This window comes from Ruegeria meonggei (assembly GCF_900172215.1).
In the GTDB taxonomy this organism is placed as follows: domain Bacteria; phylum Pseudomonadota; class Alphaproteobacteria; order Rhodobacterales; family Rhodobacteraceae; genus Ruegeria; species Ruegeria meonggei.
The window spans coordinates 1-57,671 of the sequence record NZ_FWFP01000017.1 but is presented as its reverse complement, the minus strand read 5'-3'; the positions used below and the strand labels follow the sequence as shown (position 1 = coordinate 57,671).

Sequence of the window (57,671 nt, the reverse complement as noted above, 5' to 3'; positions counted from 1 at the left end):
CAGGCATGGTTTTCCCGCTATAAAAACCTGCTGCACCGCTATCACCATCAACGCGCCAATCGTGATGCGCGTACCTTCTGGGCCGGCTGTGGCGCCATTCGTGCTGACGTATTCCGCGAGGTGGGCGGGTTTGACATCAAAACCTATGAGGTGCCGTCAATCGAGGACATCGAGTTGGGCTACCGCATCGCCGAAACCGGGCGCCGGATCATCGTGGAACCTCGGCTCCAAGGAAAGCACCTGAAAGTCTGGACGATGCGTAACAGCCTGAGTACCGATATCTTTTGCCGCGCACTACCCTGGGCCCGTCTGATGATCTCACGCGAGGGGTTGACTGACGGTTTGAATACCTCCGGCGCCGAGCGGGTGCGGGCCGGGTTGGCGGGATTGTTGTTTTTGTCGGTACTGGCGCTGTTGATACAGCCCAATTGGTGGCCTGCACCGCTGCTGCTGCTGGGGTTAGCGTTTTTGGCCAACCGCGATTTGCTTCGGGAAATGGCAACACATGGCGGCGTTTGGTTCGCGGTCAAATGCCTGCTATATCACCAGTTTTATTACATCTATTCAGCCAGTGTCTATGTTTGGTGCCTGTTCGAGTACCATGTACTGGGGCAAAAACAGAAGTTGCACGTGCGTCGGAACTAACGCATGTTTTCGTGTCATTCTGCCCGGCACCAAAAAACGCAGGATAATCAGAGCGCGGCTCGATTCCCGAGAACACTCTTGAAGAGTTTCTTTTTCGGTTCTGCTTCGAACTCCTCGTGGTAGGAGCGGTCGACATTGACGTCCCACACATCCAGATCAGCCCCCATGATATTGCGTGCGGCATACATCGCAGACAGCATCGAGTGATCCTGATTATTATAGCGATGCAGGCCATTGCGCCCGACGGTCTGGAAGTTTTCAAGCGTCTTGAGCCAGTCGCTGATCGTATCAAGCGCTTCTTTGTATTCGCTGTCGTAAACCGGATAAGCCTTGGGCTGACGGATAATTGCGCAATCAACCACGTCCTTGGCTTTGGCCAAGTTCAGCTTTTCAAGCTCTTCGCTGGCCAGTTTGCGCAGATCCTCATCCGAAGATGACCACAACCCATCGTCTTTTTGACAGAAATACTCCATCCCGATTGATGCTGTATTCTGATCGGGCAACATTTCTTTGGACCAGGCCCGGAAATTTTGAATGCGCCCAACTTTCACCATCGGGCTATGAATATAGATCCAGTTGTCCGGGAAGGGATCAGGGTGGTCCAACACCAGAGTTACAATAAGGAAATCGCGGTATTTCAGCCGGTCAGCAGCCGCAACGACTTCGGCTGGTGGTGGCGGGTCGAACGCATGGATCAGATCGCGGATGGCCATTGAATTGATGAAATGTTCGCCCTCGACCCGTTCGGTTTTTTCATTGGCACCGCTTTCTTTATCCCACTGACGTACATCGATCGACGTTATGCGGTTGCCTTCTCGATTGACCTTCACGACCTCGGACTGCATCTGAACGGTACCGCCCTTTTCTGTGATCTGGTTGCGGGTCTTTTCCCACATCATACCTGGACCGAGGCGCGGGTATTGGAATTCCTCGATCAGACTAGCGGTATCATTGGCACCTGAGATGGCATTCCAGACGGCCTTGGGTAAGGACAGGTTTTTAATCCGCTGCGCCGCCCAGTCAGCACGAATTTCAGACGGCGAAATCCCCCAGACCTTTTTCGTGTAGCTGTAGAAAAAGTGCATATAAAGCCGGCCCCCGAAACGGTTCACAACCCAATCTTCGAACGTTTCTTCCTGCTGGCGCGGGCGCAGCTTCCATTTGATGAAACTACCGATAATCTTGTAGGTTTCATAAGGACCGATATTTCCCAACGCGTTGAAGATACGCAGCGGGTAATCGTAGAAATCGCCGCGATAGAAGATGCGGCTCATGCGCTGCACTGTGATGAAATCATCGCCCATCACCTCATGCCACATGTCTTCGACCTCACCGACTTTAGTGAAGAACCGGTGGCCGCCTATGTCAAAGCGATAACCTTTATGCGTTTCGGTTCGTGAGATGCCACCAACCATGTCCGAGGCCTCATAGACCTGGGGTACATGTGTGTCGCTCAGCTTCTGCAGTTCATAGGCTGCTGTCAGTCCCGCAGGACCGCCACCAATGATAACAACGGGAACAATATCTTTTTTCAAATCACTAACATCCACACTAATAACGCTGTCGTCAGGCTACAGGAAGATACCTTAGATTCACAACAAAATCATATTGACACCCTGTAAATAAACCTTGCTCGTTACAATTTGCCCCATCCGATCAGGGCATAGACATATGGCCATTGCGCCACGACTGCAGCTCAATGGGGTATACAAAGATGCGTGCAGATTGAGCTCCTCACTTTCAGGAATTGGCCGTATCTTCTGGAAACCAGACCGCCTCGACCACTCGGCAGTGGGAAAAAATTTGCCTTCAACACGTTGAATAACAATAGCAGTTCAGAGTGCCGAGATTGCTCCAACGCTTGCAGATGGCCGCTGCTAAACCCTGGACGCATTCTTGATTGATACCCTGTGTTTGATCTTTTGTTATCTTGGCCCGGAGCACGACTTTCAGTGCGATCTGGGGTCACTTTCAGTGTGTATAGACAAATCAACAATACCATCCACCTGAGCATATTGTGTATTCGCCAACGCTAGAGCCCAAGGAAATTTGGTATGGCACGACTCATAGCCTTGTGAACCTTGACAGGGCTCAGCCCTCCCGTCCTACTGTGGTCGAGTATTTGGTAAAGCGGGGCCGCGTCTGGTTCGGCTCAAAAGCCGATTAATTGGTAACGAACTTCGTTGTGAACGAGGGGGCGATTTTATGAAATGCGTTATTCTGGCTGGTGGTCTGGGTACCCGGCTCAGCGAAGAGACCGTCAAAATACCAAAACCCATGGTCGAGATCGGGGGCAAACCGATCATATGGCATATCATGAAAATCTACGCTGCTCATGGTATCACGGATTTCATCATCTGCCTTGGTTACAGGGGCTATGTCATCAAGGAATTTTTCGCGAATTACTTTCTGCACAGTTCGGATGTCACGGTCGATCTGGCCAGTGGCAGCCTGGAAATCGCAAACAGCAAATCTGAACCCTGGCGCGTGACGCTGGTCGATACGGGGGAAAACAGTCAGACCGGCGGGCGGCTTAAGCGGGTTATGCCCCACCTCAAAGGTGAAGAGGCCTTTTGCCTGACTTATGGCGACGGGGTTGGCAATATCGACGTCCGGGGCGGCATCGATTTCCATCGCGCCCATGGCAAGCTTGCAACCGTCACGGCGGTTCCCCCGCCCCGCCGCTTCGGTCAGCTTGAGATGCAGGGCAATCAAGTTCTGAACTTCTCGGAAAAACCTATCGGGGATGGCGGCCTGATCAATGGCGGGTTTTTTGTGCTTTCCCCCGAAGTAGAGAGATATCTTGGCGACGACAGCACCATCTGGGAACGCAGCCCTCTGATGAACCTGACACACGATGGCGAGTTGATGTCTTTCGAACACAGAGGTTTCTGGCAGCCCATGGACACCATCCGCGAACGTCAGGAGCTTGAGGAACATTGGGCCACAGGTGATGCGCCGTGGAAAATCTGGGAATGACCGCCGCCGTCTTTTCAGGCCGGCGGGTGCTGGTGACCGGGCATACTGGTTTCAAAGGCGCCTGGCTGGCCGCCTGGCTGGCTGAGGCTGGCGCTAGGGTAACCGGATACGCCTTGCATCCCGAAACAGACCCAAACCTTTGGGCTTTGCTGGATCAGGGCAATATCCGATCCGTCACCGGCGATCTGAACGACCGCGCCACGCTGGACCGGCTGATCGCGGAAACCGACCCTGAATTTGTCTTTCATCTGGCTGCGCAATCGCTGGTGCGGCGATCCTATCGAACACCGGTTGAAACCTTTGCCACCAATGTTCTGGGCACGGTGCAGCTTTTGGATGCGTTGCGCGCCGGGCCCGGTTTGCGCGCGGTGGTGGTTGCCACTTCGGACAAGGCCTATGAAAATGTCGAACAGGTCTGGGGGTATCGTGAAACGGACCCGATGGGCGGGCACGATCCCTATTCCGCCTCGAAAGGCGGAACCGAAATAGCCGCCGCAGCGATGCGGCGCAGTTTTTTTACGCAAAGCGCTGTTGATCCGCATCCGGCCCGGATCGCCACCGCGCGGGCTGGCAATGTCATCGGCGGCGGTGACTGGGCCGAGGATCGGCTGGTTCCGGATATCGTGCGCGGATGCCTAAGTAATGAGGAACGCGTAGTTTTGCGCCACCCCAGCGCAATCCGCCCCTGGCAGCATGTGCTCGAACCGCTGAGGGGGTACATGATGCTGGCCCAGCAACTTGAGCGGGACGACGCCTTTGCCCGCGGCTGGAATTTTGGACCCGAACGCGACGATGAACGCCCGGTTCTAGATGTGGCCGAGGCCGTTATCAGGGCGCTTGGACAGGGTCGGATTGAAATTGATACATCCGCAGACACCCCGCATGAGGCCAACATGCTCCGGTTGGATGTGTCGCAGGCGCGCGCAGCGCTTGGCTGGCGCCCGGTTCTGAGTTTTGAGGACACTGTTAGACTGACGGCGGATTGGTATGCCGGCTGGGCCCGGGGCACCCCACCAACCGAGCTGTGCCACGCCCAGATCGCTGAATTCGAAACACTGAGTAAGAGACAGGTATGACCGGTAAGATCCATCCCACCTGCCGCCATTGCGGCTCATTTCTTGAGATGACGCTTGTCGATCTCGGGTTGTCTCCTCTGGCCAATTCCTATATCGATCCAGCCCGCGCCTACAAACCGGACCCAGTTTATCCGCTGCACGCCCGCGTCTGCACCAATTGCTGGCTGGTACAGGTGGACGATGTTGTCCCGGCAGAAGAGATATTTTCCACCGACTACGCCTATTTCTCCAGCTTTTCAGATAGCTGGCTAGCCCATTGCCGGGATTACGTGGAAAAAATGGTCAAACGGTTCGATCTTGGATCAGACGATCTGGTGATCGAGATCGCCTCGAATGACGGGTATCTGCTTCAGTATTTTGTCGAAAAGGATATTCCCGTTCTGGGCATCGAGCCCTCGGGCAATGTGGCCGCGGCAGCGCAGGACAAAGGGGTGCGCACACTGGTCGACTATTTCGGCGATGCGCTGGCTCTAAAGCTTGCCGAGACCGAACAGCCCCCGGCGCTTATTGCCTCGGCCAATGTGTTGGCACATGTGCCTGACATCAATGATTTCGTCTCGGGGATCGCCATCCTTCTGTCGGGAGATGCGGTCTATACGGTCGAGTTTCCGCATCTTCTGAACCTGATCAAAAGTGTGCAGTTCGACACGATCTATCACGAACACTACTCCTATCTGTCGCTGCTGGCGGTCGAGACGATTTTTGCCAAAGCCGGATTGCGCGTCTTTGACGTGGAAGAGCTGCCCACCCATGGCGGATCGCTGCGGGTCTATGCCTGCCTTGAAGGGGCCACCCATCCCGAGGGCTCCAGCGTGGCTAAAGTCCGCGCCGACGAAACCGCAGCACAATTCGACCGCCCCAATGGTTATGTGAACTTCACTACTCAGGTCGAGGCGCTGCGCGACGGGCTGCTCGCCTTCCTGCGTGAGGCAAAAGCCCGGGGCGACACTGTCGCCGCCTATGGCGCGGCCGCCAAGGGTAACACGTTGTTGAACTATGCCGGGATCGGTCCCGATCTGATCTCTTACTGCGTTGACCGCAACCCGGCCAAGCAGAACACGCTGCTACCCGGCAGCCACATCCCTGTGCATGTGGTTGATGCGCTGCGCGAGGCGCCCCCCAGTTATGTGCTGATCCTGCCCTGGAACATTCGAGACGAGGTCACAGATCAGTTGGCCGATCTCAAAGCCCACGGCACCCGGTTCGCAACCGCCGTGCCGGAGGTCAGGATCTGCTGATGGCACGGGTTCTACTGACCGGAGCAACTGGCTTGATTGGGCGCGCGACGGCCACGGCTCTGACACAGGCAGGCCATGAGGTGATCACGCTGGGCCGAAACCCGGCCAACGACATTACCTGCGATCTGCTGGACCCCGATGCGACAACCAAGGCCCTTGAAACAGCCCGCGCCAGTCTTCTGGTTCATCTGGCCTGGCACGACGGACCGCGTGACCGCTGGACCTCTGGGGCCAATCTGGACTGGATGGCAGCCACACTGCATCTGGTTCGGAAATTTGCGTGCATGGGCGGCCAGCGCGCGGTTTGCGCCGGAAGCTGCGCCGAATATGACTGGTCTGTGCCGGAACTGACCGAAACCAGCCCCCTGTGGCCTCGCTCACTATACGGTGCGGCCAAGGCCGGGACGGGCCTGGCCCTTTGCGCTGCAGGGCCTGCCCTTGGCCTTTCGATCGCATGGGCACGCATCTTTTTCGTCTTTGGGCCGGGTGAACCTCCAGGGCGGCTTTTGGGCGATCTGATAGTCAACCTCAAAGCGGGCAAACCCGCAGAATGTACCGATGGCAGGCAGGAACGCGACTTTCTGCATGTGGACGACCTGGCCTTTGCTCTGGCGCTGCTACTTGCCTCTGAGGCAGAGGGGGCAATAAACGTTGCCAGTGGCCATACGGTTGCGGTCCGCGAGGTCATCACTGAGACCGCCCGTCAGATGGGCCGCCCTGACCTCGTTCGCCTGGGAAAGATCGTAAGGGCGCCAGACGACCCTGACCGACTGGCGACAGACGTGACCCGATTGCGTCAGGAGGCGGGATTTCAGCCCCGCCATGATCTGATCTCTGCTATAGCAGCAACTCTGGCAGCGGAGGAACGATCATGAACGGCCCCGGAAAGATATGGGAGTTCATTCGCTTTCTGGCAGTCGGGGTTCTGAATACCATCTTCGGCTATGCGCTTTACGCATTGCTTCTGGCCTTTGGTCTGGCTCCGCAACCGGCACTGGCGATTGCCTATTTCGGGGGTGTGATCTGGAACTACATGACTCATGCCCGACTGGTCTTTGGCACCCGCGGCATTTCACAATTGCACACCTATGTAATGGCCTACCTGTCGCTCTATGGTGTGAATGCGCTTGGGCTGCAGGTATTGCTGAGCACAGGGCTGTCACCCTTTATTGCGCAGGGGATACTGGTGCTGCCAGCGGCTGTCTTGGCCTATATTCTGATTGGCCGGGTTCTGACCGGGCATTTCCCGTGGTCGCGAAAAGCCAGATAGCCGCATCCTTTACGCGGATGAATGGCCATCTGTGACAATCGAACCGTCCGAAGCGGGATCGACATTGATCCGTTCCTGTTCGATCACAACCGGCCCGCCCCGCACCTGATTATGAATCGCGGTTATGTATTCCCCTAGCATTCCAATGAACAGAAGTTGCACCCCTGACAGGAAGAAAAGCGAAACGATGATCGTTGTCGTCCCGCGCGGAGCCAGACCGGGTTCAAAAAAATACAATACAACCGAGAACAACGAAAACAGAACACAAATGGTGGCGATGACCAGACCGCTTAGCGTGCAAAAGCGCATTGGAGCCCGGCTGAAGGCAAAAATGGCATTGAGCGCCTGATCCATCATTGCCAGCAGGCTGTGCTTGGACAGACCCCGGGCCCGGGCCTCCCATGTATAAGGTACGATGACCCTGCGGAACCCGCAGGCCGCAATGATCCCCCGGATGTAGGGGTAGTGGTCGTTATGCGCCAACACCGCCCCCAGTACGCGCCGGTCGATCAGTTGGAACTCTCCGACATTGGGCCTGAGTTCCACATCTGAAAGCCGGTTGATCGTACCATAAAAGATGCTGCGAGCCGCCCGCAGTACAAGGCCTTCCTCGCGGGTATCTCGGGCCCCGGCAACGACGTCATAACCGCTTTCCCAAAGTGAAACGAATTCGGGGATCATTCGGGGCGGGTCCTGCAAATCCACCGGCAGCATCACCACAACCGCGTCGCCACTGACATAACGCAATCCGTTGAATGTCGACCGGAACACCCCGAAATTCCGAGCGTTGACGATGACTTTTACATTAGCGTCTTTCTCAGCAATTTCGCGTAGAACATTGACCGTCCCGTCCTCTGATGCGTTGTCCACAAAGATGTGTTCGCACCGATATCCGGGCAATTGTTCGGCAAACAGCGCCTTAACCGTCTCATAGCAGATGGCGACGTTGTCTTCTTCATTATAGCATGGCGATACGACGGAAATCGTTTTCATGGGCTGCTCATGAATAAAGACTGCAGGGCAGGGACGAAGCGATACCGTTTTCAATCCCTGGATAGATCATTGGGCAGTGGGGCGGCTTACTGCCGATGCTATTGCTGCCTCGGGACGTCCATCCTCTACATTGAGTGCCGTTTTGGGGTCGATGATCACCTTGTCCCCCTGAATCTCGCAGGCAACCCGCTTGAGGCTGGGCAATGTCTTACAGGCCGATTTGCCCGAATGCGGATCGAAGGGCAGGCTGTGCCAGGGGCAGACCACCTTGCCATCCTCGATCCAGCCATTGGCCAAATCGCCCCCCTGATGCGGGCAACGCCGGGTCAGGGCGATCACCGTATCTTCGGAAAGCCGTGCGACGCAAAGCGCCGCCGACACCCCGTGAACGCCGCCCACCTCCAACGCTGACAGTGGCACTTCGTAGGTGTCCCCGACCTTTGTTCCGATGATTTCTGGCGGCAGGGGGTCGGGCTCACCTGGTGCCAGTGCGGGCATCAGCTTGTCACGGACCCGTTTGGCAAAGCTTGAAACGTAACCGGGTTGCATCATCGCTGGCAGCTCGGACAGCGGCTTCAACACCGAAGAGTTGTTCCACCCTGAATGAACGTAGGTATGGTGATGCAGTTGCGGGAAAACCGGCTTGTCGATCGACAAGCGGCACGAGATCGCAAAGCGTGTCTCATTGGTGCGGTTAAGGACCGATCCATGTACATGATCCGTGTGAAACATCAGAACGTCGCCCGGATACAGATCGAAAGTCCAGTTCTGGTGCAGCTTCTGCCCATCCGCCAGATTGCCTGAACGCTGGAAGACATATTCGCCCTCATAATCCTTGGGATAAATCGTCATGCCATTGCCAGGCCGAATCCGGCCCATGGCAAACCACAGATTCAGGCCGTTGGACGGGCAATCAAGCCAGCTGTCGCGATGCGGTCCATGCGCGGCGATCTTGCCTTGCCCGTGATCCTTTGCAAATTCGCTATAGGCCTTTTTGTGTTCTTGGGTCAGATCATAGGGAATATGAAAACGCACATTCGGTGTCCGTTCAAAATAGAAGCTGGAAATGCCGGGGAAGGCCCCGTGCATGAATCGATCCAGAAATTCATGCGCCGACGGTTCGATTTCAGCATAAACGGCATCCGTCATCGCCGGGACATCTTCGGCCGCAACCCATTCGTGAATGCGGTGGAACCCGTCGCGGTCCGCACGCTCGGCCGCATCCTTGCCGATACTTTTCTCAATGCCGCGCAAACTTGCCTGACGCCACATATCGTTCAGGCCAAATGTCTGCAACGCTTCGCGGAAAACAAAAACCTCGCCCTTGAGAATCCGGTCAGCCAACCCGTTTCGGTCTGTGCCTTCACCCTGGTCAAATCTCAAATCATGGTAAGACATGGTTTCCTCCACACAATCACACTCTGAAACAAACGTCACATACCCTTAAAAAACGCGCTGCGACCGAACAAATCAAGCGGCCCAAAAGATACAGGCTAATGTCACACATGATCCGATCCTTACCATGACACGGAACATAGTAGCCGGAATTTTGCGCGGAATCATGTTCTTGCGGCAAACAGAAAAACAAAGTTGCTAAAAAGCTTACTTTACTCGCTTTTTGTAGACAATATTTCCAGCCTGAATCCTGCCCTGAGGCTATCGAATCATAGATTGGCGGCACTTTGCCTTAAAAAGCGTTGCACGCCCTTGATGTGGTCATAGTCTTCTCAAAAGGGGTGGAACCGAAACATATAGCAAACCTGACCGTGCCGCCGGGTTGGCAAGAGGGACATATGACGGAAACTGGGCTGCGCATAGCCATGGTGACAACCTTTTACCCGCCGTTCAATTTCGGCGGCGACGGGGTTTATGTCCAGCGGTTGGCCCGGGCCTTGGCGGCGCGCGGCCACCAAGTCGAGGTTATCCATGACACTGACGGATACCGCGCCCTGTCGGGAACGACCCCCGAAGCGCCCGCCTCGGATAACGGCATCCCGGTTCACCGGCTGGCCAGTAATCAACCTGTCCTCTCAAGCCTTGCCGTGCAGCAACTGGGCCAACCGGCCCTGCACCGCGCCGCATTGCGGGACCTGCTGACAGATCGTTTCGACGTCGTTCATTTTCACAATATCTCGCTCATTGGTGGACCGGGCATCTGGAAATATGGCACAGGGGTCAAACTGCACACCGCGCATGAGCACTGGATGGTCTGCCCCACACATATCCTGTGGCGCGACAATCGAGAGATTTGCGACAAACGACGCTGTCTGCGTTGCGTCCTGCGCCATCGACGCCCACCGCAATTGTGGCGGGCCGCAAACCTTATTTCGCGTAATGCACGCCACGTCGACCGGTTCTTGATGCTCAGCCAATCCTCGGCGGACAACCACCGCCGTTTCGGCTTCACAGCGCCGATGACGGTCTTTCCATCCTTTCTACCCAAATTCGAGGGCGGCGCCTCAGAAACTGCTAAGGCAGACCAATCGCAGCCTTACGTTCTGTTCGTTGGGCGACTGGAGATTATCAAGGGGCTTCAGGACGTCATATCCGCCTTCAGCGATCTGCCGGCAGAACTGTGGATTGCCGGCAGCGGAAACTACGAAAGCACGTTGCGGGCCTTGGGTGAAGGCAACCCCAAGGTGCGGTTTCTTGGTCGCAAACCCATGCACGAGCTGCAGCAGCTTTATCGGGACGCGGTGGCCGTGGTCACTCCGTCACGTTGCTACGAAGTCTTCCCCATGGTGGTGCTCGAAGCCTTTCGGGAAGCTACCCCCATCGTCGCCCGGGCACTGGGCCCCTACCCTGAGATCATCGAAGCCAGCGGCGGCGGGCAGCTGTTTACCACGGCTGAGGATCTGCGGCGCGCGCTAACGCATTACATCAAAAACCCGGCAGCCGCAGCTGCCGATGGGCAACGTGGTCGCAAGGCTTTTGACAGGCTCTGGAGCGAGGACGTGGTGATTGGGCAATATTTTCACGAAATCACGGCAGCGGCACGCAACCGGGGCCTTGACGACATCGCGCGGCGCGCTGCCAAATTCGCCACAGACGCAAACGATGAGTTGCTCAATGGTTGAAATGTCATCTTCCGCCATAGTTCCGGACTGCATGGGCCGTGGGAAGCTGACCCGGGCAAGCATCATCGCGACTGGTGTTCTGCCCGTCCGGCCCAGGCGAGCTTAGGAAAGGTCATGATGGGAGCCTCTCCGACAGCAGATATCCGGCAAACCGATCCTCTTGCGCCTGCGAACATCATACTTTTTCTGGCGCTTCTTGCCCTGATGCCGTTGATGGGTACCCTGTTCGGTTATGGCAGCCAGGCTGAACAACTTCCGATCGTCGAACGATTGCGCGATCCAAATTTTCTGACTGGCGACTTCTATGTGAACAGTGCTGCCCAATTCGGCCCACGAATCTATTACGCACATGTCCTGGCTTGGCTGCACGACATTCTTCCTCTGCCTCTGATCACGCACAGCCTTGCGGTTCTTTGCAATTTTGCCTTGGCTTCAGTGACCTACTACGCAGCGACGCGCCTGCTGTATACCAATGCTTTAGGCGGCCTGCTGGCTGCTGTTTTTGTCGTCACCAATGGCAGCTTCTCTCTTGGTCTGGCCGGCTATCTTAGGTTCGAAAGCTTCCAGCCCGCAAATCCAGCTATTCCACTGGCGTTGATCGGCATGGTGCTGCTGATCAAATTACAACCATTCTGGGCACTTGGCCCCCTGATCCTGTCGGCCCTGGCCCACCCGCTGATCGGCATGGAGATTGCGTTGATCGCCTATTGCGCCATTGGGCTCTCCATATTGTTACGCCCCCCCGAGGCAGGTGTTCTGCGCAGCTTTGCACCAGCCGTGGTGTCTGGTTTTCTCTTCGCGATCGCCATGTATCTGGTATGGATTTTGCCCATGTCCGGCACGAATGCCATTCGGATGAGCGATACCGAGTTTTTTGAGACACTGGCACAGTTCCGTTCACCGCATCACTATCTGGGGCTGAGCTTCCCACAGCTGTCCTGGATGCAGGCGCTGGCGTTTGTTGGCTGTGCCGGTATCGTTCTCGCCCTTCACCAGTTCCGTCATGGTTTCAGTCGCGAGGTTCTCGCCCTTTCTTTGGCGGCTCTGATCGTATTGGCGCTTTGTGCTGTCAGTCTTTGGTTTGTCGACATGATGCAGAGCCGGCTCTGGGTCACTGCTCAGGTTTTTCGAATGCTGATGGTGGTCAAGTGGGTTGGATTGCTTGCCTTTGGCTGGCTGGTCGCAGACTGGATTGATCGGGATCGCCTCGCGGGGATCACCATGGCAGGCTGTCTGGCACTGGCCACAGCAGACGCGCAGCCCTATGCGATCGTGTTCGCGCTGATTTCCGCAGGGGCGTTGGTTCTGGGACCGCGCTGGGTCAGCGGACCTGTCTGGTCCGTGATACGCTGGGCAGGCCTTGGAGTATTGATCCTGATGAGTGTTGCCGCCCAATACCGGTATGGTTTGACACAGCAAAGTCTTCGGGCCCTGCTGGCGTTGGCAGCGCTAGCCCTGATTGCCGCGCCGCGTCCGGGCAAGCCGATAGGAGCGGCTCTGGCAACCTTGCTGGTGGCTGTGACACTGACCACGACAGCATTGACGCGTGAGAAGGGGCTTTGGGGCCTGAACGCACTGCAGGCACAGTTGGTCTGGGCCGATCTGACTGGCGACAATTTCGAAATCTCCCGTGCCGCGTCTGAACTGAGCCCGCCCGATGCGATCTGGCTAGTGCCGCCAGATTTCGAATCCTTCCGAATAATCTCAGGCCGGGCCATCGTCGTCGATCACACTTCAATCCCATTTGACGATGCGGCGATGCGTGAATGGCGGACCCGAATGGAGGCCGTTCATGGCCCGATTAACAGTGGCGGATTCACCGCCCTGCGCGAAATGGCACGAAACTATCGGAACGGAATCGACTGGATCGCAGTCGCGCAGCGTTATGGCGCCGATTATGCTGTACTTTATGCTGAAACGCCCTGGCCGGGCGCCGTTCTGTTCGAGAATAGCAGCTTCAAGGCCGTAAGGCTGAACGGGCCAGAACAATAGCGCTGACAGCAAAAATTTAAACTGGAATTTAAGGAGAAACAGAATGCGAATTGGCGTTGTAGGTGCTGGCAAGATCGGCAAATTGCGGGTCCAGTCGATCATCGCTGACCCTACTGCTGAACTGGCTGCCGTCGTTGACGTGAACCAGCAGGCGGCAAAGGCGGCAGTCGAAGGCACATCTGCCACAGCATATTCGAATCTTAGTGCGTTTTTGGATACTGGAATGGATGCCGTGATCGTTTCAATCCCTCCGCATCTGCATGAGGACGCATGTGTGGCCGCCTTTGCCCGTGGTTTACATGTGTTGTGTGAAAAACCGCTGTCAAACACGGTCGTGGGCGGTCAGCGGATTGTCGATGCCGCCAAGAATGCTGATCGTATCCTCGCTGTTGGTTTCAATCTGAGATATTACCCTTTCGTAAGCTTTGCACGCGCGGCGATTGATGCAGGCAAGATCGGAAAAATCGACCATATACGCATCTATGGCGGTCACAACGGGCTGCACAATTTCGGCCATGACTGGGAATACAAGATGCCGGAATCAGGCGGCGGTGCCATGATGGATATCGGCATCCATATGACCGATCTGGCCCGCTATTTCCTGGGTGAAATCACTTCGGTATATGGGGTGATGACCGAAAATATCTGGCATGTGGACGGATCCGAAGACAACGCGATGGCAGTGTTCAGGAATCCCGAAGGGGTCACCGCCACCTATCACGCGACCTGGGCCGAGTGGAAAGGCTATAAATCTTTTGTCGAGATTTATGGGGACAAAGGCATGGTGCGGGGCGCGTATGCGCCGATGCAGAACTTGCTGATCTCCAAGCCAACAACAGACGGACCAGAGACTAGGCAACGTAAATTCTACCCCGAAATCATGATCCGCGAGAAACTGAAGACCTGGCAATCCACCTGCCTGTTGTCGTTCCAGGACGAGTTGCGGGATTTCCAACGTATGATCGCGGGGAATTATGACGCGCCGCTGGCCGATGGCCACGCCGGTCTGCGGGCGCTACAGGTGGCAGCAGCTGTCCGCGAAAGTACTGGTAGTGGGCAAGCCGTAGCGCTGGAAAATATTGGCCATATGCGAGAACCGCGCCGGTAGTAGGTAAATCCCGCATTGCAAGCAGGAGGTTGGAACATTTCTATCGGAAAAATAGTATTTCTTGTCGGTCTGACTTTGTGTCTGGTCACCGCAGGCTATGCGGGGTTGATCTGGCACGTCTATCTGCGGGACAGTGATGCCACAAAATCAGCGGCAAAAGAGATCTATAAATACTCACCCGAATTGAACGTCATCCCGCTGGGTAATGGCTTTTTTGTTTTGCGGGGAGCCGGCGGGAACATCACGATATCAACCGGCCCGGATGGGACATTGCTGATCGATTCAGGTGATGTAGAGATGACCGATAGCGTCCTGGCGGCACTCGAAACCATCGATGCGCTTGATGTCAACATGGTCATCAATACCCATTCTCATGGCGATCATCGTGGTGGCAACGCAACATTCAGCAACAAAGGAGCCGAGATCATCGCGCATCGCGCAACCTACGAAAACATCAAAGCTGATACCTATACCGCGTTCGAAATCGAAAGCCTGCCAACCTTTGTATTCGACACAGATCATACCTTTACCTTCAACGAGCAGGATATCACCCTGACCCATATCCCGATGGCACATACGAACGGTGACATCATCGCCCATTTCAAAGAAGCGGATATCATCGCTGCGGGCGATGTTCTGATATTGGATCAACTCCCCTTCATTAGCATCGGCAGCGGGGCAAGCCTTAGCGGTCACCTGGCCGGGTTACAGGTGCTTTTAAGCCATGTTGACGAAACAACGACAATCGTGCCTGGAAATGGAGCCATCACTGTAGGGCCAACTGCATTGCAGGAAACGCACGATCATCTGCAGAAAATTCACGATTATCTGATCTGGCTGAAGTCCCACAATGTAACGACGCGATTTGTTCTGCTGTTCCACCCACTCTATTCTTGGCCCGTCGAAAAACGGAAAGGTCAGGGTTGGGAGAAATTCTGGGTCCGGATGATCTACGCCACGTTACCAGACACATCATTATAACAACGCCGGAAACTGTCTTCGCCCAACCTGGCCGCTTGTTCCCAGCTGAATTTGGAAGCACGTAGTAAAGCCGCGGTTGCCAAGGCCTGGCGCAACTCGGGATCGTTAAAGAACCGCAATATCGTATCGCGGATCTCCCCAATATCTGCGGGATCGTAGTAAAGCCCCGCATCACCTACCACTTCGGGCAGGCTGCCGCGATCAGACGATAGCACTGGAACACCACAGGACATCGCTTCGACGGCTGGCAAGCCGAAGCCTTCCCACAGAGACGGGAAAACTAGTGCAGCGGTTGACGCAAAAAGCTCTACTAGTTCTGCATCGGGCACATAGCCCGTGAAGGTCACATGTTTGTCCAACACCGGGTTGTCCCGGACAAAGGCCATCAACTCAGGGACATTATCCCAAAAACCTTTCCCCGAGATGGAGCCGACGATGGCCAGATGTACCTCGGGGCGTTCCCGCACGACATCCGGCATTGCCTTGAGTAGGCCAAGAATATTCTTGTGCGCATTCATACCGCCCACATAAACCAGCAGTTCTGCCTGCTCTGGAATGCCGTGCTTTTCACGCGCTGCCTGCGCCAGTCTCTTGTCGTTGATGGGGAGAAAGATCGGGTCCGCCGCTTCGGTCACCACATCAATCCTGCCGCGCGGTATATTGAGATAGCTCACCATGTCTCTGGCGGATGTCTCGGAAACGGTCATCGCCCGCACCATCTGCTGTTTGGCCAGCCAGGTCTTGATCTGCCACAACCGGTGATTGGTTCTGGTCGGAAACAAAAGATGAGGGATCCGTTCCGCAGTTGTGTCGTGAAAACATGTCACGCAAGGCACCCGTGACAGCAACGGGAAATAGGAATAGACGGCAGGAAAATAGAATACATCGAATTGCAGGCGGCGCACCAGCCTCCCCATCTTCCAAAGATACCAGACCGAACGCGAACTTTCACCGACCGCCGCTTCGTTCAGCCCTTTGCCCGTCGCCGCCGTTACGACATCGACTCCATACGGTACCGGCCAGTCAGAGGCCGGTGGCTGGTCGAAAATCAGGGTGTAACGAAACCCGCTGTCTCTCGCGGCTAGGGCTGTTACGAATTCGCGAGTAAACCGGCCAAATCCACGATCGTTCGACCAGGTCGTTGCGTCGATGCCTATGTGAAGTGCCGGATCTGACATATCGCGCCCTGTTGAAAATTCCTGAACTGAAAACGGCAATTGGCCAGACTTTATCGAAATGATCGTGCGTGTATAGCCATATATCCCTCTGCCAAACCGGCCAGCCGACACTTTCCGTGGGCCTGGGACCCAGACCGGTCTTGCCATAGGCGGATACGGAGAGAAGTATGAGTTGGAGCAACGGAAATTGCCCTTTGGTCAAAGAGAGTCCTAAACATATGTCGATCATCGACACCGCACGCGAGCGACTGACGCATATCATGTCGGATCAGGGGCCCAAGCTCTTCCGGGATTTCGTATCGTTGGTTAGTGGTCAGTCGATCAGCATGGTGATCGGGTTTCTTGCGTTTGCGTATCTGGCGCGGGTTCTGGATGCCACCCAATACGGCGCGGTCGAACTGGCCATCTCGATCGCAGCCTTCTCGGCAATCGTCATTGAATGCGGTGCCGGAACCATCGGGGTGCGTGAGCTTGCCCGCACCCCTGAGCGCGCCCCGGATCTGGCCGCACAGGTGCCTGCGGCGCGGCTGATACTTGCGCTGATCGTGATCCCTGTTGTGGGGATTGCCGGGTATTTCACCAATCAGAACCTCGAACTTACCATGCTTATCTGGGTCTATGCCCTGTCTCTGCTGGCAGTTCCGTTCAAGCAGGAATGGTTGTTGCAAGGCTACGAGAGAATGTCCATTGCGGCCCTGGCGCAACCGATCCGAACCGCGATATTTGCAGGTGGGATATTTCTGTTCGTGGTGCCCGGCAGCAGCATGCTGACAGTTGGCTGGATCGAGTTGATCGCCGTGATCGCTGTCTCTGTCTACTACCTTATTGCACAATACATCTGGACGGTGCCGTTTCGGTTCGGATGGCCGCCCCGCGCCGCCCTGTATTTCCTGAAAGAGGGCTTTTCGGTCGGCCTTGCCAACATGTTATGGGCTTTCATGCTCTATGCGCCGATGTTCCTGCTTGCCAGCTTGGCGGACGGCACCGGACCGGCCTGGCTGGGTGCGGGACAACGGATCGTCATCTCGCTGATGACGCTGAGTTTTGTCTATCACTTCAATCTGTATCCGGTGATCACCCGCACAGTGCAGAACGACCGCAAGACATGGAGCCGTGTCATGCAATCCTCGGTTCATCTGGTCGCCTGGGCCGGGATCGCGCTGGCCCTGCTGCTGACCCTTTTGAGCAAGCCGATAATGGGATCAGTATTCGGCTCGGATTTCCGTGCCGCAGGACCGGTGCTGTCCGTACTGGCCTGGGCCGTGCCAATCCGAACGTTGTCAGGCCATGCGCGATGGTCCCTGATCGGCTACACCCGGCAAAAATACCTGTTGTGGGCAGAAATCGCGGGCGCCGTTGTATTGGTGTGCACAGGTGTGGCCACAATCCCGGTATTGGGCGCCCCGGGCGCAGCCCTGGCGTTGTGCGCCGGTCTACTGGCAAGCGGTATAATAACCCAGATCGCAGCAGACCGCCTGATTGGCTCCATGGCACTGGTCAAATCTGTGGCACCACCACTGGCGGCAGCTTCGGCTGGGTTGGTTCTGTCACATTGGGTAACCACCGATCCGAAACTGCAGTTCCTCATCTGCTCTAGTATCTATTGCGGTGTTGGCCTGACTCAGATCGCGCCGCTTTATCACGATTTACGACGGATCGCCTATGCCAAGGAAATACCCGGCTGATTCGAGGCCCTGCGCCGGATATCGACAAAGGGTGGAAACAATCTAGATGCAGGCCATTCATTGGGAAGATTTTCTGGCCCAATCAGCGGTATATCTCAAACCCTCTTCAAGAGCTACATTTCCCGTGAAACCCAATCTTTCCGCTGCAGCCACGGAAGAACCGAGCGAAATACGGATATCTCCAGCGCGGGATTCTTCATATCGGATTTCCGGCGCGCACTCCAACACCCCGGCAAGCACGCGGATCAGATCATTGAGCGTGATTGCCTCACCACGGCAAATATTGAACACGCCGCAATTCCCCGCCGCTGTCCAGGACATGGCTCGCATCAGCGCCCCGGCCACATCAGAGACATAGACAAAGTCACGCGCCTGCTCTCCGTCTCCGAAAACGGTTATCGGCTGCCCTGCAGCCAGACGGTTGAGAAAAATACTGATCACACCCGAATACGGGCTGCCAGGCACCTGGCGCGGGCCATAGACATTGAAGAACCTAAGCCCCGTGGCCCTGAGGCCAATTGTCGTTTTGAGGGCCTCTGCATGATGTTCCATAGCCAGCTTGTCAACGCCATAGCCGGATATGGGGCGTGACATTGTGGTTTCGATCAGCGGTTGGAGCGGGTTGTTTCCATAAATGGCAGCCGAAGAGGCATAGACCACGGGTACATTGGCGCGCGCCGCCGCTTCCAACACCCGAACCGAACCGTAGAAATTCACCTTCGCGGCCTTTGCCCAGCCTTCCTGATACTGCTGCACCGACGCAATGGCAGCCAGATGGAAACACCCGTTGACCCGCGCGATCAGCGCCGGAAGATTTTCGAATTCAGCAATATCGCCCTGAACCAGATCGACCTGCGGCGGTAGGTTGAACCGTGCGCCTGTGGACAGATTGTCCAGCACAACGACTTCGTGCCCCGCTTCGACAAGATGATCGACCAAATGTGAGCCAATAAATCCCGCACCGCCAGTGACCAGATATCGCGCCATATGCTCAGGTCCTTTCCCGCCTGACCAATACCCTAGCAAGAATGCGGAACTGCGCCATACCCAAGGGACCAAATTGACCGGGACAGCATGCTTGACAGCTCATGGTGCGGCCTGCACACAGATATAAGCGGTAAGGTCGGACAATGTCCGGAGCAGTTTGTTTTAGTGTCAATTTTTACAAGTGCAGGAGTACAACATGCCAGCACCAGACCTCTCAATCATCATCCCATCGGTGAATAGTTATGACGATCTGAGAAGCTGTCTGACCGCACTTTCTGCACAACAATCGGCAGTTCTGGAAGTGATTGTTGTGGATCGGATTGGCGATACCGTGCGTAAAGCAGTGCAGTGCGATTTTCCCGATAGCCTTATTCTGCCCGTGGCTGCAGACACGACAATCCCCGCGATGCGCGCCATAGGTATCGCCGCCGCGACTGCGCCGGCTGTTGCGGTGATCGAAGATCATGTGATCGTTCCGCCTGACTGGGCCCCCCGGATGCTGGATGCCCTGGCAGAGGGACATGACGTCGTCGGCGGCGCCATCGAAAACGCGGCGACCGAAACCTGGATAGATTGGGCCGCATTTCTCTGTGAATACAGCGCCTCGCTGCCACCCCTGCCAGCAGGACCTTCAGGCGGGGTGCCCGGAAACAACGTGATTTATCGCAAGGTGGTGCTGGACCGCTATGGTGATATCCTGGCACAACACAAATGGGAAAATCATCTGCATGATGCGATGAAGGCCGATGGGATCACGCTGATCATGCGGCCTGACATCGTGGTCGGCCACAAGATGCACTATACGTTTTGGCTCTATTTCTCACAGCGCTTCCTCTATTCACGCTCCTATGCGGGCGCACGGGTGAGCGGCGCGCCTTTGCCACGTCGCCTTGCCATGGGAACGGCCGCTTTTGCCTTGCCGCCGCTGATGTTCTATCGGACGGTTCAACGCATCATGTCGAAAGGCAAACATATCGGCCACCTGGTCAAATCGCTGCCTCTGCTTGTCCCATTTTGCCTGTCGTGGGGTGCCGGTGAAGTTGCCGGATACTGGTTCGGCCCAGGGAACGCACTGAGCAAGGTCCGATAGGGCGCGCCACCCATGTCACAGCCCCCTGATCTGAGCATTGTGATGACGATTGTCGATGGCGGAGCAGTGCTGACACGCTGTCTTGATGCCTTGTCCAGACAACAGGGTGACGCCCGGCTCGAAGTCCTGATCCCTTATGATCACATGTCGCAGGAGGCCGGTGATCTAGTCGGGCGCTATCCGCAATTCGACTTTATTGACCTAGGCAAAATTCTGGGTGGCACCGTGCCGAAGAACCCGCTGGAGATGCATGCGTTCTACGACACCCGGCGGGCCGAGGCCATGAAGCGGGCCCGCGGTCGGCTGATCGGCATTATCGAAGATCGTGGCGTCCCCGACCTTCGCTGGGCCGAAACGATGATCCGGTTGCATGATGAACACCCCCACGGTGTCATTGGCGGCGCTGTTACCAATGGTGTGAACCGACTGTGGAACTGGGCCATTTTCTTCTGCGACTTTGGTCGATACCAGCCACCACTCTCCAAAGAAAACCCAGAGTACGTGACCGATACGAACATTGTCTACAAAAGAGACGCAATAATGTCGGTCAGGCATCTATGGGAGGTCAAATATCAGGAAGCGCAAGTCAATTGGGCGCTACGTGACGCGGGGACAGGTCTAATGCTGACGGATGCGGCCATCACCGAGCAGCACCGACCAAAGGTCAGTATTGGCAACCTGGCTGCCGAACGGTTGCACTGGGCGCGCATGTTCGGTCAGGTGCGGGCCCGCGAAATCACCCGCGGGCAGCGACTGAAACTGTGCCTGGCCATGCCGCTTTTGCCTTTTGTCCTCTTTCTCCGGCACTTTCGTCGTCAGGTGGCGAAGGACCGTTATATCGGCAGGTATATCGCGGCAGCACCTCTCACGCTGTTCCTGTTGGTTTGCTGGTCAGCTGGTGAATTCATCGGCTATGTTGAAACCAAGCCGAAATCTAGTTGAGGCCATGTTGCAAGGATCATGATGACCCCGTTTCCTATTGACCTCATCCTTCACGACCCATGGACGGCCCAAGATATGGCAGCACGGCTGCGGGCAATCCGTCCGGGTGACAAGCTGGCTCTGAATGTCCTTCCCAACACAGATTTCGACAATAAGGCACTGATATCCGTTCTGGCAGACCGGCGCGATTTGGACAGTGTCACGCTGCGCCTGGACCACAACACGATGACGGCGGATGACATCGTGGAGCTGGCCTCTTTCGCTCAGACGCAGGATATCGGCTTCACGACAGATTTCATATTGAAGGAAACAGATGATGTGCCTGGATATGTCCTAGGCGAGGCGGGGCGGCTGTGGCAGATCACCACGACTACAGCGGCACTGCACGCTGCTGGACACGCGGTGCGCTGGTTGGTTCCGCTGACGCCTGGCATGGTCTATCACCTTGAATTTCTGGGATCGCTGGCATCAAGCAGCGGTGTGACGTTGGTTTTGCTTCCAACTTCAGCGCTCGGCGATGATGGTGCAGACTTGGAGAGCGATGACCGGCTGTTTGCCTGGGACTTCGTTTCATATCGCCTGCTGGGCGAAGAGATCAACCATCTTGCGCGCGACCGCATTTCAGCGCTCCGGCGACTCTGCAGCGCGTTGTCGGACACGCCCGCCCCCGAGGCTGATGCACCCTGGGGTATATTGGACAGCAAGACCGGATATTCTGAAGAGTTGCGCACCCAAGGCAATCTGAGCGCGGCCTTGCTACGGCCCAGCTTCAACGACCGTCGCGGTCCGGCTGCGGCACAGGTGCTGAAAACAAGGATTGCGGATGTAACCGATGTTCTGGGATGTGGCGTACCCGCACATTTGCGCGCATGTACTGCGCCTGAGGTCCGGCCCGGCGGGGATGACCCCAGAATGCCACATGTGCTGCTGATCGGTGCCTATGGGGGCGAGCATATCGGCGATGCTGCCATTCTTGGCGGGGTCCTATACCGGATTCACAAGCGCCACGGCACCACGCGGGCGATTTTGATGACCCAGCGTCCTTATCACACCCGCCATCTCATCCCCATGTTGGACGTTCCGGTCGATGTCGAAGTTCAGGAGTATACGCCCGCCAATATCCGTGTTGCGCTGTCTTTGGTCGATGGCGTCGTATTTGCAGGTGGCCCGCTGACCGATTTGCCCAAGCAACTGGTGCGCCATCTGGAAACCGCCACCCGCGCGAAACAGAGGGGTCTACCGTTTGTTATGGAAGGTATCGGACCCGGCACCTTTGTCCGCAAGCCTTCGGAATTCACGGCGCGGCGCCTAGTGAAGCTGGCTGACCGGATCACGATCCGTGTGCGCGACGATGCCCGCCGCGAGATCATCCGTGGGTGCGACATTGAAATTGGCCGCGACCCGGCGTTCGATTATTTGGAAACCCGGGCTGAGACACTGACGCGCCTGCCAATCCATGAACCCGCGCAGATTGCGACCTTGCTGGCTGGCACTGCTGGCCGGCCGGTGATTGGCATCAACATCCGCCCCATCGGGCATCTGTTCACACCCGCCGAGCCGGGTCGCGACCCGGCCGCGCGCACCCGCGCCGTCGAAGACCGCTGCGAACGTGAACTGGCACTGGGACTGATGGACTATGCCCGTCAGACCGGCACCGACCCGTGTTTCCTGTTCTTTCCAATGAATGCGGTTCAGTTCGGCATGTCGGATCTGCGCAGCGCCTGGCGGATCATGCAACATCTTGAACCAGGGACCGACTTCCGGATCTGGCAGGCGGATGCGTCGCTTGACGGGGTTGTCGCTCTTCTGCGCCGAATGGATACGGTAATCGCAATGCGTTTCCACGCCGCCATTTTCGCGCTCAGCCAGGGGCGCCCGGTGATCGGCATCGACTACCGGATCGGAAAGCGGGACAAGGTGGCCGCCGTACTCACCGATGCCGGGGTCGAGGAAAATTGCCGCAGAATTGACGAGTTGCGCGCCGACTGGCTGTCCGAGCGGTTGCAGGCTATCTGCCCCGCCAGAACCGCAGAAAGGATCACATGACATCGCGGAAGATGCGCAATTTTCTGTTCCGGCTACATGCGTGGATTGGATTGAACCTGTCGGTCCTGCTGCTGCTGATGCTGGCAACGGGGACAACATTGGTGTTCATCACCGAAATCGAAGCCTTCCTGCACAAAGACATGCGTGCTACCTCTGCCATCACACAGCGCAGCGCTACACCCGGTGCAATCTATGACAACGTTCGGGCTGCCTATCCGGATGTGAGTACTGGCTGGATTGAGCGGGACAAAGCCTCATGGATTGGGGATGCCACGGTTGTTTTCACGCGCTGGGGCGAAGAAGTCTTTGTCTGGACAGATCCGGTCACGGCCGAAGTACTGGGCTCTACCCCTCGGCTTTCGGGGCTGAACCCAATCATCCGTGGCATTCATGACAGCCTGTTGACCGGGCATCGGTTGGGTGTTCTGCTCGTCAGCAGCGCATCTGTGTTTTTACTGATCTCGATCATCACCGGGCTAATCAGCTATCGCCGTTTCTGGCGCGGGTATTTCCGCCCCCCTCCTCGCCACATGGGCACACGAGGTTGGTGGGGTGGCCTGCACCGGTTGACGGTTCTATGGGCTCTGCCGTTCCTGATTGTCATTACCCTGACCGGGCTCTTCTATTTCATCACCGCAATCGGTGTTCCGTCGGGGACCTACCCCAAAGCCGCCGAGGCAAGTGAACGGGCCGGACGGCTACCCGCCGGGTTCAGCGGGGCCAATCTGGACCGCGCTGCCGCTGCGGCAACCGCTGCCATGCCCGAGTTGGAAATTACCCTGATAGTGCTACCGAATCGCACAACCGACGGCATTAAGTTTCAAGGACGAACCGATGCTCTTCTGGCAGAGGCAAAAGCAAATTCAGTGACTGTCGACCCCACGACCTTTCAAGTGCTCGGCGCCTTTTCGGCCGGAGATCTCAGTCTCTGGTCCAGAGTGACCGCAATGATTCACCCCCTGCATTTCGGCCAATGGGGCGGGTTTGCGTCCCGGGTGCTTTGGCTGATCTTCGGTGTGCTGTCGACAGGTGCGGCCCTGTTCGGCGCACTAGTTTATGCGTCCCGCGTATTGCCACCTGCACCGTCGGGTGCAGCACCTTCATCCGGCGTTGCCCGCCGGATCTGGACGGGTATGTCACCTACAAAATGGCTTATGGTTCTGCTCATAATTGGCACAGCGGCGCTCGGGGCGTATCGTTTTGGCCCCATAAACGAAAAATGGGTTCGCCAATGGGTCCCCGCTCAGCCACATGAAGCGCAACTCTGGACGCGCGGGAAATTGCGGTCAGGTGAAGAAATCCAAATGCGCTTTCAACTCAAGGCAGATGGCAGCGCACACCAGGCCACCGTTCAACTTGGCGACAGTACCGCCGAAACCGTTCGGTTCGAGAAGGATGGAGAAGTTCTGGTTACAACAGCAAAGCTGCGGGCTGATCATACCGACAATCAGGTGATCCTGACACTTCCTGACCTGGGAACCAAGGAAACCCGGCTTATCTGGCGCCTGGGCCGACCGGTATTATAGCAACAAATTAGGAATTGATACGAAACCTGACGCTGTAAGAGTCGAATTGAGCCAAATTCACCGACTAAGCTTCAGCATACGCTTTTGGGTGAAATCGAATGAAAAACCACAACAGCGCAGAAGAATTGGGTAAGCAAGGGGAATTCACCTCGATGAACAAAGTGATTGAAAGGGTCGACCCAACGGCCAAGGGGCCAACGCACCAGAATACCGCCGGTATGGAGTTGAGCGTCGTCATCCCTGCATATAACGAAGAAAACGCCGTGCGCGGAACGGTCGACGATGTACGCGAACATCTCGAACCGCTGGGTATTCCCTACGAGATTATCGTGGTGGACGATGCCAGCCAGGATAACACCCGCGCCGAGGCCGAGGCTAGCGGCGCCACCGTCACCTTCAACGATGTCAACTCCGGGTATGGGGCCAGTCTCAAACGCGGGGTGCGGATGGCGCAGTATGAATATGTGGCTATCCTTGATGCCGACAGCACCTATCCCGCGCGCTATCTGCCGGGCATGCTGGCCATGTGCCGGGATCAGGACATGGTCGTGGGTGACCGCGGCGCGGCAATGAAAAATGTGCCGCTGCTGCGTCGGCCAGCCAAAAAATTCCTGTTCGCTTTCGCCTCGTTTCTGGCCGAGCGCAAGATCAACGACCTCAATTCCGGGCTACGTGTGTTTCGCAAATCCGAGTTGATCCCATTCCTGCCGCTGCTGCCGCAGAATTTCTCGTTCACCACCACGATCACGCTGTGCATGACCTCGAACGGCAAGCGGATGATCTATACGCCGATTGAATATGGCAAGCGGGTGGGCAAGTCGAAAATCAGGCCGGTCGATTTCATCAATTTTGTCATTCTGATCCTGCGCATCAGCACATTGTTCAACCCGCTTCGGGTGTTCATTCCCCTAGGGTTGGCGTTTTTCGTCCTGGGTATGGTGAAATTCCTCATCGACCTGACATACCTCAACCTCAGCGGCACCACCATATTCGCATTCCTTGCCGCGATCATGATCTGGTCGTTGGGATTAATCGCAGACATGATCTCGCGGTTGCACCTCAGGCCCTGAACCAGTGCGGGTTATAGGGGCACGGGCCTGTAGCAAAGAGGAAAAGTACAAGTGACGGATGTTTCCCAATTCACGAAGGGCGCGGACAAGCCCCATATCGTTATTCTAGGTGCCGGACCGGCGGGGCTGGCGGCGGCGCACACGCTGACGCGCAGCGGGCAGGCGCGCGTAACCGTTATCGAACGCGCGGACCGGGCCGGCGGCAACTCGGCCTCGTTCCCGATCGAGGGGGTGATCTGCGATTACGGTTCTCACCGGTTTCACCCAGCGGCGGAACCCGAAGTGTTGTCCGATGTGAAGCAACTGTTGGGTGATGACCTGCTGCTACGTCCCCGGCACGGGCGGATCCGGCTGGGCGGTAAATGGATACATTTCCCGCTCAAGCTGACAGACGCGCTGATGCGGCTGCCCAAACCCTTTGCCCTGTCTCTGATTGGCGACATGGTGCTGAAACTTTTCCGCAAGAAAAGCACAGGGCCCGCAACTTTTTCCACCGTGCTGTATGACGGGTTGGGGCCTACGATTTCGGAAAACTTCTATTTCCCCTATGTGCGAAAGCTCTGGGGGCTTGATCCCGACAAGCTTGCGGTCACGCTGGCCGAACGTCGGGTTGGCAGCGGATCGGTTGGCAAGATTCTGATGAAAATGCTGCGCCTGATGCCGGGACTCCGTAGTGAAACCGCCGGGCGGTTCTACTATCCCCGTCAGGGCTTTGGGCAGATTTCAGACGTCATGCTGGAAAGCGCCCGGAAAAACGGGGCCGAATTCATGTTCGAGACCGAAATCACCCGGATCAAACGTAATGGCAACCGGGTAACCGGGTTGACCGTTCAAAATGAGAACGGCGAAGCACAGCTGGACGGTGATCTGATCCTGTCGACCATCCCCCTGACTGGCCTGACACGCCTGATCGACGAGCCCCCAACCCCGGTGGTCGAGGCCGCCCGAACGATCCGGTTCCGCGGCATGATCCTGCTATATTTGATCCTTGAAACCGACCAGTTCACGGAATTCGACGCGCATTACTTTCCCGAAACTTCGATTCCGATCAGCCGAATGTCGGAACCCAAAAACTATTCCGCCAGTTCCGAACCCAAAGGTGTCACCGTATTGTGTGCGGAATTGCCCTGCGACCCTGGTGAAAAATGGTGGGACATGCCCGATGAGGATTTGGGCCGCGAATTCACCGGCTGGCTGGGTCAATTGGGTCTGCCAGTCACAGTCCCAGTGCGCCGTTGCGAGACCCGCAGGCTTGGTCATGCGTACCCGGTCTATGATATCGACTATCAGACCCGGTTCGACACAGTAGATCAGTGGTTGTCGGGACTTGAGGGGCTTCTGGTTTTTGGGCGGCAGGGCCTGTTTGCCCATGACAACACCCATCACGCATTTGCCATGGCATATGCTGCTGCTGAGTGTATCGGTCCGGATGGGCAGATTGACCGTGCGAAGTGGAATGACTATCGCGAAATCTTTGCCACCCATATCGTCGAGGATTAAGCGGTGACGCCCCGGCTTGAAATCCTGATGTATCATTCGATTTCCGACGCGCCGGGACCGACATCAATTCCACCGCAGATATTCGCAGCCCAGATGCAGGCATTAGCCGACTCCGGTCTGCCGGTTGTCTCGCCTGACGCAATGGCCACCCCCCCCCAGACACGTTCAGTTGTGATTACCTTCGATGACGGGTTTTCCGATTTCGACACCATCGCCTGGCCGATCCTGCGCACACATGGGTTTCATCCGATCGTATATCTGCCCTCGGGGCGCATGGGCGAGTTGGAAAACTGGGTTGGCTGCAATACCCCGCGCCGCCCGTTGATGAGTTGGGATCGGGTCGGGCACCTAGCCGCCGAGGGGGTGTTTTTTGGGGGTCACAGCATCACCCATCCCGATCTGACCACTCTGCCAGCCGAGACGTTGGAACAAGAGGTCGTGCGCTCGGGTCAGGACATCGCCGCCCGGCTCGGCCAACCCATCCGCCATTTCGCGCCCCCCTATGGCGCTTCGTCACCGGAAGTTCGGCGCTGCATCGCCCGGCATTACACCACCTCTGTGGGTACAAGGCTGGGCGTGGCCGGGCCCAGAGATGATCTACACGATCTGCCGCGGCTCGAGATGTTCTATTTCACCGATGTATCCCGCTGGCAGGAGCATCTGGCGGGCCGGGGCGGTGCATATCTGGCCATACGCCGCACGATGCGTCGCGCCCGGCAAATGACGCGTAAGCATCTTGGGGTCGGCTGACATGGCATCGGAACTCAGGGACAAGCGCCAGTTCTTCCGCTTTTTCGGCGTCAACATCCTGGGGATGATCGCAGATTATCTGCTGGCCGTTCTACTCGCGTCGTTTTTTGGCACACCCTACGTTCTTGCCGTGACCTGCGGTTTTATCTTGGGGTCATTCGTCAACTACTGCGGCCACAACATCTTCAGTTATGAACATACCAGCCGGGAAACCATCTCGGCCCTGGGTTTCGGGAAGTATCTTCTGGCGGTTCTGTTTTCCCTTATTGTGCGGCTTATTGTGGTTGCGGCACTGGATTATATTTCGCTGCTGCCTTTCTGGCTAATCCTGCTGGCGGCAATCGGCGTGTCCTTTGTGGTCAGCTATGTGATCTCAACCCTCTGGGTGTTCCGGAAACCCGGCTAGGCTTGAATGTAAAGCTCGTGCCACATCATGTAGTTCAGCAACCCCCAAAGCGGTCGGCCGTTATCGCGACGCCCATCAATATGATCGTCAATCAGCGCTGATATGGCCTGCGGCCGGAACAGCCCGGTCCGCTCGATATTCTCGGGTCCCAAATACTGCAACATAAGATCGCGAAGCTCGTGCTTGAGCCAGCGTGAATAGGGCATTTCCAGCCCAACCTTCTTTTTGTTGAGAATTTCATCGGGCAGATCCTGCGCCATCGCCCGGCGCATCAGGTGCTTTTTCCGCCTGTTTTTCATCTTCAAACCCGCCGGAACCGAAGCCAGGAATCGGGTCAGCTCCGGGTCCGTAAAGGGAACCCGCGCCTCAAGCGAATGCGCCATTGTCATCCGGTCATTCTTGATCATCAAATCATCAGGCAGAAAGATGGTGGAATCTATGTACATCAGCCGCGACAGGGTTTCTTCCGCGCCGCAATGTTCATAGGCCGAGGTGAAATGCCGGACAGATGGCTGGAGCGGTGTGCCATTCACGGCACCATCCGCATACAAGCTGGCCTTTTCCGCCTCGCCCAGTACAGTCCGCCACCACAGATGCGCCTCGTGTGGCGGCAGGTCCAGCCCACCCAGAAAGCGTTTCGCCTTGAACTCAAAGCTCAGCTTCCGATCTGATACCGGCAGGCAATTCACCAGCGGTTTCATGATGCCATTGCGGATGAACCCGGGGATACGTCGCGCCTGTTTATATACGTTATAGGCTGCATGTGTGTCATAACCGGCAAAGGCTTCATCCCCGCCCTCGCCGGACAGAACAACCACGACCTCGTCCTTGGCCAGCTCACTGACAAAATACGTTGGAATGGCCGACCCATCGCCGTAGGGTTCGTCAATGAAGCTCAGGTATCTGGGCAACATGTCCCGCACCATGTCGGCGGTGACCGTCACCTCGCGATGTATCGTGCCAAATGTCTCCGCAACAATCCTTGCATAGGGCAGTTCATTGAAACTCTGATCCTCGAATCCCACGGAATACGTGTGAATAGGCTCGTCCACATGTTTGTGCATGAGCGCCACCAGGGTACTGGAATCCAAGCCTCCGGACAGGAACACGCCGATCGGGACATCGGCGATCAACCGACGCTGCAGAGCCTTGTCCATCAACGCATAAGAGCGTTCAACAGCCTCATCTTCGGTAATGCTTTCATCAACGGTGAAATCCAGATCCCAATAGCGTTTCATGGTGATCTCGCCGTCAGAAGAGACAGTCATATGATGCCCTGGAGGCACTTCGTGGACACCCTCAAAGGCGGTCTGTGTCCCCGGTATATAATTAAAGGTCAGAAAGTCATGAAGAGCCTGCATTGACGGCTTACGCACAACCCGGTCATCCGCAATGATCGCCTTGATTTCAGATCCGAACCGGAAATAGCTGCCGTCCTTTTGGTAAAAAAATGGTTTGATCCCGTAACGGTCACGGGCCAGATGCATTGATCCGGTCCGGGTGTCCCAAATCGTGAAGGCGTACATGCCGTTCAGTTCAGGGATCATGTCCAGGCCGATTTCCTCATAAAGGTGAAGCAGAACCTCGGTGTCGGTGCGTGACTTGAAGATGTGGCCACGCTCTTCCAGACGGTACTTTTCCTTCAGTTCCTGGAAATTGTAGATCTCGCCATTGAAGACGATTACGATACTGCCATCTTCGTTGGTCATCGGTTGGTGCCCCGCATATGACAGGTCGATCACCGACAAGCGCCGAAACCCAAGTGCGACGCGATCGTCCAGCCATATGCCATCGTCGCTTGGTCCGCGATGTAGCAGCGTGCGGGCCATCCGCTCTATTAACCCATCCTCAGTACGCGGCGCATTCGGGTCCAGCCGCATGATCCCACAAATCCCGCACATGTTATCCGCTTCCCTTCATAGATTTTGGCCCGCCATTCGTGTCATGACGCCGGTGCCGGGTTTTCCAGATTGATCACCACGGCCCCACCATTCAGCGTACCGCCAAAACTTCTGACTTCGGTATAGTCCCGGGCAATCCGCGCCATGATGTCAGGATAGGCCGTACGTGCATGAACCGGCATGGTATAGACCAACCAGGTTCGACCGGGGGCCGCTTCAAGCCCCTCCAGTTCGGCAATGGATTTCACATTCGGCCAGTCCTTGCCATAATAGGCGTTGAACGGAAAGCCCGCGATGCCTATCGTGACGATCCTGTCTCCATCCTGACGTTCCCGCTCGATCAAACTGATCGCCCCGGCAAAGTTCTGTTTTGGCAGATGAACATGGCGCAGCGACGGCAGCATCACGGCCACGACTGCAGCGCAAAACAGTGCACTCACCCGTTGCGGCCACGGTTCAGACAGACGGAACAGGAGACTGAGATACTGCCCACTCAGCATCGCACCGTGAACAACGATCACGACGCCGAACCCCATGGCAAAGAAGAAGAACCGCGGGAACAGGGTGTATCCGATACTGGTCATGGCAAGGAACCCGAACACGACGGGGATCAAAAACAGGGTCGCCACTTCGGGCCGGTGACGCAGAAAGCCCCAAAGCCCGACCACAAATACCGCCACCGCGACAAGCCCTACCCCTGCGCCTGCAAACCCCACTTGTAGGCCATTCACGATCTCCATCAAAGCCCATAGCGGGTTGGTCCATTCCGTATCTGGTCCCTGCAGTCCGGAATTCAGCAATGCCCCCGACACCATGCTTGGTATGACCAGCGCATAGGCCTGAAAGGTTAACAGGCCAGCCGGAATAAAGCCATAGAACAGACCCCGCCACCGGTGCGGCTGAGCACGGAACAGGGTCACAGCCCAGATTACGAGATGCGCGATAACCACCAGGGCCATCGTCAGATGCGTATAGCCCCCTAACCCTACGGCGACCGCATATAACACCCATTTACGCCGGCTGCCTTGCCGGAGCGCATCCAACAGCCAGGCGCTCGACAGGATCGAAAAGAACAACAGCGCCGTATAACCACGGGCATTCTGGCTGAACCAGATATGGTGATATGAAAACGCCATCAGCGCCACCGCGAACAGGCTTTCGCGGGCGCTGACAACCCTGCGGGCAAAATAGTAAAGGGCTACAATACTACCCAGACCAAAACAGACGGCTGGTAATCTCAAAGCCCAGACACTGTCCCCAAAGATATTCAACGACGACCGCGCCAGCACACTAAACAACACATGATTGTTGGCGTCGTGGTATGTGCTGACAATCTGTCCCACCGTCAAAGGCATGTAGTTGACCGATGTCAGCATCTCGTCAAACCAGATGCCGGTATTCAGATTATAAAGGCGCAAAAAAGTGGCGCAGATGATCAGACCTGAAAATACAGCCGTTTCGATTGGGCGCGCTGTGGCAATCTCAGGTTTAAGGCCACAAGGTTCGGGGGTCTTTGGTGCAAAGCCCAACACCTGGATATACCCCCCAAGAACGACCAGCCCTGCCCGAAACAGTTGCACCCCCAGAACAAGCTGCGGATCGTCCGGGACATCCGCCCCCTGCACTATCCAGATCCACCAGGCCGTTGGTAGGAACAAGCCCGCAACAACCAGGAGCGTTGCGATGATTTTACCGACATAAGTTTGGTTCATTTGCATGGTGCCACAAGGCTGTTTTGCGAATTTTGAAATTGGCGTAATGCCTTAAAATCAGTCTACGGAACCGGAGCACCTGTCGGAAACCACCCTCTGGAAACAAATTCCCTAAATCCGCCTTAATGAGCATACCCTAGCACGATTGGTTTTCAATGCGGCAACCAGATCGTGACGCGCGCGCCCCGGATCGCTGACAGCAGGCGCGTCAATTGCCTCATTATAACGCAATAGTTTCAATTTCAGAGACAAAGCTGATGGCCCGATTGCCAATCCATCAATCCAAATCAGAGCAGAGACAGCCGGACGTCCTGCGCCACCTGCGCGATCCCGGTCAGCAGTGGCGTCGGCCGCCAGCCTTCCGGCGTTGCAGAGGGCAGAAAGCTCATGCTGCGTGCGTTGGAGGGGTGCGGATCAATCTGCAGGTGCAGCGGCATATTAACCGCTTTCTTCACCATCTGAACGATCTCGAAGATTGACGCCGGTCGGCCCTGCGCAATGAGATGCGTGCACGTTGTCTCATCTCCGGGCAAAAGAATGTTTCTGGACATAAAGCGGCCCACATCCTCGGCAAGCACGTAATCCCTGAGCGTAGACAACGATCCCTGAATATAAGATGGGCGCCGTTTTATGGCATTGGTCATCAGAGTGGGAATCAGACCGGCCCGCCCACTGGGATTGTGGCCGTACACGCTTGTCAGCCGGTATATGTGATGGCGGGCAACCTCAGGCATGGTGATAACCGCTTGTTCCTGCAACATCTTTCCGGATCCATACGGCCTAAGCGGCCTTGGCTCCGCCTTCGGCCCGCACGCCACCTGCCCCTCGAAAAGACCGCCAGACGAGCTGACATGATGCAGGCAATGCACTGCTTGCGGCAGGGCAGCGGCTAGGCGCCCAGCCAGTGCAAGCACGTCTTTCAAGGTCTCCAACTCTTGCTGCATATCTTCCAGGGTCGAACCGAAACCGCTTTGCCCCGCCGCCCAGATAACTGCAATGCTTTGCGGGCGTTCCATATCTGCGGCCCGTGCGATAGCGGCCTGTTCAATGCGCTGGGATTGCTGTCGCCGGGTCTCGGCATTGCCCCAGTCATAGGACATTTTCTGAGCCACGGGATTTACAGCTTGTCGGACGGCCCGTTCGATGGCCCCTCCAACCAGCCCCGTCCCAAACAACACGGCGATACCGTTCGGATATTGGTCAGTTTCATGCCAATACAGCAGCTTCATGGTTTCTGCTGCGCAAACCAATCCGTAAGAAGCGCATCCTGTGACCGGTCTATTGTAAAGAATGTTGGCTTGCCGTGCGCCTTGAGAACAAGGGTCGAAAGATATTTCAGTACGACTCCCAGCATGAACGCCAGCAGCCCGCTCGCAAGGCAAATCGCCAGAAACAACGAGGTCCAACCCTGAACCGCAATAGCGTCGGGCGACAAAAGCTTGAGGACCAGAAAATAAACGCCACCCACGAATGAGCTCAGCAACAGCGCGACCCCCAGCCAGACACCAAAGTTCAGAAATCTGATCTGACTTGAAAAAAGCATTCGAGACGCGTGCCCCAGCAAGGATCTGAAACTGTATCCACTGCGCCCTTCGCGGATGAAACGTTCATCCTTCAGGTCCATTTCCAAAGCCTCGACTCGCTGTGTGAACCAGGAAAGGTTGATGTCGAAATACGTGTCATGAGCACACACGCTGGCCACTGCCCGCGCAATCGAGCCGCGGATCAGGCGGAAACTGTTGAAATGGGGCAGGTTCGGATTGCCTGTCAGCCATTGCATCAAGCGTTTGAAAATGCGCGATGTGCTATCCCGCCAAGCCGATTCATGAACGTCGGTTGCCGCCTGAGCATACACGACATCCGCGCCAACACCGGCCGCACGGGTGAGCAGACCCGGTATCTGGGTCGGCGGGTGTTGCAAGTCTTCGTCCAGAGTGACAACCCAGTCACCGCAGCTGTGCAGAATACCCGCAACCGTCGCCGCATGCTGCCCGTAATTACGGGACAGATGCAGTGGGATGATCCAGAAATGCTCTCTGGCAAGGCGGTCAATCACATCCGGAGAGGTGTCGATTGCAGCGTCATCAACAAGGATCAGCTCGGCCAACACCAGCGGCGCCTTTTCTTCCTGCCACTTATTGCGAAGCCCCTGAACGGCGTCCGCAAGCTCTTCCAGATATTTCTCACCGGCGAAAACGGGGACGACAAGGCTGACTGTCACCTCTTTGAAATCAGTCTTTGTCATCACACAACCAAATTATCCGAAACATGGAAAATTGTTACTGGCAAGGAGGCTAAAATGAAAGCTCCTTCGGAAACCGCACGCTCCAAACCCGATTTCGCCAACTCGTATTAACGCCACTGGATGTACAGACTTCACCCTGCGCCATATCCGACAAATCGGCTGCTTACGGCAGGCTTGGTCCACCTTGTTTTAGAAATTTTATCTTCCGGAAAATCCCGGATTTTCTGATCCAACCCGGGATTCCAGCAAAAACCGGCTGCTTTTGCGCTTGTAAACTTCGAGTTCTTGCTAAATCAGGGTCTATACCTGCATTGTTGACCGCAGGTTAACCCGGAACGCCCAAATTTGGTCATAAAACCGGGACAGAGTGTGTGCTGAGCAGGAGCATTGCCTCCGATTAAAACTGATCCAGAGGTTCATTTAGAATCTGAACCGTAAGTGGAGGGTATGATGGTAATAGCTGTCATCGGGCTGGGTATCATGACCGGCATGATTACTGGCACCATAGCCCTGATTTACGGTTATTCCTTTCTGACAGCTCTGGGGGTTTATGCCCTATTCGGCAGCCTAACAACTACAACTGGCATTTTTCTGGCTTGCGCCTTCCGGACTGTACGACGGTTCTGGATTCGCCGTCGGCACGCCTATCCCGGCTGAATATTTCTGCCTTAGACCTGATATTCCCTATCCTGCTATCCGCTTTGTGACATAGCCAAGGAAGGCCTTTCCGGCATTCTTGAAAACCGGTCGCCCACTTGCAGCCCAATAGACCAGCCAGTCCGCCTCAAGGGCATAAACATCCCACCCCGGTGCCACAGCCCGGGCTTGTTCTAGGATTTCGGGGGACAGTTTTGGCCGGTCCGTTACCTCAATCACCTGCCCGCGGCGAGAAAAACAGATGATATCGCCGGGCTCCTCGGTCATCTCATAATCCGGCAAATGATCCGCTGCGATCATGTCCCGAATCATTTTTCGGAACACACGGCGCGGCGAGGCTGAGCCTGATTTCTTCAAAAGCGTCTCGACCGAAATGCGCCATTCCGGTTGTCGGCCGCAATGCTTGCGGGCCAGTTCGTACACGCGCCGCTCCAGTGGTTTGCGCAACCGGAAATAATCCTTGTGCAATGTCAGAACCGATTTCGCCAACACCGCCCGATACAACCAGTCCGACAATTTCACCCTAACGCTTATCATCCGTCCACCCCGACTACGGCGTACGATCTCCCAGTTTTCAATTAGGCCAAACCCACTGATCGTTTCGACCTCACCCGTCGCAATATTGGTGGTTATGCGGGTCCCTGCCAGCCGCTCGAACGCCTCTCTCAGCCGCTTGTATCCGTCGCCGGACGTTTCCCGGTTGCTCACGACCAGAAGATCATGTGCTTTGAGGTGCAGAACCTGACTGACCGCACGCCCCGCATTCAGGGCAGCCATCAACTGCGAGATACAGAAAATCAGAATGTCCTTGTCGTGGATCGTCGCCAGCCCGCGCACACTTGGCGTGACCGTGATCTCAACCCCGTTATGACTATATTGCAGAATTCGCCGGTCCGGACGTGTGGACAACGAAAACATCGGATGCTCCATCGAACCCAGATCGTCTTTGGGTAGCGCATCAAAAACATCACAGACAAAAAAATCCGCCGTTGGATGCCTGTCCGGCAACAGCGCATCTGCCCTGCTCATATCCTCTCACACATAGGTTTTGTTCGATTCTTTTTTCGTGGTTTTATTGACGCCAACCTAAAGTTATCCACAGAACCCGTAAACCCATCAGATCGTGGGACCAGAGTCACCCTTTCGTGGGATCAGAGTCGGGTTATCGTGGGATCAGAATCATGTTGCTCAGATATATTGGAAGAAAACCTTTTATAATTATGATCTTAGGAAAACTGCCTTCTCCCTGTAACTATATAATAACTAATTTTTAACTTAAAAAATTTCAGTCCATGTCAAAAAGGAGCTCTTCACCAAGGCATATTCAGCAGGTTTGCACAGAAAAAAGACCTTCTTGTTGCTAAAAATCTTCCATGTGATGCATTTCGTGATATATTATGAGAAAGGTAACACATAGGCAGAATTTCAATGCGAGCAGTCACGCGTGAAGGGCTCCCGCCCTATCTTAGCATTTCACCTGATACGGCCTTGGCAGAACTTGGAGATCCAACAGCAACCCGTGATTTTTCCGACATCGCGGAAGCCTGCGCTCGAGGGCGGACGGATCTTGCCAGCCGCGGATTACAAGAAGATGGGCAAAAAAAATTACGGATGTTCTCCACTTGGGAAATCACCAAGTACCTGATCCCAGTGGCCCCTGCCCATTTCCGGCGCGTGCTTAAAAACAATCCAGACCTGCCCCAAGGATCTTCCGAAACAGAGGGTGGCGCCAAATGGTTCACATTGGATGAGGTGCTGAGGCTCAGGGTATATTTTGCCTCTGAAGGTTCCAAAGCTAAAGAATATCGCCCTTATCGCCCCGAAAACATTCCTGCAAAGCTAGTTGCCGTTGCTAACTTCAAAGGTGGAGTGGGCAAAACATCCACCTGCGCTCACCTGGCAATGTCAGCTGCTTTGGATGGGTATAAAGTTCTAGTTATCGATCTGGACAGCCAAGGCTCTATGACGTCAATCTTTGGCGGCAAAGTTACCGATGAATGGCAAACAGTTTTCCCGCTTTTAGCCCGCCATTATGCCTCTCATTTACGGCGGGAAAATCAAGGAAGGATTGATCGCGGTGAGGCCCCTCACCCCATCGATGACACACTATCTGAAGCTCTGAAAACACATAGTGGGGACCTGATACAATCTACGCACTGGCCGAATATCGATTTAATTGGTGCCCAGCTTAATCTCTACTGGGCTGAATTTCAGATACCGGTTTGGCGCATGCAGGGCCGCAGTTGGAAGTTGTGGGAGGCCCTGTCAGATACACTGGCAGAAGATGGGGTGCTGGATGACTATGACATCGTCTTTCTCGATACACCACCGGCCTTGGGGTATCTGACAATCAATGGATTGTCGGCCTCGGATATCCTATTGGTTCCAATGGGTGCATCGTTCTTGGAGTTTGATTCAACCGGTAGGTTTTTCGACATGCTACACTCCACATTTCAGTCCATCGAAGAAGGCGAGAACATGGCCGCTCGCGCGCTCGGACGCCAGGAAATGGCGTTTGAATGGGATGCTGTGCGCACATTGATAACGCGCTATGACAGCAGCCAGCAGGCTGAGCTGGCAGGCTTGATGCAGGCCTATCTCGGACCGACGCTTTCGCCGCATTGGCAGGGCTATACCGCACTGATTGGTCAGGCCGGTGAACAGGTCAGAGGTATTTACGAAGCCGATTACCGTGATTTTAACCGGGAAACCTATGTGCGGGGGCGCGAAACCTTCGATGCGACCTACGCTGCATTCAAACGCCTTTTGGTAGGTATCTGGCGACGCGAAGAGCTTGGGCAACAGGCGGATGCACCTGCTGAGAAATCGGTCGGTTTGTAGGGTGAAACGTTTCGCGCGCGAAACAGAAGCGCTGTGGACAGGAAACTCAAGGCACGGAAATCAGAGGCGAAACCGGTGGGACAAGGAGAAATAATATGGTAAAGCGTAAACGACTGACCCCTGCCCGTCCCGACTATTTGGGTGAAACGGTGTCAGCGCTTGAAGCCAAGGGCGCGTCTCCGGTAGGGGCCAGACGTAATCCACCGCCAATCGCTCAGGTTGCCGGTGATACAGCAGCGCAGGCGGCATTGGAGGAGTTGACGGAAGAACTCCGCGCTGCGCGGGCTGATGGCCGTATGGTTCAGTCCCTGCCGCTCGAAATAGTGGATGAGACACATCTGGTACGAGATCGTATGGCGGTCGACGACACTGAGATGGCAGCCTTGACTGAAAGCCTCAGGATGCGCGGTCAGCAAACACCGATTGAGGTTATGGAACTGGAACAGGGCCGGTTCGGTTTGATATCTGGTTGGCGCCGTTTGAGCGCCCTCCGGGCGTTATTTTCTGAAACCGGAGAAAAGCGCTTTGCTACAGTTCAGGCACTGTTGAAACGACCAGAGTCAGCAGCGGATGCCTATCTGGCGATGGTTGAAGAAAACGAAATTCGGGTGGGGCTGAGCTATTATGAGCGCGCCCGGATCGCGGCACGGGCCGCAGAGCAGGGCGTTTATCCGGACGAAACTTCGGCGCTGCGTGCGCTCTTCGCATCGGCGAGCAGGGCGAAACGATCCAAGATAGGTTCATTTATGGTCCTGTATCACGAACTTGATGACTGCTTGAGCTTTGCCGCAGCCATTCCCGAGCGGTTGGGTCTGGCGCTGGTCAAGGCGTTGAAGGAAGATCCCCACATGGCCAAGCGGCTCACGGGGATCATTCAGCGCCACAAACCTCAAGCGCTCGAAGAAGAGGCTGTGCTCCTGAAGCAGGCGCTAGAGAAAAACAGTCAACCAGAGAAACAAGCGGAGAAACCGTTATCTGAAAATATCGGAGATATTCGAATGGATATCAGCCGAAACGGGGCCCGGTTGGTTCTTTCGGGGGAAGGTGTCTCGGAAAATTTTGCGGAGAAGCTGCGCGCCTGGCTGCGCGCTCAAGCCTGAGTATGTTTCGCGCGCGAAACACGATGTTCAAGGTACGGGTCTAGGTCAAAACGTCCTCGATGAGCCTTTTGAGATAACTGCCGTAGGACGTCTTGCCTAATCGCGCCGCAGCCTTTTCAATTTCTTCGGCAGTGACCCAGCCTTGGGCAAAGGCGATTTCCTCGAGGCAGCCCGCCTGCAGCCCTTGTCGGTTTTGCAAAGTACGCACGAAATTCCCAGCCTCAAGCAGCGAGTCGTATGTCCCGGTGTCCAGCCAGGCATAGCCCCGGCCGATGCGCTCCACCGTCAATTGCCGGTCTGCGAGATACAGTTCGAGCAGTGACGTGATTTCCAGTTCGCCTCTAGCTGATGGTGTGATTTCACGCGCCCGGGCGCAGGCCGTTCCGTCTAGGAAATAGAGGCCGGTTACCGCATAGTCCGACGGTGGTCTTTCCGGCTTTTCAACGATCTCATTCACGGTCCCGTCCGAGGCAAAGCCGACTACGCCGTACCTTCCAGGGTCAGCAACATGATACCCGAAGACCGTGGCACCGGACAGGCGCTGATCGGCAGCGGTTAAAAGTTTGGGCAGGCCGTGCCCGAAAAAAATGTTGTCGCCCAACACCATCGCTGAAGGCACACCTGCCAGAAAACCCTCGGCCAGCAGATAGGCCTGTGCCAACCCCTCCGGTGAAGGTTGTACCAGGTAGGTAAGCGACACACCCCATTGCGACCCATCGCCAAGCGCCCGTTGAAACTGACCCTGATCGTGGGGTGTTGTGATAATCGCTATATCCCGGATACCGGCAAGCATCAGGACTGAAAGCGGATAATACACCATCGGCTTGTCATAGATTGGCATCAATTGTTTGGATACACCGATTGTGATCGGATGTAGTCGCGTGCCGGACCCGCCCGCCAAAACGATACCTTTGCGCGTCGGTACATTCATCTCTGTGCCTCCATTTCAGGGACTACATCGTCCAGAATTTTGCGCCAGTCGGGCCGGTTCAGCCCGAAAGTGGTGGTGGTGCTGTTACAGGACAATCGGCTGTTGAGCGGGCGTTTGGCTGGGGTCGGATACTGCGTGGTCATGATGTCTTCGATGTGGGTTTGACGTTGAGTGCGCGCAACTATCGCGCGTGCATACTCGGCCCAAGAGACATCCGGAGAGCCAGAGTAGTGATAGATTCCGGCTTTTTCAGGGGCGGCTCTGAGGGTATTGGCGATTGTCAGGCATGCAGTTGCCAAAGCCGATGCGGGGGTTGGGCCGCCGATTTGATCAGCAACAATTGAAAGCTGATCTCGCTCGGCCGAAAGGCGTAGTATTGCATGGACGAAGTTTATTCCATCGGCGGAAAACACCCAGGATGTCCTGAGGATGACAGGGCACCCACCAGCTTGCAGAACAGCGATCTCACCTGCCCGCTTGGTCCGACCATAGGCTCCCAGAGGATTGGGTTGATCTTCGGGCGTCCAAGGAGATTGGCCCGATCCGTCAAAGACGTAGTCGGTTGAGACATGCACAAAGGGGATACCAAGGGTTGCCGCAGTACGGGCCATTACACCCGGCGCTGTTGCATTGATCAAATGGGCTGTTGCCTCATCTTCTTCGGCCCGGTCAACGGCTGTGTAGGCTGCTGCATTGATAATCGCCTTCGGGCGATACTCAAGGATCGCGTCGGCACAATCTTCCGGGCTTGACAAGTCTATGTCCGCGCGGCTAGGCGCGTGTGCCTGCGGTGACTGACGAACAAGCGCTTTGCCGAGCTGACCCGTCGCGCCAAAGATCAGAACGCCAGTCACACAGACCCCAATCTTTTCCCAACACCACCACGGGATAAAAGGGGGCGCCACCAGCTTTCATTGTCGAGAAACCAGCCCACTGTGCGGCTCAGACCCTGTTCCAGCGTGACAGAAGGACGCCAGCCTAGCTCTTTGCGGATACGGGACGGGTCAATTGCGTAACGCGCATCATGACCGGGTCGGTCCCGGACAAAAGTAATGAGATTGGCGTAGGGCTGCGGTCCGGGCCTCGCCCGATCCAGAAGCGCGCAGATCTGCTGCGCTAGTTCAAGGTTCGTCGCTTCGTTGTTTCCCCCAATGGCATAGCTGCGCCCAACGCTTCCTTTTGCGGCGACGGTCAGAAGCGCTTCGGCATGGTCCTCGACATACAGCCAGTCGCGTATGTTCGACCCGTCGCCATAGATCGGGACCGGTTCCCCGGCCAGTGCGCGCAGTATGATGACGGGGATCAGCTTTTCGGGAAAATGATATGGCCCGTAATTGTTGGAACAATTCGTCAGGAGGACAGGCAGGCCATATGTTTCATACCAGGCCCGCACAAGATGATCGCTGCCAGCTTTTGAGGCGCTATAGGGCGAGCGGGGATCATAGGGCGTGTCTTCGGTGAAATGCCCTGTGGCGCCGAGCGTTCCAAAGACTTCGTCTGTGGAAACGTGATGAAAACGGAAAGTGTCAGGGTGGCCCTGACTGACCCACCATTTTCGGGCGGCTTCCAGAAGTGTGTAGGTGCCAACCAGATTGGTTTGAATGAACTGATCGGGCGCATCGATGGAACGGTCGACATGGCTTTCAGCAGCCAGATTTAGAATCACATCTGGCGCGTGCTGGGCAATGGCATCGGCCATTGCAGACGGGTCACAGATATCGGCTTGGACAAAGCGATAGCCGGGCAGGTGCGAAACCGGCGCAACGTTGGTCAGACTGGCGGCATAAGTTAGTTTGTCGACGTTCAGGACATCGTGCCCCTCGTCGACCGCCTTTCGTACGACGGCCGACCCTATAAAGCCGGCTCCGCCGGTGACGAGCAGCCGCATCAGAACAGCTCCGGTTCAAAAGGTGAGGAGAAATCGGAAAATGCCACTGCCGAACCGTCTTTTTCGGAAACGATGGGTGCACCGGCGAGCGGCCAGTCGATCCCACAGCTATCCCATGCAATGACTCCGTCTGCCGCTGGCACGTAAGGGTGGGTGCATTTGTAGAAAACTTCCGTTTCGTCTTCGAGTGTCAGAAAGCCGTGTAAAAAACCGGCTGGAATCCAAATCTGTTTCCTGTTTTCAAACGACAGTTCTGTGGCCGTCCATGCGCCGTAAGTTTTGCTGTTCTTACGAATATCGACGGCCACATCCCAAATCCGCCCGCGCCCGCACCGAACCAGTTTGCCCTGGGCATAGGGCGGTGCCTGATAATGCAAACCTCGCAACGTGTTTAGGTGACTCGAGAATGAATGATTATCTTGGGAAAAATCCCGTGGCAAACCAGCTTGGACAAAGCGTTCCTGGTTCCAAGTCTCACTGAAATAACCGCGATCATCGCCGAACCTGGGCGGTGTGATGCAGATGACTCCGTCCAATTCGGTCTTTTCGATCAACAGATCCATCTGCTCAACAATACCTTACCTTAACAAACACCCGAACCCGCCGTCAGACTTGCTTGAAACGTTTTCTATTTCAAGCTTCGAAATCTGCCCGGTGCGGTGACATAACGTTACAATCCGTGCTTCCGGTCCAGACCTGCCGCATGGGGCTTATGCTTGCAGCAGAAGCTTTAATTGTCATCTGCGAACAGACGTCTATTAACGGTCTTTGGAAAAAGCTTCATGGCCTGCTCCAGACCTGTCTAATTTCAGCTATGCAACTTGGTGTGCTTCAATGAACGATTTTTCTTCGCAAACAGCCTGTTTGGACTCACTTTGTTTTAAGCTCACGGATAGATCCGCTGTGATTGGCATAGTTGGGTTGGGATATGTCGGCCAGCCTCTGATGTTGCGCTATTCTGAGATTGGATATCGTGTTTTGGGGTTCGACCTGGATCAGCAACGGGTTGATCAGTTGAACGGCGGCTATAGTTCGATTGAGCATATAGAAAATAGCCGCATTGAGGCGGCTGGGCAGAACGGGTTCGAAGCCACAACCGATTTTTCTCGTATCGCCGAGGCGGATGGGATCATGCTGTGTGTCCCGACACCTTTGAGCAAATACCGGGAACCGGATCTGAGTTTTGTTACCAACACATGTGACCAGATCGCCCCCTATCTGCGCGAAGGACAAGTAATTGCCCTGGAAAGCACCACATACCCGGGGACGACCAAAGAGGAAATTCTGCCCCGGCTTGAAATGAACGGTCTCAGGGTTGGTGAAAATGTGTTTGCGGTCTATTCGCCAGAGCGGGAAGACCCCGCCAATTCTAAGTTCACGACCAACACTATTCCCAAGGTTGTCGGGGGTCATACAGAAGCGTGCCTGAAAGCTGGTCTGGCACTTTATGATCAGGCTATTGATACACTGGTACCTGTCAGTTCCACCGAAACAGCAGAGATGACCAAACTTCTGGAAAACATTCACCGGGCGGTCAATATCGGTCTTGTGAACGAGATGAAGATTGTCGCCGACCGGATGGGGATCGACATTTTCGAAGTTATCGACGCGGCAGCAACCAAGCCGTTTGGCTTTACTCCCTATTATCCGGGGCCTGGCCTTGGGGGGCACTGCATTCCGATCGACCCCTTCTACCTGACATGGAAAGCCCGGGAGTATAACATCAACACCCGTTTCATCGAGCTGGCGGGTGAGGTCAATGCAGCGATGCCTGACTATGTTTTCGGCAAACTTGTAGGGGCTTTGAACGAATGTTGCAAACCAGTGCGTGGCAGCAAGATCATGGTGTTGGGTATCGCCTACAAGAAGAATGTTGATGACATGCGCGAAAGCCCATCGGTCGTTCTTATGGAAATGGTGAGGGACAATGGCGGTGTGCTGAGCTACTCGGATCCGCATGTTCCGGAATTCCCAAGAATGCGCAATCACGCGTTTGATTTGTCTTCAGAAGAATTGACCGCAGGGATTCTGTCCGAGCAGGACGCCGTTATTCTGGCGACAAACCACGATGTGTTTGATTACGACATGATCCTCCGCCATGCGAAACTTATTATTGATACACGCGGTGTCTATCGGGCCTCAAATGAACATGTTGTGCGCGCTTAGCCTCGTTCTTTTGTTTTCAGGGCGGGCTCGGTCCCATCTTTCTTAGTGTTTCCCAAGGGCTGATAATCAGTACGAGCTCTTGTGATCGACCACATATTAATTGACTTCAATCATAATTTTTAAAACAGGGCGGTTTCAATCTTGGTCGTATTGATAGTGTTCGCCAAAATCAATTCTGCAGTGCTCTCCCCATTACTTCATCCAAGAGAAAGCAAAATCATGAGGTGCGTAACCAGATTGTTGAGGGTTTGGTAACGAAAGACCGCGGCAATGTTTGCCAGAAGACAAAGGCTCGAGAACCTTCGGTTTTTCACCCCAACAGATCTGCTGCCGGGTTCTCGGCGATGTCCACATCGTCGTAGTATTTCTGTGCTTGGACCATGGAGCGGTGCAGGGACAGGCGCATTGCGGCCTGGATCGGAGCACCATCGAGGGCGGCCTGAGTCAGGAAGCCCGAACGCAATCCATGGGGCGAGGCAAAATCCTCCGGCAATCCCGCCAGCTTCAGCCGGTGCTTGACAATCTGATAAATCGCATCTGGGGACAGGCGGCGGGTCAGCACCCGATCGGCTTTGGAAATGGGGCGAAACAGAGGGCCGTCTCTTATCTGTGCAACCTCGATCCAATGCACCAGTGCCTGTGCCGCGCGACCCTTCAGGACAAGACGGGGAGTCTCGCCTTTGATCGTGGTCTTGGTCTCCAACAGCGACAACCAGACCAGCCCTTTGTCGTCGAATTCCTTGCATGACACATCCTCGCGCATCAGCCCGGTGATCTCGGACCGGCGCCGACCACCGCTGGCCCAGCCCAGCATCAGGATTGCGCGGTCGCGGCAGTCCTGGCGGCGCCCGCGGCAGGTCGTCAGCAGTTGTTCGAGGATATCGCGGGTAATTGGGTGCTGGGATTTCGGGGCAGGAGGGCGGGCCGCCGCTCGGCGGGCTTTGGAGCGAGCCTGTTTGACTTGCGGAGTGCCAAACGGGCTGGTCAGGTTCTTCATCCGATGGAAGGCCAGCCAGGAGGCAATGCGCCGGTCCAGCGTGGACGGGGCAGGGCAGGTAAGCGACTTGCGCAGGCCTTGCGCAATTAGCGCTTCCGCGGTTTCGCGCGCCACATCCGTTCCTGGTGCTTCATTCAGATCGCGCGCGTGATCAAGAATGAAGGCCAGCGCAGTGGCCTCGGCCTCAGGCCAGTCCAATGCAGTGCTGAATCGGGCGGCTTTCCAGGCCGTCACATAAAGCAAATCCCTCTCATAAGCCCTGAGCGTATTGACCGGCGTGCCGCGGATATAGAGATCACTCAGCCCCTCCTGATCGGCCTGCGAGAGAGCCGGGTAGGGGACGGGAAGGTATGGGGCAGGGGGCTTCATGGCAGCCATTCTGCGCGCGTTTCCCAGTGAAATCAATCAAACATGATAAGCGATACTTATCAAAAGTGATGGAGAGATCCTCAAAGTCAAGTATCTAACGCGCAAAAACAAGTTAAGCTGCACAGTACGAGCATTACGAGGTTGAATCCAAAGATGAAGTAAGATTCTGTCGCAATCTTTTGCCCCAACTGTCTGGTCCATTGTGACTCTAATGGAGGCGTACCAAAAACGAACAGGTGCGGATCGTAACGATCTCTTTCAAAGGCGGACATTTTCCAAAAAGGTGATCTTGCCGCAGTGTTCTTCTATCTGCGCTATTCAGTATCTTAGCGGGACTTGGAAGAAATCCTGGCCGAGCGTGGTGTTAAGGTAGATCACGCAACGCTGAACCGTTGGATCGTCTAGTACGCGCATTGATTGTCGACCAAGCACGTCGCCAGAAGCGAGTTTTCGACCCACATTCAAATCCCACAGTGCTCTGGGCTACCGACCACCAACCCCGGAAGTCTTCGTCCCGATGGACCAAAGGCCAACCATGCACTAACTTTCAATTTGGACCACTCAAGTGGGGCTGCTCAGCCCATGACGGGTATAAAATGGTCACGGTCAAAAAGCGCGACACGGAGACTGGCGAGGAAAGGACGATCGAAACCAAACGTCGCGCCTGGAAGGCCAGTGACATTGACTGCGCGCCACGCGAGAGGTGTCAGTTGAGACCGGGGTCACCGGTGTCATCGTGGAGGCCAAAGAGGCGCTTGTGAACTCCGACGATCCCCGCAGCAAGTCTTGCTATGTTGACATCAAGATCGACGGCAAGGATGAGCCGCAGCAGCTTTGGGGCACCGCCCTGCAGGATCTGGCAGGCGACAATCCGATCTCAGCCAAAACACCCTTGGCCGGTTCTCAGTTTGAAACCGCCGAAGGGGAGATTACGCAGGGATCCAGCGGCGGTGTCCCGTTAGGCGTGACTCGCGAACAGCCCCAATATATTTGAAGCCTAGCCGGCTCATATTTCGGGCTGGCGTTGTATTATATTCATGACAACTGCCGTAAAATGCCTCGATTCCATTGGCAATGCGCGCCCGCATTAAATCCGAAAGCAGCGAATAATAGAGACGACGGCCGCGAAACTCCGGCAAAATCACTGTCTGAAAAAGGATTTCGGCGTCCTCGGGCACATCATAGAAGAAATGTTCGGATTGTGTGTGATCCAGCCACCACATCAGACATGCCGGCTGTCCGTCCAGTTCGCCGAGCCAGCATCTGCGGCTTTGTCCGAACCAAGATTTTTGTCCCCATTCCAACCCCTCGGCCGGATCTTCGAGACGGACGCGTAAATGGTCTGGCATATCATCCCATCGGGTGATCTCACGGCAGTCGAGAACGGGCAAGTTGCTGGTGTCAAACTGCATTACATCGCGCGCATCGATGCGGAAAATGAGGAATTTCCGGCGCAGAAGGACATCGGCAACTGTCATCCAGAGCTGGCGAAAAAAGGTTCCCAACCCCCGCCGATAGGCACCGCGCAACAGGATGACCTTTTTCATCTGCATCATATTGCGCATTACTCAAGTTCTCCCAATCAGATGTGTGATCAAGTCGCGGGCCCTGAGGGCAGGGTGTTCAGTCGTTGAAAGCCATCATGCAGCGCTAGATTGTGCTCTCTGGCCTGAAAACGGGTCTGCCCCCGGTTGGCGCGAATATTCGTGAATTTGGAGTTTCGGGTCAGTCTTGTCAAATGTTTCCATGTACTTGGATCATGTTGCAGCAGGTGCTTTATCTGATTTTCACACAATCGCTGTGGCTATGGTGTTGATCGGAGCGCGACGATGAATGATGAGACCCTGGAAACAATTGAGGCCATATTGGCAAACCATTCAGAGGGCATGCGGGTCTATCTTCGTTCCAATTGGACTTATGATCCGGATGCTTTTCTCAGGCTCTATCTAGGTCATGGGTATTGCTATCAACCGGTTGATGGCTTCCCGAGCAAAGTCGATATGCTGTATCAAGCTGATACTGCGGGATGAACTGGTCAGCCGGGATTGTGATGGTGTTTAAAATAACTTTTATTATCAATATATTAAGTCAGTACATGGGCAACTTTATTTGTTGGAGTTGATCCCTTGAAAAAATCAGGAAATCTTGTGGATTCAAATCGCACCAGTCGATCACAGTTCCCTGCTCTTACGAGCATATAGTTTCGCGCAGGCAGCAGTGTTTATGTCTGGTTGCGGCTTGAAAGAAACCTGTGCGGGACCGGGTAATCGCGCTCTTGACGGTAACAGGGTATGAATCGTTAACTGGATTAGTATGGGTTTGTGTTAATTTGATATGGCTTAACGAGTGTTTTGGGCGAATATGTTTTTTATGCACAACAGGACCAGCGGGTTATGAAGACCTATATCCGGCAGGGCGGCGGCGGTCTGTTATTGGCGTCCTTCCTCTATCTGGGTTTGCCGAATGTGCTGTTTGCTGTTGGATGGTTAAAACCGCCCTATGCGCTTGGTTACACAATCGTCTGCCTTATCGGATTAGTGTTTCTGGTCGCCGGTACCCGCAGGAATTTTACACCTACTTCAGAGCTTGGCCGAACCCTGGGATATATCGTTCCTGTCTGCTGTGTGCTTGTGATCTGGATCGGATTTTCGGGAATTGGCGGCATCGGCTTCCAGAATACGGACTGGAACGCTCATAATAGTCTTTTCAAACATCTGATCGAAGAGGACTGGCCGCTTGTGCTGGGGGCGGATGACCCAAACCATGAACCTTTCTTCTATGTCTACTACGTAGCTTTTTATCTTCCGGCAGCTCTGGTGGGGAAAATATTTGGTTGGGGGGCAGCAAACCTCGTCCTTTTCTTGTGGAGCACTACCGGGGTCGTGATTGCAATATCCTGGTTTTTGAAGGTTCTCGATCTTCCCCTGACACCTTTCAGGTCGTTGTTGGCTGTACTTGTTTTTATCGCGTTTGGCGGGCTGGATATTATCGGCTGGTATCTGAGGCATGAAAATTTGCCCAACATGGGGGAACATCTTGAATGGTGGGCCAAGCATTTTCAGTATTCCGCCAATACCACATTACTTGTCTGGGTGCCGCAGCACACCATTGCCGCCTGGATTCTCACCGGCGTGACGATGTTCCATTCGATTTTCAGAATTCCGCCGCGCAGTTTCGGGCTGTTCGTGGCATTTAGCCTGCTCTGGACCCCGTTCGCAATTATCGGTGTGCTTCCATTCGTGGTGCTGGCCATCGTTTTATGGATTCGGGAAAATGGGGTCCGGGATGTTTTCTCGACTTCAAATTTCGTTCTGGCTCCCATCGTCGGGCTAACAAGTGCCCTGTTTCTTGCGTCAAACACATTCAGCTTTCCGGTTTCTTTCGGATGGTCGGGCAGGCCGGATTTCTGGCTCTTTTATCTGGTGTTCATGGGTCTTGAGGTGGCGGTGTTTTTCGTACCGCTCTATTGGTTGATGAAGGACCGAGGAACCTCCTACGTCTATACCCCCTGGCTGTGGACGTCGCTGGCCGTGCTGATTGTGCTGCCGTTCTTTCGGATGGGGTTTGCCAATGATTTTGTAATGCGAGGGTCGATCCCCGCACTATTCGTCCTGATTATCTTTATCGCCTACGGGCTGCTTGGCACATCTTTCAAGGCTCATCCCATCATGAAACCGGTATTGCTGGCCGTGGTTTGCGTGGGGGCGCTGACCGGCGGTTCAGAACTGGTACGTTCGGTCAAAAACTATACGTTTCCGCCCCCGGACAGCCAATCAGTGCAGAGCTTTCTTGAATTGCAGGTCAACCATGTTGCACAGCGCAAAGGGGATCCAGATTCTTTCTTCTTTCGGCAGGTTTCAAGAAACTGACTACGCAGCATCAGTGTGTGCCACTTCCAGTTGGCGCCGGATTTCCACAGCCGCGCGCCTGCCTTCCCGGATGGCATAGTTGGTGCCGCGGTCCTCGGGGTATACTTGCGCCATAGACGCAAGATACGTATGGGGCATTGGCGTCTCAAAGGCCGGGGTCAGTGACGAATAATGCCGGACCACAATTGGTTGCGCGTATTCGGCCGTCCACACATGCCGCTGTGTTACCCATTTTTCATCAAAGTCGGGGAACATGCGCTGAAGATGCGGGAGCGCGAATTCAAAGGCTTCATCCGCGCTCATCGAGTATAAAGGGTCGTCCACCGGCAGGTATTTCGACAGGTAAATGATATGCCGGCCACCATAGGATTCTGTTGGCTCAAAATTCGTATGTTCAATGATTCCGACGAACGGAAAGGACGCGTCGTTGACGTTCGTCCAATAAAGGCCTGACAGGCTGCGGGTCATTTCGAGGATCAGGCAGACATTCCCCAGATATTTTATTTTGTTGAGCTTTTCTTGGTAGGAAACCGGTGTCTCATCTTTCAGCAACTGGCCCGCGATCGGCAGGGGCACCGTCAGCAACGCCGTTTTCGCCGAAACCGGTCCATCTGCTGTTTCCAGAACCACACCCTGTGCGTCGCGCTTGATGCGGGCGACGTCGACGCCCGCAGCGACTGTTCCGCCATGCCGTTGTATATAGGCCGCGACCTCACGGGCAAGTTTGGCAAACCCACCGCGAAAATAGGCCAGTTGTTCGGAGCCGCCAGCGCCACGACTGCTTCCGCGCAGAGCCAGTTTGTTCCAGAACCAGACAGCTGAGATTTCATCGGCATATTTTCCGAATTTACCAATCAGAAGGGGTTCCCAGATGACCTCAAAGACATTTTTGCCGAACAGGCGCGTCAGCCACTCCTTTGCAGTCAGGTCTTCGAGGGCGTGCCAGTTCTTGATCCGTCTCACAAAAAGCGTGGCAAAGCCGGTGCGGATTCTGTCGTGAACCGGAATCGCGCCAAACCGCAACAGATCCCCTGGTGTCGATAGCCGGAACCGCTTACCAGCGTAATACATACCGGTATTCGACTCTCTGAGAATAATCTGATCTTCAACGCCGACCTGTTTTGCCAGCGCGTTGACATGCGTATCGCTGGTAAACCAGTGATGGTAGAACCGCTCAAGCTCGTAGCCGCCGACATCGAAGCCCGCAGCCAGCCCGCCCAGTTCGGTCTCTTTCTCAAGAATAATGACGGAATGTCCCGCCCGGGCCAGTTCGGCTGCCGCGGCCAGCCCTGTGAAGCCTCCACCGATAATAGCGCAATCAAACGTCTTTGATTTTGTCATGAGGCTTCCTTTGTGAACCCGTTGGCTGAAACGTAATGCGAGAATTCAGGGTGTATTGTACGGCTACAACAACCACGACCGAGGCGGCCTTGGCCATGACTGGGTCCACACTCAGGGCATCAACCAGAACAATCAGGACCGTCATGGAACAAAGATATCCGATACCGGCAAAAGCCATAAACGCGGCTAGTCGGCGTATGGGGGCGTCAAGAACGCGGAACGTGATGACGCGATTCAGGGCGAAGCTCAGCAATGTGCCAGACGCGTATCCGGCAACATTTGCGGCATGGTGCCAGACGCCGGTCGTCACGAGAAACGCGTAAAGGACGAAATCCAAGGCGGCCCCGCCACCGCCGCATAAGACGTAGAGGACAAATTGGCGGAGCTTCGGTGGCAACATTTCCCAGCTTTTCAAAGCGAAACCTCTTCTGGGATGGTACTCTGCTGCCGGTCACGGAACTGCTGAGGCCCCAGAACCTCTAGGACCAGAAAGAGCGGGCGTTGCTTCGCCTCCCCATAGATGCGGCCTATGTACTCGCCCATGATTCCGAGAAAAATGAACTGCAGGCCCCCTATCATGAGGGATGAAATGAACAGAAGGGTCCAGCCGGGAACCCAGCTGTCGGTCATAAGCCGCGCCGTAACCGCGTAGATTATGCCGACGAGAGCCAGCAGCGACAGTATCAGCCCGACAAAAGAGATAAGCCGGAGCGGGATGACTGAAAACGAAACGATCCCGTCCAGAGCAAGCGCGATCATTTTCCGCAGCGGATATTTGGACGTGCCTGCAAATCGCTTTGATCGTTCATAGGGGAGGGCGGTTTGGTGAAAGCCGACCCATGTGGTCATGGCTCGTAGTAATCGGTGCCGTTCACGCATTTGCCTGAGCGCACCAACTGCGCGGCGGTCGATCAATCTGAAGTCGCCAGCATCAAGTGGCAGCGGGACTTCGGACAACGTGTTGATGAGGCGATAGAAGGCGCGGGCGGTCCAGAGCTTGAAGGAGGACTCTCCCTCCCTGGAGGTACGGACGCCGTAAACGACATCATATCCTTCTTTCCACTTCTCGACCATTTGGGGGATCATTTCCGGAGGGTCCTGCAGGTCAGCATCGATCAGGACGACGGCATCCCCACCTGCATAATCGAGACCCGCAGTCGCTGCGACCTGATGGCCGAAATTTCGGGACAACCGGATGACGCCGATATTTTCGGATTGCTCCTGAATGTCGCGCAGGTACAGCGCGGTCTGATCTGAGCTTCCGTCGTCTACATAGATAATCTCGAAATCAAGGCCGGCATCGCTAAGGACGGCTGCAAGGCGCTTGTGCGTGTGGAGAATAACTTCTTCTTCGTTGAAGCATGGAACAACAACCGAAATGACCGGAGATTTCGGACGGCCTGGGTTCAGTGCACCCCGGCGATCATTCAGGCCCGAAATGGCCGTATCCATCATCTCTTAACCCTTATGAACAAAAGAACTGGTCAAAAGCTTAGGCGCTTAACCCTGATATTTCCACGTTGTTTGCTGCACAGCAGGGTGTATGGAAGGGTCTGCTTGTGTTCAATCTCGATATTTTGAGGTCAGTGTTTCCAATTTGGCGCTATCTGGTGCGGGTTGTGGCAGACTCGGCTTTGGGAGCGTCGCTCTTTCCGGTACATTTGCCAGAGTGGTCATTTGATAGCAGCGGGAGGTTTCAGAGTTTTAGTACGCCTGGGATGGAAGTTCGAGCGTCTGAACGCGCAGCGCTGCAATTCGTGCCACTGATGCGTGGCGTGGGGTTTGCAGAAATTCTGTTAATTTTGACCCAGGCTGTTTGTTTTTTTAGGAACCGTTATGAACAGATTTCCACAGACGGCGTTTGTGTTTTTAGGGTGGTTGGCAGGTTACATAATTCTGGTTCACTTCGTTCCGCGGGCAATACCGACCGAGAGTGCAACCGCAATTGTTAGTGCGGCTGCTGCGCAGGGATATAACGCGCCCGTGGCATACTGGGTCGCGCTGATCTGGTCGGTGATTATTCTCGTGGTGTCTGCAGTGTGGGCCCGCAAGACGCAGGCGGTACCTGATCCGTATGTGCCTCTTGCGCGCGGGCGACTGATCCCGATCGAATTGCTCATCGTTTTCGGGATATTTGTACTTGCCTATTTCCCGGCGTTTCTGGCGCGTTACGGGCCCTTTAACGAGGACGAAGGCTTTATCATGGTGTTGTTCCGGATGGCCTGCGGTCAGGTTCCGTTCCGGGATTTCGAATTCCTGTATGGGCCTCTCATGCTGTATCCGATGTGGGGCTGGACGAAAGTATTCGGTGTATCCATGGAATCCTATTTTGGTTTCATGGCCCTTCAGGAAGGGTTGCAATTCGCGTTGCTGATGGCGGTATTGCAGTTGACGGTAAAGGACAGATGGTGGCGATATTGCATTTTTCTGCTGCTCCTGCCGTTTCTCATCAATACTCTGCTTGGCCCGAACTGGAGCGCCTTGCGGCGTCTGGTGCCAGTGTTCGCGCTTTTGTTGGTGGCGTACCGCCCATTTGACATGCGCGCAAACCTGGCCGTTGCGGTCATGGCCGGTTTGCATCTGGCTTATTCGCATGAATATGCGGCGGCCACTTTGCTGGGCATCGGCACCATCTACGGGATGCTTCTGTTCGGACAGCATCGGCGCGAGGCATTACGGTCCGGGCTTGTAATCGCGATCAGCGCTGTTTTGATCTGGGTTTTGTCGATCAGTTTCATGCTTGGCGAAAACTGGCGGTTCTATCTTGATACAGCAAGGCAGGTCACAGGTGTCATGTCGCAGGGCCATGCCGCCTTCGAATTCTACTGGACTGTCAATTCAGTCGCACAGATCGCCCTTCTGGCTATGGTCTGCATGCTTGTAGGGACAACTATCGTGCAGGTTCGGGGCGAGATGCGGGCCGGCGATCTGTATCTGGCCGGTGGGCTTGTCTATGCGCTGGTTATTCTGAAAAGTGGTTTGGCGCGAGCGGATCACTGGCATTTTTCAGCACCCTTTCTGGTTCTGTATTTCGCGTTCCTGCTGAACCTCCCGACGCTGGCGACCCGTATGAGCGCGACCATGCGGCGCGGCGCTGTTGTGCTGATCGGGATTACCTCATTCACATATCTCATTGGCATATACCCAACGGCGCATCACTATATGCAAGCGTATCTCAGGGGAGCCCAAGACGTTTTGACCGGAGTGCCCACTGCCGATATCGATCCGAGCAATTTCCGGGCTCAGAGCGTTCAGTTCGAACGTACGACGGCCGACCCCGATATCGTTGCACTTGGAGGTTTCCTGGCGGCTCCGACGCAGGCACCCATGCCCGTCTTGTTTCATGGTAAAACCTGGTTCCTGTCGAGCCACGCGGGCATTTGCCGGCAGGACTATAAACATGATGACATCATGTATTCCGAAATTGAACGCCCGGAACGTGATTTTCTCGAGCAAAATCCTGATGCGCTCGTGGTGATGTTCAGAAGCGACTATGAACGCATCTATGGTTTTATTGACCCCGACAGTTCCGTCAGGGACTGGCCCTGGCGGCGGGTGGAAAAGCTGGCGCGTTGGACGACGACAGTTCACCGTCAGCAGCGTATTATCGAAGGCAAGCTTCTGAACCGGGCAAGAGACAATGTAACGGGCCGTTATATTCGCGACCATTATCAGGTTCTGACTGAGTTTGGTGTATATATGGTGCTTGCTCCTGCCGTGTCCGGGAATTCGGCTTTGTATGGGAATTGACACGCCGGTGGGGGATGCGGACGTATCTACATCTATTGCCAGTTGGTGGGTAAATCATCCGGCATCGCGCATAACGCCAGCAAGCTGCCGGGCGCGCTCTGTGTTTGACAAACCCGTCCGTCGGCCTCGGCAATTCCGATGAACCGGTCAAGCCCGTTAGGGACACGTGTTTCGGACAGATAATGGGTGAACAGTAGCCAGACGGGTTCCTGTCCCGCAAGGGCAGTGGCCGTTTGTTTGAAATACTCTTCGCTTGTCAGGCGATTTTGACTCTCGCGAGCAGCAAGCATCCATGACGACGTGGTGCTTTCATGAGGAAGGAGCCCGATCACCTTTGCATTTGGGTTCAGAATAAGATCCGAGCGCAGAGTGCGTACACTTGGTTGTGCGCCATAATAAATCCAAAGCGGTGCGGGAAATTCGTCGATGCGGGCAAGGTGTTCGGATACCTCGGCGTTTTTGAGGTCGCCGGATCGCAGGACCGCCGCGCCGCATATCGCAAGCATGATCACACTCAGCACAACCGGAACGAAGGCTTGCGCATTTAGCCGTGCCAGGATGAATTCGACAACCCTGACCACCCCAAGGGCAAAACATGGAACGACAAATGGGGTAAGAAACAGGAAATGCCGGACCGAAGCGATTGGTAAGATATGGGCGGTATTGGCGACCAGGATTGTGAGAATACCTGCGCTCAATCCGCCGGCCAGAAATTTGGATCGTCCCCAGAGGGTCAGAAACCCAATCAGGCTGATGAGCAGGCAAATCAAATGAATGATGGTTATATACTGGAGGAGACCAAGCGAAAAAATCAGCTCGTTAAGATAGGCGGGCGCAACCATCAGATAGAAAACCCTGAGGATGTTTTTTCCCGCATACAGGTTGTGGTCGGAGAAGGGGGACGCAATGGTCAGAAAGACGGCGTCATATCTGTTGGCATAGGCCATCTGATCAAGGACCGTGATGGGTCGCGTGAAATACAGAAAAAACAATAGGCAGCATATTACAGCCATCAACCCCAGGACTGTCAGCCGCAGAAGGTCCCGTCTTGCCTGTGGGCTGGTCCATTCCTGCCTCGGATAGCGCGAGAGGGTCGCAACCAGCATACCGCCGCCGGTGGCCGCCACGATAAACGGGGCCGTAAAGGCAAAGATACTAGTGAGCAGCGTAACGCCCAGAAAGGCCGCGACCCGGCGTCCATCCGGATTTTTCAGATAGGCTTGCCCGACCCACATGAGAAGACACGAGACCAGAAAGGCATTGACGTAGTTTTTGGGATTGGTCGTGAACAGCAGAGCCTCGTTTGGGGCGGCGATAAGGGTCAGGGCCAGGGTAGCCTCCCATATCGAAAATGACTGGCGGAGCATGTGGTATAAAATGAAGTATCCCAAACATGCAGCTAGCGCTGCCCAGATGCGGATGGCATGAATCCGGGTAAGCCCTTCATTCCCGAAAACGTTTGAGACCAGATCAAGTAACGCCACCGATCCCAGTGCTGTTGCTTGTTCAAAAAGGGGCAGTGGTTGAAAATAGCTGTGTAGGGATTCCAATGGAAAATTGGCCATCAGCATCGCCTGATCGAATCCGGGATCCCGACCATCAACGATGGCGATAATCCGGCTGATGATAATCAGCGCAAAGACGACGATGGGGAGATATCGTTCATAACGGGATATGTGTAAAGAAGACATGGCAGTAGTTTATACCAGATTGCAGTGAGAAGCCGCCTAAACGCAAAGACCGATTGCGGTTAGTGGGCGCGGGCTGGTCAAAGATATTCGTTCAGCGCGTTTGTTAGATGTTTGAGGGCAGCATGATCACTGTCGCACCAATTTGGCCGACAAATGTGTGTCTGGAGCGGATCTGAGAAACGGCAAGAGTTCGGATGTTTCCAGCGCTTTGTCTGAGAGCTTTTCGAAGATATTAAATCCATTTTACGCTCCCACATTCGGAGTATTGGCAACGATCTGATTATCGGCGTGTCACGATAATGGCGTAGGACGAATAAAAAGACCAACTTCTGCGGGCACAAAGACGCGAGAGCCAGTTGTCGAGCTGCCGTAAGCCAAAAAGTTTATCGTAATAGTGATGGCCATAGTATTCGTAGACTTCGACATCGGAAAACCCGATATCGGCCAGGGCGTTGCGCATATAACGCGTTGAACCGCGGCACAAGGAATAATAGGCGGGAAATTTGCCGGTGTTCTGCTTATCGAAACGCTGCGGTTGCAGCAGTTGAACTGCCTTGCGAGTTAGCCCTTCGGGCAGCATCCAATTGATCAGAAACGGAGAGGCAAAAAGTGTCGGGACTAAATGAATGGCCACGCCCCCTTCATTCAGAAGCTGGTGCATGTTTTTGTGAAACTGTTTTCCATCCGGCATGTGCTCGCCACAGAATTTCGACATGATCAGGTCGAATGTCTGGGTCACATGGGCAATATCTCCGCAGGCATCGATCTGGAGCGTGTCAAACTCATCGGAAACATGATCCAACTCTTCCGCACTAATGTCGCTGATGGTAAACGACGTTATGTGGCTGGGTAAGGGTCGGTCACTGGTCGAGCGACTGGTCGTTCCCCCAATCTCCATGATGCGGCGGGTTTTTTCATCCTGAATGGATGCCCAAACCGCTTCCAGATAATCCTGCCTGCAATTCAGGTGCCAGCGCATTTCCGATTGTATCACTCGTACCTCCGCAACCAAGCGAGATGCCGGCGTCATCAGTAACAGTTGATGGCCAGGCAATTAAGGGAATCACCGGCCCATTGGGAGCAATGCGCACGGGTTAGAGAATTTCAAACCGCTAAAACTGTTTGATTGGCCTTTCAGATGACAACACAACACATGGAATTTATCGTCTGAGGTGAAGGCGTTTTGCAATGTGTTTGTTCGGAAAAGCTATGGGCGGAATACGAAAGCCGCACCCCGCCCATAAATTCATGATCAATTTTTGAAATATTCAGCGACTTATTCCGTCAGCCAAACAAATCCTCATGGAAAAACGTCTGGCTACCGAAGTCTTCTGCATCGTTGTCGTTTGCAAAACGGCTGTCCCCTTCATCCCGGGTGGAGCGCCAGTTGCTTTCGAACGACCAGTGCTTTTTGCGACCGCTGTTGAAACCGAAATCGAAATCGGTATCGCTCGACGCAGAATTGTCATCGGTGTCACTTGCAGCGAAATCGAACTGCTCAGTGTCATGAGACGTGTCCTTGCGATTGGATCTTTCCGATAACCAGTCGCTATCGGACAGTCTTACAAACTGCGCGAGGAAGCCGCCAACCGACCATGAGGGCAGGGTTGCAAACCCAGAATCGGCGTCCTGGTTTTTGTCACCCGCATCGGAACCCGTATCGGTATCGGCGGG

The 57,671-nt window shown here is 55.2% G+C and carries 49 protein-coding genes and 1 pseudogene (1 of these 50 running past the window's edge); 28 read left to right on the top strand and 22 right to left on the bottom strand.

The genetic code is table 11. The annotated features are described in order from the left end of the window. Window positions 1-645: the 3' portion of a glycosyltransferase family 2 protein gene (locus tag RUM8411_RS21320; protein ID WP_085824749.1), read on the top strand. The gene continues 381 nt to the left of window position 1, outside the view; 645 of the gene's 1,026 nt are visible here — the last part of the coding sequence; its start codon lies off the left edge, out of view; the stop codon is at window positions 643-645. A gap of 47 nt (window positions 646-692) precedes the next feature. On the opposite strand, the gene RUM8411_RS21315 is transcribed toward RUM8411_RS21320, so the two are convergent. Then, complete coding sequence (locus RUM8411_RS21315) at window positions 693-2,180, bottom strand: NAD(P)/FAD-dependent oxidoreductase (protein ID WP_234995315.1); 1,488 nt, start codon at window positions 2,178-2,180, stop codon at window positions 693-695. Window positions 2,181-2,850: 670 nt separating this feature from the next. Between RUM8411_RS21315 and rfbF the strand changes: the two genes are divergently transcribed. From rfbF to RUM8411_RS21290, 5 genes are read left to right on the top strand one after another with little or no spacing between them, the layout of a single operon-like run. Beyond that, entirely contained in the window at window positions 2,851-3,624 is a 774-nt protein-coding gene (gene rfbF / locus RUM8411_RS21310; protein WP_085824748.1) for a glucose-1-phosphate cytidylyltransferase, read from the top strand. Beyond that, on the top strand, window positions 3,606-4,700 hold the full coding sequence (rfbG, locus tag RUM8411_RS21305; RefSeq protein WP_143534961.1) for a CDP-glucose 4,6-dehydratase: 1,095 nt from the start codon (window positions 3,606-3,608) through the stop codon (window positions 4,698-4,700). Before rfbF ends, rfbG begins: the two co-directional genes overlap by 19 nt. Continuing rightward, complete coding sequence (locus RUM8411_RS21300) at window positions 4,697-5,938, top strand: class I SAM-dependent methyltransferase (RefSeq protein WP_085824746.1); 1,242 nt, start codon at window positions 4,697-4,699, stop codon at window positions 5,936-5,938. The genes rfbG and RUM8411_RS21300 overlap by 4 nt, the downstream gene beginning before the upstream one ends. Then, window positions 5,938-6,813: an NAD-dependent epimerase/dehydratase family protein gene (locus RUM8411_RS21295; RefSeq protein ID WP_085824745.1), complete on the top strand. Its 876-nt coding sequence runs from the start codon at window positions 5,938-5,940 to the stop codon at window positions 6,811-6,813. Before RUM8411_RS21300 ends, RUM8411_RS21295 begins: the two co-directional genes overlap by 1 nt. Beyond that, on the top strand, window positions 6,810-7,208 hold the full coding sequence (locus RUM8411_RS21290) for a GtrA family protein (RefSeq protein WP_085824744.1): 399 nt from the start codon (window positions 6,810-6,812) through the stop codon (window positions 7,206-7,208). Before RUM8411_RS21295 ends, RUM8411_RS21290 begins: the two co-directional genes overlap by 4 nt. A gap of 9 nt (window positions 7,209-7,217) precedes the next feature. On the opposite strand, the gene RUM8411_RS21285 is transcribed toward RUM8411_RS21290, so the two are convergent. After that, a complete protein-coding gene (locus RUM8411_RS21285) occupies window positions 7,218-8,201 on the bottom strand; it encodes a glycosyltransferase family 2 protein (RefSeq protein ID WP_085824743.1) in 984 nt (327 codons plus the stop codon). A 66-nt stretch (window positions 8,202-8,267) separates the two neighbouring features. After that, window positions 8,268-9,599: a Rieske 2Fe-2S domain-containing protein gene (locus tag RUM8411_RS21280; protein WP_085824742.1), complete on the bottom strand. Its 1,332-nt coding sequence runs from the start codon at window positions 9,597-9,599 to the stop codon at window positions 8,268-8,270. A gap of 395 nt (window positions 9,600-9,994) precedes the next feature. On the opposite strand from RUM8411_RS21280, the gene RUM8411_RS21275 reads away from it, so the two are divergent. The 4 genes from RUM8411_RS21275 (at window position 9,995) to RUM8411_RS21260 (ending at window position 15,359) form a co-directional block, all read left to right on the top strand. Then, window positions 9,995-11,278, top strand: a complete 1,284-nt coding sequence (locus RUM8411_RS21275; protein WP_143534960.1) for a glycosyltransferase family 4 protein — start codon at window positions 9,995-9,997, stop codon at window positions 11,276-11,278. Between the two features lie 114 nt (window positions 11,279-11,392). Next, window positions 11,393-13,270 (top strand): DUF6798 domain-containing protein, encoded by a 1,878-nt coding sequence (locus tag RUM8411_RS21270; RefSeq protein ID WP_085824740.1) that lies wholly within the window; start codon window positions 11,393-11,395, stop codon window positions 13,268-13,270. 43 nt (window positions 13,271-13,313) lie between these two features. Then, window positions 13,314-14,378, top strand: a complete 1,065-nt coding sequence (locus RUM8411_RS21265; protein ID WP_085824739.1) for a Gfo/Idh/MocA family protein — start codon at window positions 13,314-13,316, stop codon at window positions 14,376-14,378. 75 nt (window positions 14,379-14,453) lie between these two features. Continuing rightward, window positions 14,454-15,359, top strand: a complete 906-nt coding sequence (locus RUM8411_RS21260) for an MBL fold metallo-hydrolase (protein ID WP_159453942.1) — start codon at window positions 14,454-14,456, stop codon at window positions 15,357-15,359. Here RUM8411_RS21260 and RUM8411_RS21255 read toward each other — a convergent pair. Further along, the gene (locus tag RUM8411_RS21255) at window positions 15,329-16,537 is read right to left on the bottom strand and encodes a glycosyltransferase family 4 protein (RefSeq protein ID WP_159453941.1); all 1,209 of its coding nucleotides are present in this window, start codon (window positions 16,535-16,537) and stop codon (window positions 15,329-15,331) included. The genes RUM8411_RS21260 and RUM8411_RS21255 overlap by 31 nt on opposite strands. 167 nt (window positions 16,538-16,704) lie before the next feature. On the opposite strand from RUM8411_RS21255, the gene RUM8411_RS21250 reads away from it, so the two are divergent. Next, window positions 16,705-18,222, top strand: a complete 1,518-nt coding sequence (locus RUM8411_RS21250) for an oligosaccharide flippase family protein (RefSeq protein ID WP_085824736.1) — start codon at window positions 16,705-16,707, stop codon at window positions 18,220-18,222. Window positions 18,223-18,279: 57 nt separating this feature from the next. Here RUM8411_RS21250 and RUM8411_RS21245 read toward each other — a convergent pair whose 3' ends face one another. After that, window positions 18,280-19,209, bottom strand: a complete 930-nt coding sequence (locus tag RUM8411_RS21245; RefSeq protein ID WP_085824735.1) for an NAD-dependent epimerase/dehydratase family protein — start codon at window positions 19,207-19,209, stop codon at window positions 18,280-18,282. Between the two features lie 196 nt (window positions 19,210-19,405). On the opposite strand from RUM8411_RS21245, the gene RUM8411_RS21240 reads away from it, so the two are divergent. The 8 genes from RUM8411_RS21240 (at window position 19,406) to RUM8411_RS21205 (ending at window position 28,539) form a co-directional block, all read left to right on the top strand. After that, window positions 19,406-20,299, top strand: a complete 894-nt coding sequence (locus RUM8411_RS21240) for a glycosyltransferase (RefSeq protein WP_085824734.1) — start codon at window positions 19,406-19,408, stop codon at window positions 20,297-20,299. A 12-nt stretch (window positions 20,300-20,311) separates the two neighbouring features. Next, a complete protein-coding gene (locus tag RUM8411_RS21235) occupies window positions 20,312-21,241 on the top strand; it encodes a glycosyltransferase family 2 protein (RefSeq protein WP_085824733.1) in 930 nt (309 codons plus the stop codon). Window positions 21,242-21,262: 21 nt separating this feature from the next. Further along, on the top strand, window positions 21,263-23,287 hold the full coding sequence (locus tag RUM8411_RS21230) for a polysaccharide pyruvyl transferase family protein (protein ID WP_234995314.1): 2,025 nt from the start codon (window positions 21,263-21,265) through the stop codon (window positions 23,285-23,287). After that, on the top strand, window positions 23,284-24,813 hold the full coding sequence (locus RUM8411_RS21225) for a PepSY-associated TM helix domain-containing protein (RefSeq protein ID WP_085824731.1): 1,530 nt from the start codon (window positions 23,284-23,286) through the stop codon (window positions 24,811-24,813). The genes RUM8411_RS21230 and RUM8411_RS21225 overlap by 4 nt, the downstream gene beginning before the upstream one ends. A 98-nt stretch (window positions 24,814-24,911) precedes the next feature. After that, window positions 24,912-25,883, top strand: a complete 972-nt coding sequence (locus RUM8411_RS21220) for a glycosyltransferase family 2 protein (protein WP_085824730.1) — start codon at window positions 24,912-24,914, stop codon at window positions 25,881-25,883. A gap of 51 nt (window positions 25,884-25,934) precedes the next feature. After that, window positions 25,935-27,383 carry a protoporphyrinogen/coproporphyrinogen oxidase gene (locus RUM8411_RS21215; protein WP_085824729.1) on the top strand — a complete coding sequence of 483 codons (1,449 nt, stop codon included), beginning with the start codon at window positions 25,935-25,937 and terminating at the stop codon, window positions 27,381-27,383. A 3-nt stretch (window positions 27,384-27,386) separates the two neighbouring features. Continuing rightward, window positions 27,387-28,133, top strand: a complete 747-nt coding sequence (locus tag RUM8411_RS21210) for a polysaccharide deacetylase family protein (RefSeq protein WP_143534959.1) — start codon at window positions 27,387-27,389, stop codon at window positions 28,131-28,133. 1 nt (window position 28,134) lies between these two features. Continuing rightward, complete coding sequence (locus RUM8411_RS21205; protein WP_085824727.1) at window positions 28,135-28,539, top strand: GtrA family protein; 405 nt, start codon at window positions 28,135-28,137, stop codon at window positions 28,537-28,539. Here the strand turns inward: RUM8411_RS21205 and asnB are convergent. The 4 genes from asnB to RUM8411_RS21185 form a co-directional block, all read right to left on the bottom strand. Beyond that, window positions 28,536-30,440 carry an asparagine synthase (glutamine-hydrolyzing) gene (asnB, locus tag RUM8411_RS21200; RefSeq protein WP_085824726.1) on the bottom strand — a complete coding sequence of 635 codons (1,905 nt, stop codon included), beginning with the start codon at window positions 30,438-30,440 and terminating at the stop codon, window positions 28,536-28,538. The two genes, RUM8411_RS21205 and asnB, sit on opposite strands and share 4 nt — an antisense overlap. A gap of 41 nt (window positions 30,441-30,481) precedes the next feature. After that, window positions 30,482-32,158, bottom strand: coding sequence for a glycosyltransferase family 39 protein (locus RUM8411_RS21195; RefSeq protein ID WP_085824725.1), 1,677 nt, complete (start codon window positions 32,156-32,158; stop codon window positions 30,482-30,484). A 281-nt stretch (window positions 32,159-32,439) separates the two neighbouring features. Beyond that, window positions 32,440-33,381, bottom strand: a complete 942-nt coding sequence (locus RUM8411_RS21190; protein ID WP_085824724.1) for an NAD-dependent epimerase/dehydratase family protein — start codon at window positions 33,379-33,381, stop codon at window positions 32,440-32,442. Then, window positions 33,378-34,397: a glycosyltransferase gene (locus RUM8411_RS21185; protein WP_085824723.1), complete on the bottom strand. Its 1,020-nt coding sequence runs from the start codon at window positions 34,395-34,397 to the stop codon at window positions 33,378-33,380. Before RUM8411_RS21185 ends, RUM8411_RS21190 begins: the two co-directional genes overlap by 4 nt. A gap of 450 nt (window positions 34,398-34,847) precedes the next feature. Between RUM8411_RS21185 and RUM8411_RS21180 the strand changes: the two genes are divergently transcribed. Further along, window positions 34,848-35,054 (top strand): hypothetical protein, encoded by a 207-nt coding sequence (locus RUM8411_RS21180; protein ID WP_085824722.1) that lies wholly within the window; start codon window positions 34,848-34,850, stop codon window positions 35,052-35,054. A 27-nt stretch (window positions 35,055-35,081) separates the two neighbouring features. On the opposite strand, the gene RUM8411_RS21175 is transcribed toward RUM8411_RS21180, so the two are convergent. Beyond that, window positions 35,082-36,083, bottom strand: coding sequence for a replication initiator protein A (locus RUM8411_RS21175; RefSeq protein WP_085824721.1), 1,002 nt, complete (start codon window positions 36,081-36,083; stop codon window positions 35,082-35,084). A gap of 399 nt (window positions 36,084-36,482) precedes the next feature. On the opposite strand from RUM8411_RS21175, the gene RUM8411_RS21170 reads away from it, so the two are divergent. Together RUM8411_RS21170 and RUM8411_RS21165 are read left to right on the top strand one after the other, a co-directional pair. After that, the gene (locus tag RUM8411_RS21170) at window positions 36,483-37,895 is read left to right on the top strand and encodes an AAA family ATPase (protein WP_085824720.1); all 1,413 of its coding nucleotides are present in this window, start codon (window positions 36,483-36,485) and stop codon (window positions 37,893-37,895) included. Window positions 37,896-37,990: 95 nt separating this feature from the next. Further along, a complete protein-coding gene (locus tag RUM8411_RS21165) occupies window positions 37,991-38,995 on the top strand; it encodes a ParB N-terminal domain-containing protein (RefSeq protein ID WP_085824719.1) in 1,005 nt (334 codons plus the stop codon). Window positions 38,996-39,035: 40 nt separating this feature from the next. On the opposite strand, the gene rfbA is transcribed toward RUM8411_RS21165, so the two are convergent. From rfbA to rfbC, 4 genes are read right to left on the bottom strand one after another with little or no spacing between them, the layout of a single operon-like run. Further along, on the bottom strand, window positions 39,036-39,926 hold the full coding sequence (rfbA, locus tag RUM8411_RS21160) for a glucose-1-phosphate thymidylyltransferase RfbA (protein ID WP_085824718.1): 891 nt from the start codon (window positions 39,924-39,926) through the stop codon (window positions 39,036-39,038). Beyond that, entirely contained in the window at window positions 39,923-40,780 is an 858-nt protein-coding gene (gene rfbD, locus RUM8411_RS21155; protein ID WP_085824717.1) for a dTDP-4-dehydrorhamnose reductase, read from the bottom strand. Before rfbD ends, rfbA begins: the two co-directional genes overlap by 4 nt. Then, entirely contained in the window at window positions 40,777-41,814 is a 1,038-nt protein-coding gene (gene rfbB / locus RUM8411_RS21150; RefSeq protein ID WP_085824716.1) for a dTDP-glucose 4,6-dehydratase, read from the bottom strand. Before rfbB ends, rfbD begins: the two co-directional genes overlap by 4 nt. Next, window positions 41,814-42,377: a dTDP-4-dehydrorhamnose 3,5-epimerase gene (gene rfbC / locus RUM8411_RS21145; RefSeq protein ID WP_143534958.1), complete on the bottom strand. Its 564-nt coding sequence runs from the start codon at window positions 42,375-42,377 to the stop codon at window positions 41,814-41,816. Before rfbC ends, rfbB begins: the two co-directional genes overlap by 1 nt. A gap of 340 nt (window positions 42,378-42,717) precedes the next feature. On the opposite strand from rfbC, the gene RUM8411_RS21140 reads away from it, so the two are divergent. Next, window positions 42,718-43,980, top strand: a complete 1,263-nt coding sequence (locus RUM8411_RS21140) for a nucleotide sugar dehydrogenase (protein ID WP_306372980.1) — start codon at window positions 42,718-42,720, stop codon at window positions 43,978-43,980. A gap of 310 nt (window positions 43,981-44,290) precedes the next feature. On the opposite strand, the gene RUM8411_RS21135 is transcribed toward RUM8411_RS21140, so the two are convergent. Then, window positions 44,291-45,346, bottom strand: coding sequence for a tyrosine-type recombinase/integrase (locus RUM8411_RS21135; RefSeq protein WP_085824774.1), 1,056 nt, complete (start codon window positions 45,344-45,346; stop codon window positions 44,291-44,293). Between the two features lie 242 nt (window positions 45,347-45,588). On the opposite strand from RUM8411_RS21135, the pseudogene RUM8411_RS21130 reads away from it, so the two are divergent. Then, window positions 45,589-45,748, top strand: a pseudogene (locus tag RUM8411_RS21130) (IS6 family transposase); the annotation flags it as partial. Between the two features lie 301 nt (window positions 45,749-46,049). Further along, window positions 46,050-46,340 (top strand): hypothetical protein, encoded by a 291-nt coding sequence (locus RUM8411_RS21125; protein WP_085824714.1) that lies wholly within the window; start codon window positions 46,050-46,052, stop codon window positions 46,338-46,340. On the opposite strand, the gene RUM8411_RS22610 is transcribed toward RUM8411_RS21125, so the two are convergent. Further along, window positions 46,276-46,911, bottom strand: a complete 636-nt coding sequence (locus RUM8411_RS22610) for a hypothetical protein (protein ID WP_143534957.1) — start codon at window positions 46,909-46,911, stop codon at window positions 46,276-46,278. The two genes, RUM8411_RS21125 and RUM8411_RS22610, sit on opposite strands and share 65 nt — an antisense overlap. A 264-nt stretch (window positions 46,912-47,175) precedes the next feature. On the opposite strand from RUM8411_RS22610, the gene RUM8411_RS21115 reads away from it, so the two are divergent. Both RUM8411_RS21115 and RUM8411_RS21110 read left to right on the top strand, forming a co-directional pair. Next, window positions 47,176-47,376: a hypothetical protein gene (locus RUM8411_RS21115; protein ID WP_085824712.1), complete on the top strand. Its 201-nt coding sequence runs from the start codon at window positions 47,176-47,178 to the stop codon at window positions 47,374-47,376. Between the two features lie 363 nt (window positions 47,377-47,739). After that, window positions 47,740-49,215: a hypothetical protein gene (locus RUM8411_RS21110; protein WP_085824711.1), complete on the top strand. Its 1,476-nt coding sequence runs from the start codon at window positions 47,740-47,742 to the stop codon at window positions 49,213-49,215. On the opposite strand, the gene RUM8411_RS21105 is transcribed toward RUM8411_RS21110, so the two are convergent. Genes RUM8411_RS21105 through RUM8411_RS21095 form a run of 3 tightly spaced genes read right to left on the bottom strand, consistent with a single transcriptional unit; the run spans window position 49,216 to window position 52,011 of the window. Then, window positions 49,216-50,556, bottom strand: a complete 1,341-nt coding sequence (locus RUM8411_RS21105; protein WP_085824710.1) for an NAD(P)/FAD-dependent oxidoreductase — start codon at window positions 50,554-50,556, stop codon at window positions 49,216-49,218. Beyond that, on the bottom strand, window positions 50,534-50,956 hold the full coding sequence (locus RUM8411_RS21100) for a GtrA family protein (RefSeq protein WP_085824709.1): 423 nt from the start codon (window positions 50,954-50,956) through the stop codon (window positions 50,534-50,536). Before RUM8411_RS21100 ends, RUM8411_RS21105 begins: the two co-directional genes overlap by 23 nt. Before the next feature lie 11 nt (window positions 50,957-50,967). Beyond that, window positions 50,968-52,011 (bottom strand): glycosyltransferase family 2 protein, encoded by a 1,044-nt coding sequence (locus RUM8411_RS21095; RefSeq protein WP_200818619.1) that lies wholly within the window; start codon window positions 52,009-52,011, stop codon window positions 50,968-50,970. A gap of 381 nt (window positions 52,012-52,392) precedes the next feature. Here RUM8411_RS21095 and RUM8411_RS21090 point away from each other — a divergent pair, with 381 nt between their 5' ends. Further along, the gene (locus RUM8411_RS21090; protein WP_085824708.1) at window positions 52,393-54,306 is read left to right on the top strand and encodes a hypothetical protein; all 1,914 of its coding nucleotides are present in this window, start codon (window positions 52,393-52,395) and stop codon (window positions 54,304-54,306) included. Window positions 54,307-54,338: 32 nt separating this feature from the next. Here the strand turns inward: RUM8411_RS21090 and RUM8411_RS21085 are convergent, their stop codons facing one another. The 3 genes from RUM8411_RS21085 to RUM8411_RS22765 all read right to left on the bottom strand — a co-directional run. Further along, window positions 54,339-55,997 carry a hypothetical protein gene (locus tag RUM8411_RS21085; protein WP_085824707.1) on the bottom strand — a complete coding sequence of 553 codons (1,659 nt, stop codon included), beginning with the start codon at window positions 55,995-55,997 and terminating at the stop codon, window positions 54,339-54,341. A 280-nt stretch (window positions 55,998-56,277) separates the two neighbouring features. Beyond that, entirely contained in the window at window positions 56,278-56,991 is a 714-nt protein-coding gene (locus RUM8411_RS21080) for a class I SAM-dependent methyltransferase (RefSeq protein WP_159453937.1), read from the bottom strand. 290 nt (window positions 56,992-57,281) lie between these two features. Then, window positions 57,282-57,671, bottom strand: a 390-nt coding sequence (locus RUM8411_RS22765) for a hypothetical protein (RefSeq protein WP_159453936.1), incomplete at its 5' end; no start/stop codon positions are given.

Bases quoted from the DNA above. Each gene is read 5' to 3' on its own strand.
- rfbF (WP_085824748.1), top strand. From the start codon at position 2,851: ATGAAATGCGTTATTCTGGCTGGTGGTCTGGGTACCCGGCTCAGCGAA.
- RUM8411_RS21300 (WP_085824746.1), top strand. From the start codon at position 4,697: ATGACCGGTAAGATCCATCCCACCTGCCGCCATTGCGGCTCATTTCTT.
- RUM8411_RS21295 (WP_085824745.1), top strand. From the start codon at position 5,938: ATGGCACGGGTTCTACTGACCGGAGCAACTGGCTTGATTGGGCGCGCG.
- RUM8411_RS21290 (WP_085824744.1), top strand. From the start codon at position 6,810: ATGAACGGCCCCGGAAAGATATGGGAGTTCATTCGCTTTCTGGCAGTC.
- RUM8411_RS21285 (WP_085824743.1), bottom strand. From the start codon at position 8,201: ATGAAAACGATTTCCGTCGTATCGCCATGCTATAATGAAGAAGACAAC.
- RUM8411_RS21280 (WP_085824742.1), bottom strand. From the start codon at position 9,599: ATGTCTTACCATGATTTGAGATTTGACCAGGGTGAAGGCACAGACCGA.
- RUM8411_RS21275 (WP_143534960.1), top strand. From the start codon at position 9,995: ATGACGGAAACTGGGCTGCGCATAGCCATGGTGACAACCTTTTACCCG.
- RUM8411_RS21270 (WP_085824740.1), top strand. From the start codon at position 11,393: ATGATGGGAGCCTCTCCGACAGCAGATATCCGGCAAACCGATCCTCTT.
- RUM8411_RS21265 (WP_085824739.1), top strand. From the start codon at position 13,314: ATGCGAATTGGCGTTGTAGGTGCTGGCAAGATCGGCAAATTGCGGGTC.
- RUM8411_RS21255 (WP_159453941.1), bottom strand. From the start codon at position 16,537: ATGTCAGATCCGGCACTTCACATAGGCATCGACGCAACGACCTGGTCG.
- RUM8411_RS21250 (WP_085824736.1), top strand. From the start codon at position 16,705: ATGAGTTGGAGCAACGGAAATTGCCCTTTGGTCAAAGAGAGTCCTAAA.
- RUM8411_RS21245 (WP_085824735.1), bottom strand. From the start codon at position 19,209: ATGGCGCGATATCTGGTCACTGGCGGTGCGGGATTTATTGGCTCACAT.
- RUM8411_RS21240 (WP_085824734.1), top strand. From the start codon at position 19,406: ATGCCAGCACCAGACCTCTCAATCATCATCCCATCGGTGAATAGTTAT.
- RUM8411_RS21235 (WP_085824733.1), top strand. From the start codon at position 20,312: ATGTCACAGCCCCCTGATCTGAGCATTGTGATGACGATTGTCGATGGC.
- RUM8411_RS21230 (WP_234995314.1), top strand. From the start codon at position 21,263: ATGACCCCGTTTCCTATTGACCTCATCCTTCACGACCCATGGACGGCC.
- RUM8411_RS21225 (WP_085824731.1), top strand. From the start codon at position 23,284: ATGACATCGCGGAAGATGCGCAATTTTCTGTTCCGGCTACATGCGTGG.
- RUM8411_RS21220 (WP_085824730.1), top strand. From the start codon at position 24,912: ATGAAAAACCACAACAGCGCAGAAGAATTGGGTAAGCAAGGGGAATTC.
- RUM8411_RS21205 (WP_085824727.1), top strand. From the start codon at position 28,135: ATGGCATCGGAACTCAGGGACAAGCGCCAGTTCTTCCGCTTTTTCGGC.
- asnB (WP_085824726.1), bottom strand. From the start codon at position 30,440: ATGTGCGGGATTTGTGGGATCATGCGGCTGGACCCGAATGCGCCGCGT.
- RUM8411_RS21195 (WP_085824725.1), bottom strand. From the start codon at position 32,158: ATGCAAATGAACCAAACTTATGTCGGTAAAATCATCGCAACGCTCCTG.
- RUM8411_RS21190 (WP_085824724.1), bottom strand. From the start codon at position 33,381: ATGAAGCTGCTGTATTGGCATGAAACTGACCAATATCCGAACGGTATC.
- RUM8411_RS21185 (WP_085824723.1), bottom strand. From the start codon at position 34,397: ATGACAAAGACTGATTTCAAAGAGGTGACAGTCAGCCTTGTCGTCCCC.
- RUM8411_RS21180 (WP_085824722.1), top strand. From the start codon at position 34,848: ATGGTAATAGCTGTCATCGGGCTGGGTATCATGACCGGCATGATTACT.
- RUM8411_RS21175 (WP_085824721.1), bottom strand. From the start codon at position 36,083: ATGAGCAGGGCAGATGCGCTGTTGCCGGACAGGCATCCAACGGCGGAT.
- RUM8411_RS21170 (WP_085824720.1), top strand. From the start codon at position 36,483: ATGCGAGCAGTCACGCGTGAAGGGCTCCCGCCCTATCTTAGCATTTCA.
- RUM8411_RS21165 (WP_085824719.1), top strand. From the start codon at position 37,991: ATGGTAAAGCGTAAACGACTGACCCCTGCCCGTCCCGACTATTTGGGT.
- rfbA (WP_085824718.1), bottom strand. From the start codon at position 39,926: ATGAATGTACCGACGCGCAAAGGTATCGTTTTGGCGGGCGGGTCCGGC.
- rfbB (WP_085824716.1), bottom strand. From the start codon at position 41,814: ATGCGGCTGCTCGTCACCGGCGGAGCCGGCTTTATAGGGTCGGCCGTC.
- rfbC (WP_143534958.1), bottom strand. From the start codon at position 42,377: ATGGATCTGTTGATCGAAAAGACCGAATTGGACGGAGTCATCTGCATC.
- RUM8411_RS21135 (WP_085824774.1), bottom strand. From the start codon at position 45,346: ATGAAGCCCCCTGCCCCATACCTTCCCGTCCCCTACCCGGCTCTCTCG.
- RUM8411_RS22610 (WP_143534957.1), bottom strand. From the start codon at position 46,911: ATGCGCAATATGATGCAGATGAAAAAGGTCATCCTGTTGCGCGGTGCC.
- RUM8411_RS21115 (WP_085824712.1), top strand. From the start codon at position 47,176: ATGAATGATGAGACCCTGGAAACAATTGAGGCCATATTGGCAAACCAT.
- RUM8411_RS21110 (WP_085824711.1), top strand. From the start codon at position 47,740: ATGAAGACCTATATCCGGCAGGGCGGCGGCGGTCTGTTATTGGCGTCC.
- RUM8411_RS21105 (WP_085824710.1), bottom strand. From the start codon at position 50,556: ATGACAAAATCAAAGACGTTTGATTGCGCTATTATCGGTGGAGGCTTC.
- RUM8411_RS21100 (WP_085824709.1), bottom strand. From the start codon at position 50,956: ATGTTGCCACCGAAGCTCCGCCAATTTGTCCTCTACGTCTTATGCGGC.
- RUM8411_RS21095 (WP_200818619.1), bottom strand. From the start codon at position 52,011: ATGATGGATACGGCCATTTCGGGCCTGAATGATCGCCGGGGTGCACTG.
- RUM8411_RS21090 (WP_085824708.1), top strand. From the start codon at position 52,393: ATGAACAGATTTCCACAGACGGCGTTTGTGTTTTTAGGGTGGTTGGCA.
- RUM8411_RS21085 (WP_085824707.1), bottom strand. From the start codon at position 55,997: ATGTCTTCTTTACACATATCCCGTTATGAACGATATCTCCCCATCGTC.